Annotated in this window: 50 protein-coding genes and 1 tRNA gene (2 of these 51 running past the window's edge); 30 read left to right on the plus strand and 21 right to left on the minus strand. The window is 72.7% G+C overall.

Annotated features, from left to right (window positions below; translation table 11 throughout):
* A protein-coding gene (locus FHG10_RS02185; protein ID WP_152351685.1) for a biliverdin-producing heme oxygenase crosses the window boundary here: on the plus strand, positions 1-292 show its final stretch. Its footprint begins 362 nt before the window's first position; the window shows 292 of its 654 coding nt (coding positions 363-654); its start codon lies off the left edge, out of view; its stop codon occupies positions 290-292.
* Positions 293-350: 58 nt separating this feature from the next.
* Here the strand turns inward: FHG10_RS02185 and FHG10_RS02190 are convergent, their stop codons facing one another.
* Genes FHG10_RS02190 through pta form a run of 3 tightly spaced genes read right to left on the minus strand, consistent with a single transcriptional unit; the run spans position 351 to position 4,481 of the window.
* Positions 351-995 (minus strand): hypothetical protein, encoded by a 645-nt coding sequence (locus FHG10_RS02190; protein WP_152351686.1) that lies wholly within the window; start codon positions 993-995, stop codon positions 351-353.
* 52 nt (positions 996-1,047) lie between these two features.
* Positions 1,048-2,325: an acetate kinase gene (locus FHG10_RS02195; RefSeq protein WP_152351687.1), complete on the minus strand. Its 1,278-nt coding sequence runs from the start codon at positions 2,323-2,325 to the stop codon at positions 1,048-1,050.
* On the minus strand, positions 2,322-4,481 hold the full coding sequence (pta, locus tag FHG10_RS02200; protein WP_152351688.1) for a phosphate acetyltransferase: 2,160 nt from the start codon (positions 4,479-4,481) through the stop codon (positions 2,322-2,324). Before pta ends, FHG10_RS02195 begins: the two co-directional genes overlap by 4 nt.
* 118 nt (positions 4,482-4,599) lie before the next feature.
* On the opposite strand from pta, the gene FHG10_RS02205 reads away from it, so the two are divergent.
* Genes FHG10_RS02205 through guaA form a run of 3 tightly spaced genes read left to right on the plus strand, consistent with a single transcriptional unit; the run spans position 4,600 to position 7,585 of the window.
* Positions 4,600-5,526 carry an SURF1 family protein gene (locus tag FHG10_RS02205; protein WP_152351689.1) on the plus strand — a complete coding sequence of 309 codons (927 nt, stop codon included), beginning with the start codon at positions 4,600-4,602 and terminating at the stop codon, positions 5,524-5,526.
* On the plus strand, positions 5,501-5,983 hold the full coding sequence (locus tag FHG10_RS02210; RefSeq protein WP_152351690.1) for a DUF3817 domain-containing protein: 483 nt from the start codon (positions 5,501-5,503) through the stop codon (positions 5,981-5,983). The genes FHG10_RS02205 and FHG10_RS02210 overlap by 26 nt, the downstream gene beginning before the upstream one ends.
* A gap of 9 nt (positions 5,984-5,992) precedes the next feature.
* A complete protein-coding gene (guaA, locus tag FHG10_RS02215; RefSeq protein ID WP_152351691.1) occupies positions 5,993-7,585 on the plus strand; it encodes a glutamine-hydrolyzing GMP synthase in 1,593 nt (530 codons plus the stop codon).
* A gap of 194 nt (positions 7,586-7,779) precedes the next feature.
* Here the strand turns inward: guaA and FHG10_RS02220 are convergent, their stop codons facing one another.
* Together FHG10_RS02220 and FHG10_RS02225 are read right to left on the minus strand one after the other, a co-directional pair.
* Positions 7,780-8,907, minus strand: a complete 1,128-nt coding sequence (locus tag FHG10_RS02220; RefSeq protein ID WP_152351692.1) for a GNAT family N-acetyltransferase — start codon at positions 8,905-8,907, stop codon at positions 7,780-7,782.
* A 137-nt stretch (positions 8,908-9,044) separates the two neighbouring features.
* On the minus strand, positions 9,045-10,985 hold the full coding sequence (locus FHG10_RS02225) for an MDR family MFS transporter (RefSeq protein WP_264674018.1): 1,941 nt from the start codon (positions 10,983-10,985) through the stop codon (positions 9,045-9,047).
* A 173-nt stretch (positions 10,986-11,158) separates the two neighbouring features.
* Here FHG10_RS02225 and FHG10_RS02230 point away from each other — a divergent pair, with 173 nt between their 5' ends.
* Entirely contained in the window at positions 11,159-11,893 is a 735-nt protein-coding gene (locus tag FHG10_RS02230) for a TetR/AcrR family transcriptional regulator (RefSeq protein ID WP_227487982.1), read from the plus strand.
* Positions 11,894-11,905: 12 nt separating this feature from the next.
* Here the strand turns inward: FHG10_RS02230 and FHG10_RS02235 are convergent, their stop codons facing one another.
* Positions 11,906-12,943 carry an acyltransferase domain-containing protein gene (locus FHG10_RS02235; RefSeq protein ID WP_152351693.1) on the minus strand — a complete coding sequence of 346 codons (1,038 nt, stop codon included), beginning with the start codon at positions 12,941-12,943 and terminating at the stop codon, positions 11,906-11,908.
* A 62-nt stretch (positions 12,944-13,005) separates the two neighbouring features.
* On the opposite strand from FHG10_RS02235, the gene FHG10_RS02240 reads away from it, so the two are divergent.
* Positions 13,006-14,664, plus strand: a complete 1,659-nt coding sequence (locus FHG10_RS02240; protein WP_193636165.1) for a helicase HerA-like domain-containing protein — start codon at positions 13,006-13,008, stop codon at positions 14,662-14,664.
* A 33-nt stretch (positions 14,665-14,697) separates the two neighbouring features.
* On the opposite strand, the gene FHG10_RS02245 is transcribed toward FHG10_RS02240, so the two are convergent.
* Together FHG10_RS02245 and FHG10_RS02250 are read right to left on the minus strand one after the other, a co-directional pair.
* Positions 14,698-15,312, minus strand: coding sequence for a C39 family peptidase (locus FHG10_RS02245; RefSeq protein ID WP_152351695.1), 615 nt, complete (start codon positions 15,310-15,312; stop codon positions 14,698-14,700).
* Between the two features lie 165 nt (positions 15,313-15,477).
* Complete coding sequence (locus FHG10_RS02250; protein WP_152351696.1) at positions 15,478-16,224, minus strand: phosphoglyceromutase; 747 nt, start codon at positions 16,222-16,224, stop codon at positions 15,478-15,480.
* A 380-nt stretch (positions 16,225-16,604) separates the two neighbouring features.
* Between FHG10_RS02250 and betT the strand changes: the two genes are divergently transcribed.
* Positions 16,605-18,842: a choline BCCT transporter BetT gene (gene betT, locus FHG10_RS02255; RefSeq protein WP_227487983.1), complete on the plus strand. Its 2,238-nt coding sequence runs from the start codon at positions 16,605-16,607 to the stop codon at positions 18,840-18,842.
* Between the two features lie 90 nt (positions 18,843-18,932).
* On the opposite strand, the gene dtd is transcribed toward betT, so the two are convergent.
* Both dtd and FHG10_RS02265 read right to left on the minus strand, forming a co-directional pair.
* On the minus strand, positions 18,933-19,370 hold the full coding sequence (gene dtd / locus FHG10_RS02260) for a D-aminoacyl-tRNA deacylase (protein ID WP_152351697.1): 438 nt from the start codon (positions 19,368-19,370) through the stop codon (positions 18,933-18,935).
* Between the two features lie 72 nt (positions 19,371-19,442).
* Positions 19,443-20,951: a phosphotransferase gene (locus tag FHG10_RS02265; RefSeq protein WP_152351698.1), complete on the minus strand. Its 1,509-nt coding sequence runs from the start codon at positions 20,949-20,951 to the stop codon at positions 19,443-19,445.
* Between the two features lie 126 nt (positions 20,952-21,077).
* Here FHG10_RS02265 and FHG10_RS02270 point away from each other — a divergent pair, with 126 nt between their 5' ends.
* From FHG10_RS02270 to purM, 7 genes are all read left to right on the plus strand, one after another.
* Positions 21,078-21,506 (plus strand): DUF3151 domain-containing protein, encoded by a 429-nt coding sequence (locus FHG10_RS02270; protein ID WP_152351699.1) that lies wholly within the window; start codon positions 21,078-21,080, stop codon positions 21,504-21,506.
* A 164-nt stretch (positions 21,507-21,670) separates the two neighbouring features.
* A complete protein-coding gene (locus tag FHG10_RS02275; protein WP_152351700.1) occupies positions 21,671-22,963 on the plus strand; it encodes an adenylosuccinate synthase in 1,293 nt (430 codons plus the stop codon).
* 25 nt (positions 22,964-22,988) lie between these two features.
* Entirely contained in the window at positions 22,989-23,501 is a 513-nt protein-coding gene (locus FHG10_RS02280; RefSeq protein ID WP_193636166.1) for a sterol carrier family protein, read from the plus strand.
* Positions 23,498-24,277 carry a copper homeostasis protein CutC gene (locus FHG10_RS02285; RefSeq protein ID WP_152351701.1) on the plus strand — a complete coding sequence of 260 codons (780 nt, stop codon included), beginning with the start codon at positions 23,498-23,500 and terminating at the stop codon, positions 24,275-24,277. Before FHG10_RS02280 ends, FHG10_RS02285 begins: the two co-directional genes overlap by 4 nt.
* Positions 24,274-24,663: an MSCRAMM family adhesin gene (locus FHG10_RS02290; protein ID WP_152351702.1), complete on the plus strand. Its 390-nt coding sequence runs from the start codon at positions 24,274-24,276 to the stop codon at positions 24,661-24,663. Before FHG10_RS02285 ends, FHG10_RS02290 begins: the two co-directional genes overlap by 4 nt.
* Positions 24,664-24,740: 77 nt before the next feature.
* The gene (purF, locus tag FHG10_RS02295) at positions 24,741-26,354 is read left to right on the plus strand and encodes an amidophosphoribosyltransferase (protein WP_152351703.1); all 1,614 of its coding nucleotides are present in this window, start codon (positions 24,741-24,743) and stop codon (positions 26,352-26,354) included.
* Entirely contained in the window at positions 26,351-27,490 is a 1,140-nt protein-coding gene (gene purM, locus FHG10_RS02300) for a phosphoribosylformylglycinamidine cyclo-ligase (RefSeq protein ID WP_152351704.1), read from the plus strand. The genes purF and purM overlap by 4 nt, the downstream gene beginning before the upstream one ends.
* A 114-nt stretch (positions 27,491-27,604) precedes the next feature.
* Here the strand turns inward: purM and FHG10_RS02305 are convergent, their stop codons facing one another.
* Entirely contained in the window at positions 27,605-27,811 is a 207-nt protein-coding gene (locus FHG10_RS02305) for a DUF3073 domain-containing protein (RefSeq protein WP_152351705.1), read from the minus strand.
* Positions 27,812-28,340: 529 nt separating this feature from the next.
* Here FHG10_RS02305 and FHG10_RS02310 point away from each other — a divergent pair.
* The gene (locus FHG10_RS02310) at positions 28,341-28,541 is read left to right on the plus strand and encodes a BldC family transcriptional regulator (protein WP_152352009.1); all 201 of its coding nucleotides are present in this window, start codon (positions 28,341-28,343) and stop codon (positions 28,539-28,541) included.
* Between the two features lie 84 nt (positions 28,542-28,625).
* Here FHG10_RS02310 and FHG10_RS02315 read toward each other — a convergent pair whose 3' ends face one another.
* Positions 28,626-29,801 carry a lysylphosphatidylglycerol synthase transmembrane domain-containing protein gene (locus tag FHG10_RS02315; RefSeq protein WP_152351706.1) on the minus strand — a complete coding sequence of 392 codons (1,176 nt, stop codon included), beginning with the start codon at positions 29,799-29,801 and terminating at the stop codon, positions 28,626-28,628.
* 97 nt (positions 29,802-29,898) lie between these two features.
* On the opposite strand from FHG10_RS02315, the gene FHG10_RS02325 reads away from it, so the two are divergent.
* Positions 29,899-32,553, plus strand: a complete 2,655-nt coding sequence (locus FHG10_RS02325; protein WP_152351707.1) for a UvrD-helicase domain-containing protein — start codon at positions 29,899-29,901, stop codon at positions 32,551-32,553.
* Here FHG10_RS02325 and FHG10_RS02330 read toward each other — a convergent pair.
* Complete coding sequence (locus FHG10_RS02330; protein WP_152351708.1) at positions 32,540-33,106, minus strand: hypothetical protein; 567 nt, start codon at positions 33,104-33,106, stop codon at positions 32,540-32,542. The genes FHG10_RS02325 and FHG10_RS02330 overlap by 14 nt on opposite strands.
* Positions 33,107-33,134: 28 nt before the next feature.
* Between FHG10_RS02330 and FHG10_RS02335 the strand changes: the two genes are divergently transcribed.
* The gene (locus FHG10_RS02335) at positions 33,135-33,731 is read left to right on the plus strand and encodes a TetR/AcrR family transcriptional regulator (RefSeq protein ID WP_152351709.1); all 597 of its coding nucleotides are present in this window, start codon (positions 33,135-33,137) and stop codon (positions 33,729-33,731) included.
* Between the two features lie 69 nt (positions 33,732-33,800).
* Here FHG10_RS02335 and FHG10_RS02340 read toward each other — a convergent pair whose 3' ends face one another.
* From FHG10_RS02340 to FHG10_RS17875, 3 genes are read right to left on the minus strand one after another with little or no spacing between them, the layout of a single operon-like run.
* Positions 33,801-35,066: a YncE family protein gene (locus FHG10_RS02340; RefSeq protein WP_152351710.1), complete on the minus strand. Its 1,266-nt coding sequence runs from the start codon at positions 35,064-35,066 to the stop codon at positions 33,801-33,803.
* Positions 35,063-35,707, minus strand: coding sequence for a hypothetical protein (locus FHG10_RS02345; RefSeq protein WP_193636167.1), 645 nt, complete (start codon positions 35,705-35,707; stop codon positions 35,063-35,065). Before FHG10_RS02345 ends, FHG10_RS02340 begins: the two co-directional genes overlap by 4 nt.
* A gap of 10 nt (positions 35,708-35,717) precedes the next feature.
* Entirely contained in the window at positions 35,718-36,065 is a 348-nt protein-coding gene (locus tag FHG10_RS17875) for a hypothetical protein (RefSeq protein WP_193636168.1), read from the minus strand.
* Between the two features lie 126 nt (positions 36,066-36,191).
* On the opposite strand from FHG10_RS17875, the gene sucC reads away from it, so the two are divergent.
* The 5 genes from sucC to FHG10_RS02375 all read left to right on the plus strand — a co-directional run bounded on the left by sucC (position 36,192) and on the right by FHG10_RS02375 (position 41,437).
* Positions 36,192-37,358, plus strand: a complete 1,167-nt coding sequence (gene sucC, locus FHG10_RS02355; RefSeq protein WP_152351711.1) for an ADP-forming succinate--CoA ligase subunit beta — start codon at positions 36,192-36,194, stop codon at positions 37,356-37,358.
* A 9-nt stretch (positions 37,359-37,367) separates the two neighbouring features.
* Positions 37,368-38,258, plus strand: coding sequence for a succinate--CoA ligase subunit alpha (gene sucD / locus FHG10_RS02360; protein WP_152351712.1), 891 nt, complete (start codon positions 37,368-37,370; stop codon positions 38,256-38,258).
* 264 nt (positions 38,259-38,522) lie between these two features.
* The gene (locus FHG10_RS02365; RefSeq protein ID WP_152351713.1) at positions 38,523-39,251 is read left to right on the plus strand and encodes a metal-dependent transcriptional regulator; all 729 of its coding nucleotides are present in this window, start codon (positions 38,523-38,525) and stop codon (positions 39,249-39,251) included.
* Between the two features lie 193 nt (positions 39,252-39,444).
* Positions 39,445-40,431: a C40 family peptidase gene (locus FHG10_RS02370; RefSeq protein ID WP_227487984.1), complete on the plus strand. Its 987-nt coding sequence runs from the start codon at positions 39,445-39,447 to the stop codon at positions 40,429-40,431.
* 166 nt (positions 40,432-40,597) lie between these two features.
* Entirely contained in the window at positions 40,598-41,437 is an 840-nt protein-coding gene (locus FHG10_RS02375; RefSeq protein ID WP_152351714.1) for a hypothetical protein, read from the plus strand.
* Positions 41,438-41,473: 36 nt separating this feature from the next.
* Here the strand turns inward: FHG10_RS02375 and FHG10_RS02380 are convergent.
* Positions 41,474-41,549: transfer RNA gene (locus FHG10_RS02380), tRNA-Arg, on the minus strand.
* A gap of 69 nt (positions 41,550-41,618) precedes the next feature.
* Here FHG10_RS02380 and FHG10_RS02385 point away from each other — a divergent pair.
* A complete protein-coding gene (locus FHG10_RS02385) occupies positions 41,619-42,425 on the plus strand; it encodes a nitrilase-related carbon-nitrogen hydrolase (RefSeq protein WP_193636169.1) in 807 nt (268 codons plus the stop codon).
* Between the two features lie 125 nt (positions 42,426-42,550).
* Here FHG10_RS02385 and FHG10_RS02390 read toward each other — a convergent pair whose 3' ends face one another.
* Positions 42,551-42,727, minus strand: a complete 177-nt coding sequence (locus FHG10_RS02390) for an Rv0909 family putative TA system antitoxin (RefSeq protein WP_152351716.1) — start codon at positions 42,725-42,727, stop codon at positions 42,551-42,553.
* 161 nt (positions 42,728-42,888) lie between these two features.
* Between FHG10_RS02390 and FHG10_RS02395 the strand changes: the two genes are divergently transcribed.
* The 3 genes from FHG10_RS02395 (at position 42,889) to FHG10_RS02405 (ending at position 49,024) form a co-directional block, all read left to right on the plus strand.
* Positions 42,889-43,725 carry a DeoR/GlpR family DNA-binding transcription regulator gene (locus FHG10_RS02395; protein WP_152351717.1) on the plus strand — a complete coding sequence of 279 codons (837 nt, stop codon included), beginning with the start codon at positions 42,889-42,891 and terminating at the stop codon, positions 43,723-43,725.
* 191 nt (positions 43,726-43,916) lie between these two features.
* The gene (locus FHG10_RS02400) at positions 43,917-48,767 is read left to right on the plus strand and encodes a hypothetical protein (protein ID WP_152351718.1); all 4,851 of its coding nucleotides are present in this window, start codon (positions 43,917-43,919) and stop codon (positions 48,765-48,767) included.
* Positions 48,764-49,024: a hypothetical protein gene (locus tag FHG10_RS02405; RefSeq protein WP_152351719.1), complete on the plus strand. Its 261-nt coding sequence runs from the start codon at positions 48,764-48,766 to the stop codon at positions 49,022-49,024. Before FHG10_RS02400 ends, FHG10_RS02405 begins: the two co-directional genes overlap by 4 nt.
* 22 nt (positions 49,025-49,046) lie before the next feature.
* On the opposite strand, the gene FHG10_RS02410 is transcribed toward FHG10_RS02405, so the two are convergent.
* A complete protein-coding gene (locus FHG10_RS02410) occupies positions 49,047-49,616 on the minus strand; it encodes an NUDIX hydrolase (RefSeq protein WP_152351720.1) in 570 nt (189 codons plus the stop codon).
* 92 nt (positions 49,617-49,708) lie between these two features.
* Between FHG10_RS02410 and proC the strand changes: the two genes are divergently transcribed.
* Positions 49,709-50,581: a pyrroline-5-carboxylate reductase gene (proC, locus tag FHG10_RS02415; RefSeq protein ID WP_152351721.1), complete on the plus strand. Its 873-nt coding sequence runs from the start codon at positions 49,709-49,711 to the stop codon at positions 50,579-50,581.
* Positions 50,582-50,650: 69 nt separating this feature from the next.
* Here the strand turns inward: proC and FHG10_RS02420 are convergent, their stop codons facing one another.
* Positions 50,651-51,316, minus strand: coding sequence for a potassium channel family protein (locus FHG10_RS02420; protein WP_152351722.1), 666 nt, complete (start codon positions 51,314-51,316; stop codon positions 50,651-50,653).
* Between the two features lie 139 nt (positions 51,317-51,455).
* A complete protein-coding gene (locus FHG10_RS02425; RefSeq protein WP_152351723.1) occupies positions 51,456-52,874 on the minus strand; it encodes a TrkH family potassium uptake protein in 1,419 nt (472 codons plus the stop codon).
* A 181-nt stretch (positions 52,875-53,055) separates the two neighbouring features.
* On the opposite strand from FHG10_RS02425, the gene FHG10_RS02430 reads away from it, so the two are divergent.
* The 3 genes in view from FHG10_RS02430 to FHG10_RS02440 are tightly spaced (at most 36 nt apart) and all read left to right on the plus strand, a layout consistent with a single transcriptional unit that may run on beyond the window.
* A complete protein-coding gene (locus FHG10_RS02430) occupies positions 53,056-54,318 on the plus strand; it encodes an acetoin utilization protein AcuC (protein WP_152351724.1) in 1,263 nt (420 codons plus the stop codon).
* Positions 54,319-54,354: 36 nt separating this feature from the next.
* Positions 54,355-56,187: a dynamin family protein gene (locus tag FHG10_RS02435; RefSeq protein WP_152351725.1), complete on the plus strand. Its 1,833-nt coding sequence runs from the start codon at positions 54,355-54,357 to the stop codon at positions 56,185-56,187.
* A protein-coding gene (locus tag FHG10_RS02440; protein ID WP_152351726.1) for a GTPase crosses the window boundary here: on the plus strand, positions 56,184-57,183 show its 5' portion. It continues 785 nt past the right edge of the window; the window shows 1,000 of its 1,785 coding nt (coding positions 1-1,000); the start codon lies at positions 56,184-56,186; its stop codon lies beyond the right edge, outside the window. Before FHG10_RS02435 ends, FHG10_RS02440 begins: the two co-directional genes overlap by 4 nt.

Consider the following 57,183-nt stretch of genomic DNA (forward strand, 5'->3'; position numbering starts at 1 on the left):
CCGCAGCGCCTCGGTCCCCGCGCTGCTCGCGCACCACTACCTGCGCTACCTCGGCGACCTCTCGGGCGGGCAGGCCATCGGGGCGCTCGTCGCGCGGCACTACGCCGTGCCGCGCGAGCAGCTGACCATGTGGGACTTCTCGGAGATCGATGCGCCCAAGCGCGTGAAGGACGCCTATCGCGCGCGCCTGGATGCGATCACCGATCCCGCCGTGCAGGAGGAGTTCCTCGCCGAGGCGCGCGAGGGCTACCGGCTCGCGGGCGCCCTGTTCGCGGGGCTCGACCCGCGCTGATCCCCGTCGGCCGACGGGCTGATGCCGTCGGCCGACGCGGCGGGTGCGTCGATGGGGATCAGTACTGCTGGTACCCCTGGACCTGCTGGTGGCTCTGCATGTACGCGGTGACCTGGCGGGAGGAGCGCACGCGCGCGACGATGCCCCAGATGAGCAGGATCAGGGCGATGATCCCGAGCAGGATCGGCAGGCCGAAGCCGACGCCCATCCCCACGAGGATGCCCGTCAGGCCGACGTCTGCCACGGCCACGTCGCTCGCGCCCTCGCACGTGATCTCGACGGTCTCGTCGCTCTGGGACGTGAACGTCCCGACCGTGGTGTACGAGGCGCCGTCCACGGTGGTGTCCATGCCCTCGGAGCTCGACGTCTCCTCGAGCGAGGTGCCGTTCGGGCTGGAGACGCTGCAGCTCGCGCCCGCGGCATCCTCCGACGGCACGAACACGTAGTACATCGACAGCCCGCCCGAGCTCTCCATGCTCGCGCTCGAGGAGCCCAGGGACGTCGCCTCGATGTTCGAGACCATCAGGATCGCGACGATCGCGAGGGCGATGACGGGCATCACCACGAGGCCGATCAGGTTCGCGACGATGCCGAGCGCGCCGAAGATGATGCGCTTCAGCCCGCGCTTCCTCGGGGGCGCCTGGTAGGCGGGCTCGGAGGAGAACGGGCTCGCGGGGCCGTAGGCGGGAGGCGGGACGGACATGGAGGGACCTTCCGGGTGGTGGGGAGAGGGGAGAGGGGAGGGGAGGGACGGGTCAGCCCCGCGCGACGGCGAGGGTCTGCTGGGCGATCTCGAGCTCCTCGTCGGTGGGGACGATGAGGACGCGCACGGGGGAGTCGTCCGTCGAGATCGTGCGGATGCCGGGTGCTCGCGCGGCGTTGCGCTCGCGGTCCAGGACGATGCCGAAGCCCTCGAGGCCGGCGAGGGCGCGCTCGCGGACCTCGGGCACGTTCTCGCCGATGCCGGCGGTGAACGCGATGACGTCCAGCCCGCCGAGCGCGAAGGCGTAGGAGCCCAGGTACTTGCGCAGACGGTGCACGTAGACCTGCATGGCGAGCTCCGCGGTCTCGTCGCCGTTGCGGATCGCCTGGGTGATGTCGCGGAAGTCGCTCATGCCGCACAGGCCCTGCATGCCCGAGCGCTTGTTGAGCAGGGTGTCGATGTCCTCGACGCTCATGCCCGCGCTGCGGTGCAGATGCACGAAGACGGCCGGGTCGATGTCGCCCGTGCGGGTGCCCATGACCAGGCCCTCGAGCGGGGTCAGTCCCATCGAGGTGTCGACGGGCGCGCCGTCGGCGACCGCGGAGGCGGAGGCGCCGTTGCCCAGGTGCAGCACGATCTGGCGCAGTCCCGATGCGTCCTTCCCCTCGGAGGTCAGCAGCTCGGAGACCTTCTTCGAGACGTACTGGTGGCTCGTGCCGTGGGCGCCGTAGCGGCGGATCCGGTACTCGTCAGCGACGCTCTTGTTCAGCGCGTAGGTGCGGGAGGCCGCGGGCAGGTCCGCGAAGAAGGCGGTGTCGAACACGGCCACGTGCGGGATGTCCGGGAGCATGCGCCGCGCCGCGTCGATGCCGTCGACGGCCGGCGGGTTGTGCAGCGGCGCGAGCGAGCTGAGGTCGGCGATCTGGTCGCGCACCCAGGAGTCGATGGGAGTGGGCGCGGAGAAGCGCGCCCCGCCCTGGACGACGCGGTGCCCGACGGCGACCACGTGCGCATCCTCGAGCGCCAGTCCCACCTGGTCGAACAGGTCCATGACGATCTGCATGGCCACCACGTGGTCCGGGACCTCGCCCTGATGCGCGCCGTACGCCTCGCCCGCGGTGATGCGGCCCATGCCCTGGTCCAGGCCGATGCGCTCGATGATGCCCGAGGCGAAGACCTCGCCCGCGAGCGGGTCGAGCAGCTGGAACTTCAGGGACGAGGAGCCCGAGTTCACCACGAGCACGGTCGAGGCGCCCGCGGGCGGGGCGTCCGGGCCGAGCTCGGCGGCATCGGAGGAACCGGGAGCGTCGGGGGTGCTGGGGGTGCTCATTCGTCCTCCTGAGTGGGGGTCGTGCCGGCCTGGTCCGCGGCCTGCGCCTGGATCGCGGTGATCACGACCGTGTTGATGATGTCGTCCACGAGCGCTCCGCGGGAGAGGTCGTTGACCGGCTTGTTCAGGCCCTGCAGGACGGGGCCGATGGCGATCGCGCCCGCCGAGCGCTGCACCGCCTTGTAGGTGTTGTTGCCCGTGTTCAGGTCGGGGAAGACGAACACGGTCGCCCGGCCGGCGACGGCCGAGTCCGGCAGCTTCGTCTTCGCGACGGAGGCGTCCACGGCCGCGTCGTACTGGATGGGCCCCTCCACGTCCAGGTCCGGGTGCTGGGAGCGGACCGCGGCGGTCGCCTCGCGGACCTTGTCGACGTCGGCGCCGGTGCCCGAGCTGCCCGTGGAGTAGGAGAGCATCGCGACGCGGGGGTCGACGCCGAACTGGCGGGCGGTCTCCGCGGACTGCACGGCGATGTCCGCGAGCTGCTCGGCGCTCGGATCGGGGTTCACCGCGCAGTCGCCGTAGACGAGCACCCGATCCTGCAGCGCCATGAGGAACACCGAGGAGACGATCTTCGCGCCCGGCTTCGTCTTGATGATCTCGAAGCTCGGGCGGATCGTGTGGGCCGTGGAGTGGACGGCGCCGGAGACCATGCCGTCCGCCTCGCCGAGCTGCACCATCATGGTGCCGAAGTAGGAGACGTCCTGGACCTTCTCCCGTGCCTGCTCGAGCGTCACGCCCTTCTTCGCGCGCAGTCGCGCGTACTCGGCGGCGAACCGCTCCACGAGCTCCGGATCGTGCGGGGAGATCACGGTGGCCTCGGAGATGTCATGGCCCAGCTGCGCGGCGCGCGAGCGGATCGTGGTCTCCTCGCCCAGCAGGACCAGGTCCGCCACGCCGCGGGCCAGGATGGCCGCGGCCGCCGCGAGGATCCGCGGCTCGTCGCCCTCGGGCAGCACGATCGTCTTCTTCTCGCCGCGTGCGCGCGCGATCAGCTCGAACTCGAACATCATCGGGGTGACCACGTCGCTGCGGGTGACGTCCAGGGTCTCCAGCAGCTCCTCCATGGGCAGGTGCTCGGCGACCGCGCGGCGCGCCGCGTCGAGCTTCTGCGGGCTGTCGGCGGTCAGCCGGCCGTGGGTGCCGGCGATCGCGACCGCGGCCTCGTAGGTCGAGTCCTCCGTGGCGATGATCGGCAGGTCCTGCTGCACGCCCTCGATGAGGCGGGTGACCTCGCTCGGGATCTCGTAGCCGCCGGTCAGCACGATCGAGCTGAGGGCCGGGAAGGTGCCCGACTGCTGGGCGAGGAACAGCCCCGGCAGCAGGTCGTAGCGGTCGCCGGGGGCGATCACGGTGCAGTTCTCCGTGAGGCGCCGCAGCACGTTGGGCAGGCTCATCGCGGCGACCAGGTTGCCCAGGGCCACGCGGCCCAGCCACTCCGGATTGCCCTGCACGAGGGTGCCGCCGACGGCATCCTTCAGCGCCTGCACGGTGGGCGCCATGATCACCGGGTTCTCCGGGATGGCGGCGACGACCACGCCCGCGGGCAGTCGCGCGGAGACGGCCTCACGGGTCGCCTCGAGCTGCTCGGGGTCGCTGCGGTTCGCGACCAGCGCGATCGGCATCGCGTGGTGGGAGGCGAACTCCTGCACGCTGACCTGCGCGAGCGCCGCGACCTGATCGGGCGTGCGGTCCAGTCCCGAGACCACGATGACCACGGGCGCCGAGAGGTTCGCGGCGACCTCGGCGTTGAAGGCGAGCTCGGTGGGGTTCGCCATGTCGTCGTAGTCGGAGCCGAGCACGACGAGCGCCGAATAGCGCTGCGCGAGCTCGTGGTACTTCGCGAGGATCTCCTCCTGCGCGGCGTCCGGATCCGCGAGAGCCCGGCGCGAGTCGACGCCGAGCGCCTCCTCGTAGCCCTGGTCGACGGCCGGATGGGAGGTCAGCAGATCGACCGAGTAGTCCCTGTGCTCGCGGGAGCCCGCCGGCCTCGAGCCGTGGGCCCGGGCCCCCTCGGGCCCCGCGCTCTCGGCCTTGAAGACGGGTCGGAACACCCCGACGCGATCGGAGCGGGCGGCGAGGGCCTCGAGCAGGCCGAGTGCGACGCTCGACTTCCCGGTCATGCCCTCCGGACTGGCGACATACACGCTGTGCGACACCTCCTCAGGATAGGTGCACCTTCCCCCGGATCCCAGGGGCGGTCGATCCTGGGGACGCGCGTCACGTCCGGGCCCGTGCTCCCGGCTCGCGCACGGGGGCGACGCCTACCATGGTCGCGTGCTCCGCGTCGCCCTCCGTCCCCGCTTCCTGGGGCTGCTCGCCCTCATGGTGGTGGCGACGCTCGTCTGCGGCCTGCTGGCCACCTGGCAGTGGGACCGGGCGCACCGCGCGCTCACCCAGCAGACCGGCGAGGACCGCACGCTGGGCCAGATCGCCGACGTGCTCGGGCCCGGCGAGGCCGTCACCAACGAGATCGCCGGCGGCATCGTCGACGCGAGCGGCACCTACGATCCCGATCAGCAGGTGCTCGTCCCCGGCCGCCGCATCGACGGCGAGGACGCCGTGATCGTGGTGACCGCCCTGCACGTGAAGACCGGCTCGGGGGCCGACGGCAGGGCCGGCTCGGACGAGGCTCTGCTGCCCGTCGCGCGCGGCTGGATCCCCGAGAAGCAGGTGACCGGCGACGACGGCGAGGTCGACCCCTCGCTCGCTCCTGCGCCGCCCACGGGCGAGGTGAGCGTGAACGGCCGGCTCGAGGCGAGCGAGGCCGCGACCAACGGCCTCGAGGACGGCGTCGCCCAGGAGATCGCGACCCCGCTGCTCATCAACGAGTGGGGCTCGCCGATGTACGCCGGGTACGTCGCCGTCGGCTCCTCGCAGGACGGACTGAACGGCCTGCCCAAGGCCGAGTCCCAGTTCTCCTCCGGACTGAACTGGCAGAACCTCGGCTACGCCCTCCAATGGGTGCTGTTCGGCGGGTTCTTCCTCTACCTGTGGTGGCGCTCCGTGCGCACCGCTCATCTGGACGAGCTCGCCGAGAAGCGCGAGCAGATGCAGTCCCGGCTCGCGGGGGAGCAGCAGAGCCCTCCCGGAGCGGCCGCCAGCCCCGTCGGCCGCACCCCGGCCGACCACACCGTCGGCCCCTCGCAGGCCGACCCGACAACCGAGGGAGAGACAGGTGCCGACTCCGCGCCCGCTCGATGAGGTGACCGCCCGCGCATCCTTCGCCCGCTTCCGCTGGGCCGCGATCGCGGAGGGCATCGCCCTGCTGATCCTCGTGGGGATCATGATCATGCGCTACGGCGTCTACGGCGGGGACCCCTGGTGGGACTCCACCTCGGATCTCTGGTCCACGATCAGCAGCCGCTGGTCGCCGATCCACGGCGTGATCTACATGATCTACGTGATCCTCGGCTTCGACATGTGGAACAAGATGCGCTGGAAGCTGCCGCGCATGGTGCTCATCATGTTCTTCGGCGTCATCCCCGTGCTCTCCTTCTTCGGGGAGCGCTTCCTGCACTCCTCGATGGAGGAGGACCTGCGTCGCCGGCCCACGCTCCAGGACACCGACGGCCAGGACGGTACCGCCGCGGCCGGTCCGGCCGGCGCCGCACCCGATGGCCAGGACACCCCGGGGCAGAGCCCCGCCGACGGAAAGTAGACTGATCCGGTGACAGATACCGACGCCCGACCCGTCCTCGTCGTCGACTTCGGCGCCCAGTACGCGCAGCTGATCGCGCGCCGCGTCCGCGAGGCCCAGGTCTACTCCGAGATCGTCCCGCACACCGCCTCGACCGCGGACATCCTCGCCAAGGACCCGCGCGCGATCATCCTCTCCGGCGGCCCCTCCTCGGTCTACGCCGAGGGAGCCCCGGGCCTGGATCCCGCACTGCTCGAGGCGGGCGTGCCCGTGCTCGGCCTGTGCTACGGGTTCCAGTCGATGGCCGCCGCCCTCGACGGGACCGTCGCCCCGACGGGCGTGCGCGAGTACGGCGCGACCCGTCTGGAGGCCGTGGACTCCGCGAGCGAGCTCCTGCGCGAGCAGGACACCGAGCAGAACGTGTGGATGAGCCACGGCGACTCCGTGACCGCCGCGCCCACCGGCTTCCGCGTCGTGGCGACGTCCTCGGCCTCGCCGGTCGCCGCCTTCGAGCACCCCGAGAAGCATCTCTACGGTGTGCAGTGGCACCCCGAGGTCGGCCATTCCGACCGCGGCCAGGAGGTCCTCGAGAACTTCCTCTATCGCGGCGCCGGGATCACCCCCGAGTGGACCACCGGCAGCGTCATCGAGGAGCAGGTCGAGCGGATCCGCACCCAGATCGGCGAGGGCACCGCGATCTGCGCGCTCTCGGGCGGCGTGGACTCCGCGGTCGCCGCGGCCCTCGTCCAGAAGGCCATCGGGGATCGCCTCACCTGCGTGTACGTCGACCACGGACTCATGCGCCTGAACGAGTCCGAGCAGATCGAGAAGGCCTTCGGTGAGTCCACGGGCGGCGCGAAGCTCATCGTGGTCGACGCCGAGGAGCAGTTCCTCTCCGCACTCGCCGGGGTCACCGATCCCGAGCAGAAGCGCAAGATCATCGGCCGCGAGTTCATCCGCACCTTCGAGCGCGCCCAGGCGGACATCCTGCGCGAGCGCGGCGTCATCGACGCGGCGGGCCACGCCGAGGCGAAGGCGTTCCTGGTCCAGGGCACGCTCTACCCCGACGTCGTCGAATCCGGCGGCGGTGAGGGCGCGGCCAACATCAAGAGCCACCACAACGTGGGCGGCCTGCCCGAGGATCTCTCCTTCGAGCTCGTCGAGCCCCTGCGCGCCCTGTTCAAGGACGAGGTGCGGGCCGTCGGCTCCGAGCTGGGTCTGCCCGACGGGATCGTCTGGCGCCAGCCCTTCCCCGGCCCCGGCCTGGGCATCCGCATCATCGGCGAGGTGACGAAGGACCGCCTGGACGTGCTGCGCCGGGCCGACGCCATCGCCCGCGAGGAGATGACCGCGGCGGGCCTCGACCGCGAGATCTGGCAGTGCCCCGTGGTGCTCCTGGCCGACGTCCGCTCCGTGGGTGTCCAGGGCGACGGCCGCACCTACGGCCACCCGATCGTGCTGCGCCCCGTGACCAGCGACGACGCCATGACCGCGGACTGGGCCAAGCTGCCCTACGAGGTGCTGGGCCGGATCTCCACCCGCATCACCAACGAGGTCGCGGAGATCAACCGCGTCACCCTCGACGTGACCAGCAAGCCGCCGGGGACGATCGAGTGGGAGTGACGGACCTGCCGGGCTGACCTGCGGGACCTTCCGCCGGGTCGCCATGGCTCCTGGGCGCTGCACGACGCTCGGGAGGTGGCGCCGCCCGTTGCCGTCATCCGGCCGAGGCCAGGGGCCCTCGCCCTCGCGGCGCGTACCCCGGTGCACCCGTGGCGCGCGCCGCCGGGTCCCGGGTGCGCGTCGTCGGGCAGATGTCAGGCGTTCTCGTCCTCGGTCTCGGGCTCCAGGAGCCGCGAGGGGTGGGGCGGCACGTCCAGGTGCCAGGACTGCGTGCGCTCGCAGGTCTCCCAGCCCATGGACCTGTAGAGGCCGTCGGCGCTGGTGGGGGAGTCCGCGTCCACCTCGAGGTCCACGTGGTCGCGGCCGCGGCGCGCCGCATCGGCGATCGCGGCCCGCAGCAGGGCCTTGGCGACGCCGTGCCCACGGGCGGAGCGGTGCACCCCCAGGTAGTCGAGGTAGGTGCCCTCGCCGACGCGGCCGTGACCGGTCTCGTGCGCGGGGCGCGTCGAGGCGACGAGCCCGCCGGCGGGCAGCCAGGCGCCGTCCCCGTCGTGGTCGATCTCCGCGATCCACCACAGCTCCCAGTCGGCCTCCTCGGGGGACTCCACGAGCCGCTGCGAGAACTCGGCGAAGGACTCGCGGTACGAGCTGAAGTGGTCGGCGAAGGACTCCTCGAGCATGCGGTGCACGCTGCGCACGTCCTGGGCGACGGGCAGCCCCGAGGGGTGCAGGTGCACGGGGCGCACGCGGACCCCGGGGCGGGGACCCGGCAGGGAGTCGGCCTCCTGGGCGAGCACGCCGCGGCGCATGTGCAGCCAGGTGCGGACCTTCTCGAGGCCCCCGGCGGCGAGCTGGGCGGCGCGATCGGCGTCGCGCACGTCGATGTCGATGCTCAGCTGCGTGGAGTCGACCCCGCGGTGGCGGGCGAAGGAGCCGCCGACCTCGACGGCCCACGCGATCAGCGCGGCGCTGAGCGCCTCTCGGGCGGGAGCGTCCGGAGCGATCACGCTCTGCAGGTCGGTGCGACCCCGTGCCCGGTCCTCGAGGGCGATCCAGGCGATCGGCGCAGCATCGGCGCGCGCCGTGCCGTCGGCCTCCGTCGGCACGATCACCACCTGCCGCCGGGACCAGGAGCGCAGGCCCACCATCCGCGAGCGCAGGTCGTCGAGGTCGATGGGCGCGGCGTCGGGGTCCACGGCGTCCTGGGCCGCGCCGAGCAGGGCCGCGACGGGCTCAACGTCGGGCTCCATGGGCACGCGCGAGGCGAGGGGGTGGCCGGGGATCTCCGGGAGACGGGGCGGGACGTGGTCGCTCAGCTGCACCCGCCCATGGTCCCACGTGCTGTTCCGGATCGATCCCCCGGGGGAAGAGCACAGGCATCGGACAGCGATGAGGCCCCGCACCATCTCGTGGTGCGGGGCCTCATCGCATGCGCGGCCCGCTGGTGCCGGCGGCGGGATCAGCGCTCGGCGTGACGACCGTGCTGCGGAGGACCGTCGGCGCGGTGCGTCTGGTGATGCGCGGGCGTGGACCCGGCGGCCGGGGACGCGCCCTCGGCGGTGTGCTCGGCGGCCTGCGTGGCCTCGGCCTGCGCAGGCTCGGCCTGCGCGGGCTCGCCTGCCGCCGCGGCGACCTGCGCGGACCCGGTGGACGCCGCGGGCTCGGCGCCGTGCGCTGAGGGGGCGTCGGACGCGAGCGCCGGCTCCTCCTCGTCGTGGACCGAGGACTCCGCGAGCGGACCCGAGCCGCCCACCGCGGCGAACTGGCCGGTCGTGGTGCCCGGCTCGTCGGCCACGTGGAGGGTGTCGCGCAGCGGCATCTGCTTGATGAACAGGGAGAGCAGCAGCGCAGCGATCACGAAGGGCACGGCGGTGAGGAACACGTCGTGCATCGCATCGCCCATGCCGCTGCGGATCGCGTCGGCGAGGAAGCCGGGGAGCTTCTCGAGCTTCGAGGGGTCCAGCACGGAGCTCTCGAGGTCCGAGGAGTCGATGCCGCCGCCGCTGGCCTGCATCTTCGCGAGCTGAGCGAGATCCTGCTTCGGCAGCGCGGAGATCTTGTCCTGGATGGCGGTGGCCATCTGCGCGCTCATCACGGTGCCCAGCACCGCCGTGCCGATCGTGGAGCCCATGTTGCGGAAGAACTGCACGGCCGAGGTGGCGACGCCCAGCTCGTGCTGCGCGACGGCGTTCTGGACCACGAGGGTGTACACCTGCATGCACAGTCCCAGGCCCAGGCCGATCACGACCATCGCGAGCGTGAGGTGCCACTGCGAGTCGCCGTACTGCATGTTCTGGAGCAGGTAGTAGCCCACCACCAGCACGAGCCCGCCGGCGACCAGGAAGATCTTGTAGTTGCCGAGCTTCGAGATCAGGATGCCGACCACGATCGAGGTGAGGATCATCGCGACGGAGAGCGGGATGAGGATCGCGCCGGAGTTCGTGGCGGAGACCCCCAGGACGCCCTGCGCGTAGACGGGGATGTAGATGATCGCGCCGAACATCGCCACGGCGATCGCGAACGACGCGGCGACCGAGAGCGCGATGATCGGGCGGGCCAGCATGTGCATCGGCAGCAGCGGCTCGGCGACCTTGTTCTCGATGATCACGAACACCACGAGCAGCACGGCCGTGACCGCGTACATCCCGATGATCACGGGGGAGGACCACTCGTAGCTGGTGCCGCCCCAGGTGGTCGCCAGCAGGCCCACCACGAGCGCCGGGGTCAGCGTGATCATGCCCAGCATGTCGACCTTGCCGCTCTTGGCGGTGTGCTCGAGGTGCAGGAACTTGAAGATGAAGATGAAGGCCAGGATGCCGATGGGCAGGGTCAGGTAGAACAGCCAGCGCCAGCCGAAGCTGTCGGTGATCGAGCCGCCGATCAGCGGGCCCACCACCGAGGAGACGCCGAACACGGCGCCCATCAGGCCCTGGTACTTGCCGCGCTGACGGGGCGGGATGATGTCGCCGATGATGGTCTGCGACAGCGGCATCAGGGTGCCCATGCCCAGGCCCTGCACGGCGCGGGCGAAGACCAGGAACCAGAAGTTCGTGGACATGCCCGCGAGGATCGAGCCGATCATGAAGATCGCGAGGCCCGCGAGGTAGAACCAGCGCCGACCGTAGAGGTCGGAGAGCTTGCCGACGATCGGCACGGCGACGGCGGAGACGAGCATCGCGGCGGTCGCGATCCAGTTGTAGTGCGAGAGGCCGCCGAGCTCGGCGACGATGCGCGGCATCGCGGGGCCGACGATGGTCTGCGAGAGCGAGGCGACGAACATGCCGAGCATGAGACCGGCGAAGACGAGCTTGCCGGCCCGGTCGAGCCCGGTGAAGGCCTGCTCGTTCCCGCCGCGGGGCCCGCTGCGGGTGCTGGGCGCGGATGAGGTGGTGGAGGTCAAGAATTCTCCTGAGTCCAGAAGGGGCGATCGGTGACGGCGGGTGCGCGGGGAGCGCGCACGCGGAGTGGCCGGAGCGCTCCATCGAGCTTCGACCGGTCAACACTACTGCGATTGCAGTCACTGCACAATTGCAGTCACTGCACTTTTCTCGTGAGGTGGGCTACGGTCGCTCCGTGAGCAGCGCGCCAGACACCGAGCCGGGCACCAGCACCGGCTCCATCCCCTCCGGAGGCCCGGAGCTCGCCCCCGAATGCGGATTGCGGGAGCGCAAGAAGCGCCAGGCGCGCGCCGACATGCACCGCTCCGCGCTCGAGCTCGTCGCCGAGCACGGACTGGACAGCGTCACCGTCGAGATGATCGCCGAGCGCGCGGGGATCTCGCCCCGCACCTTCTTCAACCACTGGGCATCGAAGGAGTCCGCGGTGCTGGGCCTGCCGGTGCTCGGCCCCGATGAGTCGTGGCGCGCCCTGCTGACGGTGAGTCCCGAGGCGACGCCGGAGCAGGCGCTGCGCGAGGTGCTGCGCCAGATCATCCGCACGGCCGACGCGGACCTCGGACTGCGCGAGCTGAAGAAGCGCGTGCTGCACCGCGAACCGAGCCTCCACGCGGTGAGCGCGGGGCGCACGGCGCACATGCAGTCCGCGCTGATCGCCGCCTTCGAGCGCCGCGTGCGCGTCGGCCCGCTCACGCAGGAGCAGGCGGAGGAGCTCATCGGCGAGGACGTGGAGACCCTCGCGGACGTCGCAGCCGACGACCCGCAGCTCTACGAGCGCGCGGTCATCGCGGTGCAGCTCGGATTCGCCGTCTCCCGCAGCGCGTTCTCCCTGTCGATGGCCCGCGGCACGACGGTCCTCGAGGAGTTCGACCACGTCTCGCACGTGGTGGGGACGCGCCGCATCGCGAGCTGAGCGGGCGGCCGCTCAGCGCACCAGGTGCCCGCGCCCCGACTCCCAGCCCCGTCCGTCGGCCAGCCGCCTGCCGACCTCTCGCTCGAGCCGGCTGCGCCGCGGCAGCGCCGCGGGATCGTACGGAGGACGCGCGCTGAACACGAAGAACGCGGCGCCGTCGTCGTCGCGGCTGTTCTCGAGGATCTCGAAGCGGTCCACGAAGGCGCCGATGTTCGAGTCCGTGCCCAGGGAGTCCACGAGCACCCGGTTCATGAGCCACGAATGGCATTCGAACTCGCGGCCGAAGGCGGCGGCGCCGGCGGGCGCGGCGGCGACGAGATCGGGATAGGCCTCCGGGAAGTACGCGCTCGCGGCCTCGAAGCTCGCCTCGACGTCGGCGGGGTCCAGGGGACCGGTCGCCGGGATGTGCACGCCGATCATCCACCGGCCGTCGGCTGCCGAGCGATGCAGATCGAACTGCAGGCGCCCGAGGTGGACGAGCCGGCCGCACCAGTTCATCGCGGTCCAGGAGACCTGATGCAGGCCCAGCCGGCCGTGGCTGCTGGCGCGGTGCACGCGCATCTGCTGGCCGAGATCGGAGAGCACGTGCCAGGACTGCGCCTCCGAGAGCCGGCGCCGGGAGTGCCAGGTGCGCACCGTGTCGGTGGAGACCACGTGGGCGAGGATCGCGATGAGTCCCTCGCCGGGGGCGATCTGCTGCTGGAGGGCATTGTGCTCCTCGGCGAGGTCCGCGAGCGGTGCGGCGGGCGCGTCGAGACCGGCCGACGCGCGCACCAGGTGCGCGGCGCGGGTGATCGCGGCGAGGACCTCGGGCACCGCGAGGGCGCGGGGGATCAGCGCCGCGAGCTCCTCGTGGTCCTGGTCGGTGATGCCCAGGCGCTCGAGCAGGGCGTCACGGCCGTCGTCGGTGAGTGCGCGGGCGACGTCGTCCTCGGTGAGCGCGCCGGTCGCGGCGACGCCCGTCGGCAGGTATCCATCGGGCAGGGCCCCGCGCTCGGCGTGGGACTCGGAGCGGCCGGGGACGGAGGGGTGCGCAGCGGTGCGGGTCACGCAGGAAGCCTACGTGCCCTCCGGCTACGATCGTGGCGATCATGACGCTTCGAGGAGGATCCATGACCGACGAGTCCCAGGCCGCCCCCGCCCCCGATCCCGCAGCCGCGTCGGACGCGACGCCCGCCGCGCTCGATGAGAAGGCGACCGCTGTGCGCGACGCCTACGATTTCGACGGCACGCAGATCCACCTGGGTGTTCTCGTGAGGGACGGCGAGCCCGATCCGCAGGTGCCCGTGAACCTCGCGCTGGGCATGCTCAACCGCCACGGCCTCATCGCCGGCGCGACCGGCACCGGCAAGACCAAGACCCTGCAGGTCATCGCCGAGCAGATCGCCGCCGCGGGCACCCCGGTGTTCGTCGCGGACATGAAGGGCGACCTCTCGGGCATCGCGGTCCCGGGCGCGGCGAGCGAGAAGCTCAGCGCGCGCGCCGCCGCCCGCGGCCAGGAGTGGGCCTCCCGCGCAGGGACCTCCGAGATCCTCACCCTCGGCGGGCAGGGGACGGGCATCCCCATCCGCACCACCGTGAGCGACTTCGGGCCCGTGCTGATGTCCAAGACCCTGGGCCTGAACGACACCCAGGAGTCCTCGCTCGGGCTCATCTTCCACTACGCGGACACCAAGGGCCTGGGCCTGCTCGACCTCAAGGACCTGCGCGCGCTGATCCAGTTCCTCACGGCCGATGACGAGGGCAAGCAGGAGCTCAAGGGCATCGGCGGCGTCTCCGCCGCGACCGCCGGGGTGATCCTGCGCGAGCTCACCGAGTTCGAGAACTCCGGGGCCGACGTCTTCTTCGGCGAGCCCGCCTTCGACACCCAGGACCTGCTGCGCACCGCCTCCGACGGCACCGGCATCATCTCCTGCCTCGAGCTGCCCGACGTGGCCACCCGCCCCACCCTGTTCTCGACGTTCATGATGTGGCTTCTCGCGGACCTCTACCAGGACCTCCCCGAGGTCGGGGACGCGGACAAGCCCGAGCTCGTGTTCTTCTTCGACGAGGCGCACCTGCTGTTCAAGGACGCCTCGAAGGCCTTCCTCGAGCAGGTGGTCCAGACCGTCCGCCTCATCCGCTCCAAGGGCGTGGGCATCTTCTTCATCACCCAGACCCCGAAGGACGTGCCCGGGGACGTCCTCGCGCAGCTCGGCAACCGCGTCCAGCACGCCCTGCGCGCCTATACGCCGGAGGATGCGAAGGCCCTCAAGGCGACGGCGTCCACCTTCCCGACCAGCGACTACGAGCTCGTCGACGTCATCCCCTCGCTGAAGACCGGTGAGGCCGTGGTGACCGTGATGAGCGAGGACGGTGCACCGACGCCGGTGGCCGTCACGGCGGTGCGCGCGCCCGAGTCCTCGATGGATCCGGCGCCGAAGGAGGAGCTCGAGAAGATCGTCGCCGCCTCCCCGCTCGCGCCCTACACCGAGGTCGTCGACCGCGAGTCGGCCTACGAGATCCTCGGCAAGCGCGACGAGCAGGCGGCCCGGGCCGGGGCGCAGGGCACTGCGGCCGACGGCCAGGGCGCGGGTTCCGCGCCCTCACCGTCGGCCCCCACGGGACAGGCGAAGACGGCGGAGAAGTCCCCGAAGGAGCGCGCACAGGGCGGGAAGAAGGACGAGGGGTTCATGGGCAACCCCGCGGTGAAGTCCTTCATCCGCTCGGCAGGGACGGTGCTCGGCCGCGAGATCACGCGGTCGCTGTTCGGGACCCGCCGCCGGCGCTGACCGACGGCGCAGGAGCCGGCCGGCGGGCGCCGATCACCAGAAATAGCCCCTGCCCGCGCAGTAGGTCGCGACCTGCTGCACGGGCAGCTGGTGGTGCTGCGGGAGGTCGGCGGAGAGGGTCGCGCCCGCGGGGTCGGCGATCCTCAGGGTGCGCTGGTCAGGGTCGTAGCCGTCGACGGCGACGAAGTGGAAGATCTCGCCCGTGTTCCCGCCCCACTCGGGGTACTCGCCGGGCATCACCCACCAGTTGAGCACGGTCGCGTAGCCGTCGTCGACGTTCGCGGTCGCGCGCTCCCACAGCAGATCGGCATCGGCCTCGCTGGCCGTGGTGGACTCCATCCACTGGTCGCGGTAGGAGGCGCCGGGGGAGTGCGCGGTCAGGACCGGGGAGACCGCACCGAAGTTCGTGCCCGCCTGCGTGGTGCCGAGCTCGTCGGCGAGGTCGGCGGGGGAGGGCGCGTCCCCGAGGGCGCTCAGGGCGATGGCCACGGCCGTCGGCCCGCACCAGTAGACCGTCTCCTGCTGCTGCCAGGCCGTGGGCAGGTTCTTCGAGGTCGCGGCGGAGGCGGCGGGAGCTGCGGCGGCGATGCCGGAGAGGGTGAGGGCGCTGAGCCCGGCGCGGCGCCGAAGGGTTCGTCGATCGAGCATCGGAGTCTCCTTCGAGGGGTGGGATGCGCGCCTCGGTATGACGTGGCGCACACCCACGCTAGGCCGGATGCGCCGCGGCGCCCATGGGGAGAACTCCCCATGGGCGCCGCGTGCGACTCGGGCCGCGCTCCGCGCGTGCTCAGCGCGAGATGTCGGGCAGACCGCTCACTTTCTGCCCTGGTTGGCGACGGCCTCGGCGGCGGCCTTCGCGGCGACCGGGTCGAGGTAGCGCCCGCCCTTCTCGACGGGCTGGAAGTTCTCGTCGAGCTCGTAGACCAGCGGCTGGCCGGTGGGGATGTTCAGCCCCGCGATCTCCTCGTCGCTGATGCCGTCGAGGTGCTTGACCAGGGCGCGCAGCGAGTTGCCGTGGGCGGCCACCAGGACCGTCCTCCCGTCGCGCAGATCGGGCTTGATGCCCTCCTCCCAGTACGGCAGGAAGCGCTCGACGACGTCCTTGAGGCACTCGGTGTGGGGGAGCTGGTCTCCCAGGTCCGCGTAACGGGGGTCCTGGTCCTGGCTGAACTCGGTGCCGAACTCGATCTCGGGCGGCGGCACGTCGTAGGAGCGGCGCCATGCCATGAACTGCTCCTCGCCGTACTTCTCGCGGATCTCCGCCTTGTCCAGACCCTGCAGCGCGCCGTAGTGGCGCTCGTTCAGGCGCCAGTCGCGGCGCACCGGGATCCAGTGGCGGTCGGCCGCGTCCAGCGACAGGTTCGCGGTCATGATCGCGCGGCGCAGCAGGGAGGTGTGGACGACGTCGGGCAGCACGCCCTCGCGGGCCAGCAGCTCGCCGCCGGCGGTCGCCTCGGCCCTCCCTGACTCCGACAGCGGCACGTCGACCCAGCCGGTGAACAGGTTCTTCGCGTTCCATTCGCTCTCGCCATGGCGGAGCAGCACGAGTGTGTAGGTCATGCGACCAGACTAATCCACGGCCACGATGAGGGTCGGGCGCGCCCCGGGCGCGGCCCGGGCGCCGCCCGAGCGTGGACCCCGCGCGCGGTGACGGGCGCCGTGTCTGCTTGCTCTCCGGAATTTTGCAGGAGCATCCCAGGTCCCTAGCATGGAAGGACCGGGCGCCCGGACGATGCCGACCGCAGCGCCGCACGGGCCGCGAGCACCATCCGCCGCCCTGCCTGCCCCGCGCGCGATGCCACGGCGAGACCGCCGTGCCGCGCTCCGACGGTGCCGACCGCGTCGGCCGCGTCGCGCACGTCCGCCGTGCCCGACCGGCCCCACCGCGCCGACCGCACACCGGGTGCCCGCCCAGGACGCCCGACGAAGCGGAGGACCGCGTGCACGAAGCCGACGACCAGCATCCCGAACCCAGCGCCCCGACCCGGGCCGCCGCCGAGCGCCGGGCATCCGAGCGGCGGGCCGCCGAGGCCGCGCGCCAGGAGAAGCGCCCGCCCTCGACGAGCGAGGAGATGCACCGCGGTCAGTCGGACCTCGAGCCCTCCGGCGGCATCCGCGTGAACCGGATCGTCCTGGGCGTCTCCTCCGCCGTGATCCTCGCCTTCTCCCTGTGGGCGATTCTCCGGCCGGGCGGCGCCCAGAGCACGCTCGAGGGGGCCGTAGGCTGGATCTCGACGAACCTGGGCTGGTTCTACGTGCTCACCGTGACGGTCGTGATCGGCTTCGTGATCTGGGTGGCGCTGTCGAAGCAGGGCACCGTGCGGCTCGGCCCCGACCACTCGCGCCCGCAGTACAGCCTGTTCACGTGGGTCGCCATGCTGTTCGCCGCGGGCGTCGGCATCGACATGCTGTTCTTCTCGGTGACCGGTCCGGTCACCCAGTACTACGCGCCGCCGACCCTCGAGGCCGAGAGCGCCGAGGCCGCCCGCGACGCGGTGGTCTGGACGATCTTCCACTACGGCGTCGCCGGCTGGTCGATGTACTCCCTCCTGGGCATGGCCATGGGCTACTTCGCCTACCGGTGGGGGATGCCGCTGAGCATCCGCGCGGTCCTCTACCCGCTCTTCGGCAGGCGCGTGCGCGGCGCCACGGGCCACGTGATCGACATCGTCACCCTCGTGGGCACCGTCTTCGGGGTCGCCACCTCGATGGGCATCGGCGTGGTCCTGCTGAACATCGGCCTCGAGCACCTGCTGGGCCTGCCCTCCGGGCTCGCCGTCCAGATCGCCCTGGTCGCGATCGCCGTGGTGATGACGATCGCCGCCTGCACCTCGGGCGTGGACAAGGGCATCCGCCTGATCTCGGAGCTGAACATCTGGATCGCCGGCGCGATGCTGCTCTACATCATCGTCACCGGCCGCACCGCGTTCCTGCTCTCCGCGATCGTCGAGAACATCGGCCGCTTCGTCACCAGCCTGCCGGGCCGCACCATGGAGACCATGGCCTACGAGCCCGGCGGTTCGGACTGGATGGCCGGATGGACCCTGTTCTTCTGGGCGTTCTGGCTCGCGTGGGGGCCGTTCGTGGGCCTGTTCCTCGCCCGCATCTCGCGCGGGCGCACCCTGCGCGAGTTCGTGATCGCCGCGATCACCGCACCGGTGCTGTGCGACCTCCTGATCGTCTCGGTGTTCGGCAACTCCGCGATGGCAGAGGTGCTGGGCGGGAACGACGCGTTCGGGAAGCTCGCGATGTCGAGCCCCGAGGAGGGCTGGTACGCCCTGCTGGAGATGTTCCCCGGCGCCGCCTTCCTCATCGGGCTCGCGACCCTCTCCGGCCTGCTGTTCTATCTGACCAGCGCGAACTCGGGGGCGATGGTCATGTCGAACTTCTCCTCGAGCATCCGTGACCCCGGCGAGGACGGGCCGAAGTGGCTGCGCATCTACTGGGCGGTGCTCACGGCCGTGCTCACGGTCGCGATGCTCATCGCCGGCGGCGTCACCACGATGGAGTACGCGACGCTCATCTTCGCGCTGCCGGTCACGATCATCGCCTACCTGGTGATGTTCTCCTTCACCAAGGTGCTGCGCATGGAGGCCGCCGAGCGCGCGGGCTGGGCACGGCTGCGCTCGGCCGGCCAGCGCCGTGCGGGCTCCGGCCGTTCGTGGCGGCAGCGGATGGCGTCGATCCGCACCTATCCCGGCAGGGACCAGGTCGCGGCCTTCGCGGACACGGTCGTCGGCCCCGCCCTCGAGGAGGTCGCCGCCGAGTTCCGCTCCTCCGGGACCGAGGCGGAGGTCTCGCGCACCGAGGAGCCCCTCACCGGGGTCGACGAGTTCGTGCTCACGGTCCCGATGGGCCAGGAGCGCGACTTCCTCTACCGCGCCGCCTCCGTGCAGGCCCCGGTCCCGCAGATCGGGTCGAAGGCCTCCCGCGGCGAGCAGCGCTACTGGCGCCTCGAGGTGTTCTCGCAGACGGGATCCGCGGGCTACGACCTCATGGGCATGAACGAGCAGCAGGTGATCGGTGACGTTCTCGACTGCTACGAGGCGCACTTGGCGTTCCTGCAGCTCAGCCACGAGAACGATGGCCTCTCCGCGATTGCACCGCTGGGTGCGGGCGAGGGCGGCGAGACGCAGGAGTCCGTGGCCGGGGAGCCGGCGCCGCCGATGGTGCGCTGAACCCGGGCCGGCGACGCGGGCCCTGCCGGGCCGAAGACCCCGACTACGTCCGCCGGACGACGCGGCCCCGGCCCGATCGACGGGCCGGGGTCAGGCCTCGAGGAGGATCGTGAAGGGCCCCTCGTTCGTGAGCGAGACCCGCATGTGCGCGCCGAAGCGGCCGGTCGAGACCTCGACTCCGCGGGCGCGGATCTCCGCCACGAGGTCGTCGACGAGAGGCTCGGCGACCTCGCCGGGAGCGGCCTTCGACCAGGACGGCCGGCGTCCCTTGCGGGCGTCGCCGTAGAGCGTGAACTGGGAGACCACGAGCACCTGTGCGCCCGCATCGAGCGCCGAGCGCTCTCCCTCGAGGATCCGCAGCTCGCAGATCTTCCGGGCGAGCACGGCGACCTGCTCGGGCCCGTCCCCGTGGGTGACGCCGACCAGGGCGAGCAGCCCCTCGCCCGCGACTTCGCCCGTCATCTCGCGGCCGTCGGGGCCGTCCACCTCGACGCTCGCGCCGTCGACCCTCTGCAGCACTGCTCGCATGGTTGCGAGGGTATCGGGCCCGTCGTCTTTGGCGTGGTCCGGTGCACCGCACCTCCGTGCGGCCCTGCGGCCTCAGCCGTCCAGACCCGGGGGGATGCGCCTCTCCAGGGTGGGGGAGTCGTCGCCGGGGAACGACGAAGGCGGCGCCTGCGTCGGAGGCGTCTGCGGGGGCCCCTGCAGGGGTGCGCTCTGCCGCGGAGGAGTGTGTGAAGAGGGCTGCCCGCCCTGCGGCTGCGCCGGAGCCGGCGCTCCAGGTGCGCCCGTCCCCGTCGGCCCCGTCTGCTGCACGGCGTTGCGCTCCGTCTCGGCGGTGCGGGCGGCCTCGACCCAGCGCTCCGCGATCCGCACGATCGCCTCGGTCGCGGCCTGCCAGGCGGCCTCCTGCTGCCGGTGCGGGCCGGTGGCGAGGGAGAGCACGACACCCGCGCTGCGCAGAGCGAGCTCGGTGGGATCCACGCGGCGCCTGAACACCTCCTGCCAGGCGTCGATCGCCGTGAGCACGCGCTGCTGCACGGCGGGGTCGATGCGGCGGGTGCTGCCTTCGTCGGCGAGGACGCTGAGGTGGGCGAGCAGGCACGCGAGGTCGTCGGCGCGGCGTCCCGGGCCCACCGTGTCGATGTCCAGGACGCCCACCACCTCGCCGCCGTCGACGAACACCTGCGCCTCGTAGAAATCGCCGTGGACGACGTCGTGGGCGGAGAGGTCCTGACGCCGGCCCACGGCCGCGAGCCCCTCGCGGATCTCGCGCACGAGGGCATCGACGCGAGGACCCAGCGACGGCAGCGAGGAGCTCACGATCCCGGCGTAGAACTCGATCGAATCCGTCCAGGGCGGCCGCATGGGCAGGGGGAACAGGGAGGCGGGGAGGCGGTCGAGCATCGCCACCAGGTCCTCGGCGCGGCAGGCGTCGACGCCCTGGTCGAGGATCGCCCGCGAGAGCGGCATGCCCGGCAGCTCCTCGAGCACGACAAGACCCTCGCGATGCGCGATCACGCGCGGCACGGGCACGCCCGCGGCGAGCAGATGGCGGTGGCGCTCGACGATCTCGCCGGAGCGGCGCGGCTGCATGACCTTGAGGTACAGGCCGCGATCGGGCAGCTGCGCGCGCAGCACGGCGCGTCGGCCCGGGCGGTACGAGATGACCTCGATCGGGACGTGCTCGGCGGTGCCCGGCATCAGCGGCACACCCATGTCCACGAGGGTGCGGCCCACGACGTCCGGGTAGCAGACCTTCGGGAGCATCGGCAGCCACGGGTCGTGCGGATAGCGCCAGACGCGCACGTTGATGTCGCCGTCGGTCATCACCATGGAGTTCTCGGCGTCCAGGAGGTCCTTCTCCTGCTCGCCCACGTGGGCGCTCGCGCCGAACAGCTCCTCGCGCGCGGGCGCCTGCGCGCCGTCGATCTCCGGCCAGGAGACCGTGGTGCGGTAGAGGGCCTTCGTCGAGCGGCCGGGCCGGTGGTCGACGTGATCGAGCTCCCACGTGCGCAGCACGCCGCCGGCATTGTTCACTGCCGAGCGCAGCAGGCCTCCGGCGCCGGGTCCCGTGAGCAGCTCGGACCCGTCGGATGTTCGATCCATGACCCTGTTTCTACCAGGTGCCGTGCGCGAGCACACACTCCTGTGAGTGGTTCGAGACCGTCCGGGGCCCGTTCGCGGCCTCCCGGCAGCGCCCGTCGGCCGCTCCCTCCCGCATACGATGGATCCATGAACGAGACCTCCCGCCCGATCGGGGCCGAGAACCTGCTGGGCATCCCCCCGACCTACCTGCCCGAGGACCACCCGGACACCGCCGTCGCGTCCGCGCTCGCGGACGGGGCCGACGCCCGCGAGCTCGCCGCCCGCTATCCCGCCTCGTCGCTCGCCTGGGCCGAGCTCGCCCAGGAGGCGCTCGAGTCCGAGGACCCGGTCGCCGCCTACGCCTACGCCCGCACCGGGTACCACCGCGGACTGGACGCCCTGCGCCGCGCCGGCTGGAAGGGCCAGGGACCGATCCCCGCCTCCCACGCCCCGAACCGCGGCTTCCTCAAGGCCCTCGCGCTGCTCGGCGAGTCCGCCGGGCGCATCGGCGAGCGCGAGGAGGCCGAGCGCATCCGCGACTTCGTCCAGGACGCCGACCCGAGCCTGCTGGGCTGAGTCCACGTCGCCACGTCGCCACGACGCCACGTCGCCACGTCGCCGCTGCGTCCGGGATGGATCACCGCCGGATCGCGCCCGCGTCGGGGCGGCCCGGGGATCCAGGCGCCGATTGCTAGACTCTCCGAGGTCCATCCACCGTCCCACCCGCTGCAGGAGCTGCCATGCCGGCCGTCGTGATCGTCGGAGCCCAATGGGGGGACGAGGGGAAGGGGAAGGCCACCGACCTGCTCGGTGAGCGAGTCGATTACGTGGTCAAGCCCAACGGCGGCAACAACGCCGGGCACACCGTGGTCGTCCACGGCGAGAAGTTCGAGCTCAAGCTCCTTCCCGCCGGCATCCTCTCGCCGCAGGTGACGCCCGTGATCGGCAACGGCGTGGTGGTGAACCTCGAGGCGCTCTTCGAGGAGATCGCGACGCTCGACAGCCGCGGCGTGGACACGGCCCGTCTGCGCATCAGCGCGAACGCGCACGTCGTCGCCCCGTACCACCAGACGCTCGACAAGGTCACCGAGCGCTTCCTGGGCAAGCGCGCGATCGGCACCACGGGCCGCGGGATCGGCCCGGCCTACATGGACAAGGTGGGGCGCCTGGGCATCCGCGTCCAGGACCTCTTCGACGAGTCCATCCTGCGCCAGAAGGTCGAGGGCGCCCTGCGGCAGAAGAACGAGCTGCTCGTGAAGCTCTACAACCGCCGCGCCGTCGAGGTCGACGAGATCGTCGAGGGGCTGCTCTCCTACGCGGAGCGCCTGCGTCCGATGGTCGTGGACACCGTCGAGCTGCTGAACATCGCCCTGGATCGCGACGAGGTCGTGCTCATGGAGGGCGGCCAGGCCACGTACCTGGATGTGGACCACGGCACCTACCCGTTCGTCACCAGCTCGAACCCGACCGCGGGCGGCGCCTGCATCGGCGCCGGCATCGGCCCCACCCGCATCGACCGCGTGATCGGGATCGTGAAGGCCTACACGACGCGCGTGGGCGCCGGCCCCTTCCCGACCGAGCTCGAGGACACGTGGGGCGAGTACCTCCAGACCACCGGCGGCGAGGTCGGCGTGAACACCGGTCGCCCCCGGCGCTGCGGCTGGTACGACGCGCTCATGATCCGTCACGCCCAGCGCATCAACGGCTTCACCGACATCGTGCTCACCAAGCTCGACGTGCTCACCGGCATCGAGGAGGTGCCGATCTGCACCGCCTACGACGTCGACGGCGTGATCCACCGCGAGATGCCCATGACCCAGACCGACTTCCATCACGCGGTGCCCGTCTACGAGACGCTGCCCGGGTGGACCGAGGACATCTCGGGATGCCGCACCCTCGAGGAGCTCCCGGAGAACGCGCGCGCCTACGTCGCCCGCCTCGAGGAGCTCGCCGGCTGCCGGATCAGCGCCATCGGCGTGGGCCCGGACCGTGAGGACACCATCACCGTGCACGACCTGCTGCCGAGCAGCTGAGGCGCCCGAGCATGACCGCACGCCCATGACGATCCGCCGACGCACCGACCCCGCAGCCGGCGACCGCGCCCTGGCCGCGTGGGCCCTCGACCCCGGCGCCGCGACCCGTACGACCCTCGCGCCCGCCGTGCGCCACACCCTCGAGCTGGTCGCCGAGGAGCAGCCCGGCAACTCCGTGGAGCTGCGCGTCCCGCCCTTCGGCGCCGTCCAGGCGATCGCCGGGGTGCGCCATACGCGCGGCACGCCCCCCGCGATCGTCGAGACCGACGCCGCGACCTGGCTGTCCCTCGCCGTCGGCGACCTCGCCTGGGAGGAAGCACTGTCGAGCGGGAGAGTGAGCGCGAGCGGGGAGCGCTCGGACCTCACCGATCTGCTGCCGCTGCCCGGGCCGCGCCGTGTCGCGCGCCGCGCACGGGAGGCGCACGCGGCGGCCGAGCCCGCAGGGACGCCGGACAGCGGATCGGCCGGGGAGCCGTCGGACCGCGGCCCGACGGCCGAGGGGCGGACGGACGACGCGCGGACGGAGGAGGAACGATGAGCCTCGCCGTCGAGATCGCCGTCCAGGACCTCGAGGGCCTGCGGACCGCCGCGCTCGCCGGCGCGGACCGCGTGGAGCTCTGCGAGGAGCTCTCGCGCGGAGGCCTCACCCCGGACCTCTCCCTCGTGGACGCCTGCGTCGCCGAGGCCACGCGGCTGCGCGGGGCGCGCGACGCCAAGCCCCACTTCGGCGTGCACGTGCTGGTGCGCTGCCGGGCCGGCGAGGGCGACCTGCGCACGGCTCCCGACGAGTTCGTCTTCGACGAGGACGAGATCGCGCGGATGGCCCGGCAGGCCGCGGACGCGGTCGCCGCCGGCGCGGACGGCGTCGTCCTCGGCGCCCTCACACCGCAGCGCACGCTCGACATCCCCGCCCTCGAGGCCCTGCGGGACGCGGCCCTGCGCGCGGGGTCCGAGGCCCTGCGCGGCGTGGTCCTCACCTGCCATCGCGCCGTCGACGCCCTCGTGGACGACGACGCGCGCGAAGAGGCGGTGCGCACGCTCCTGGGGCTCGGCTTCCACCGCGTGCTGAGCTCCGGAGGGGCCGCGAGCGCCCCGCAGGGCACGGCATGCCTGGCCCGGATGGTCCGGGCGGCCGACGGGCTCCTGGACGTGTGCGCCGGCGCGGGCATCCGCCCGATCGACATCCCCGAGCTCGTCTCCCGGGCCGCAGTGCCCGACATCCACCTCTCCGCCCGCCGCCCCGCGGACGACGGACGCACCATCACCGATCCCGCGGTCGTCCAGGCCGCGGTCGACGCCGCAGGAGAACTGTGACCTCCCAGCCCACTCCCGATCCCGCCCCCGAGCCCGAGTCCGCCTCCGACTCCGCCCCCGAGTCCTCGCGCGAGCCCGAGCCGACCGCGCCCCGGCATCCGTCGCCCGAGGAGACTCCGGCGACGGAGCCGGCGCCCGCGCCCGAGACCACGGCCGTCTACGTGCGGCGGCGCCGTGTGCCCACGCTGGCCTTCTGGGTGACCCTCGCGATCCTCGTGGGGCTCGTGGCCGGCGCGATCACCGCGTTCGTCACCGGCGTGAGCGATGTCGGCGGCATCCTCTACTTCGCCGTCACCGGTGGTGTGTTCGTGGGCCTCCCGCTCGCACTCATCGCCGCGATCGTCGACGCCGTGGCCCACCGCTCGGAGCGTCGTCGACCCCGCTGAGCATGCGGGGGGAGCGACCTGCTGGACGCTCCCGGACGGCCGACGGTCGGGTGCGTTCCATATGCGATGATGGGCCCGTGGCACGCGGCGACGGAATGCTCTCGCACGATCTGCTCCCCGGTGAGAAGGGGCCCCAGGACTCCTGCGGCGTCTTCGGCGTCTTCGCCCCCGGCGAGGAGGTCGCCAAACTGACCTACTACGGTCTCTACGCCCTGCAGCACCGAGGGCAGGAGGCCGCGGGCATCGCTGCGAGCGACGGGGAGCAGATCCTCGTCTACAAGGACATGGGCCTGGTCTCCCAGGTCTTCGACGAGTCCGCGCTGAGCTCGCTGACCGGGCACATCGCCATCGGCCACGCCCGCTATTCGACGACCGGCGGCTCGATCTGGTCCAACGCCCAGCCCACCCTCGGCCCTCGGCCCGACGGCACCGTCGCCCTCGCCCACAACGGCAACCTCGTGAACACCGGTGAGCTCGTGGAGCTGCTGCGCGAGCGCCACGGGGACGCCGGTCCGGGCAAGGGCGAGATCTCGCGCGGCAACACGACGGACACGGCGCTGGTCACGGCCCTCCTGGACACCGACGCCGCGCTCGGCGAGGCGCTGAAGGACCTGATGCCGCACCTGCGCGGCGCCTACTGCTTCACCCTCATGGACGAGACCACGCTGTACGCGGCGCGCGATCCGCAGGGCATCCGGCCGCTGGTGCTGGGCCGCCTCGAGCGCGGCTGGGTGGTGGCCTCCGAGACCGCCGCGCTGGACATCTGCGGGGCGAGCTTCGTGCGCGAGGTCGCCCCCGGCGAGATGATCACCATCGACGCGCAGGGCCTGCGCAGCGAGCAGGTGCTCGAGCCCCACCCCAAGGGCTGCGTCTTCGAGTACGTCTACCTCGCGCGCCCCGACACCGAGATCGCGGGCCGCAGCGTCAACGCCTCGCGCGTGGAGATGGGGCGCCGGCTCGCCCGCGAGCATCCCGTCGAGGCGGACCTCGTGATCCCCACCCCCGAGTCGGGCACGCCCGCCGCGATCGGCTACGCCCAGGAGTCCGGCATCCCCTACGGGCAGGGGATGGTGAAGAACTCGTACGTCGGCCGCACCTTCATCCAGCCCAGCCAGACGATCCGCCAGCTCGGCATCCGCCTCAAGCTCAACCCGCTGAAGGAGGTCATCGCCGGCAAGCGCCTGGTGGTGATCGACGACTCGATCGTGCGCGGGAACACCCAGCGCCAGGTCGTGCGGATGCTGCGGGAGGCCGGTGCGTCCGAGGTGCACGTGCGCATCTCCTCGCCGCCCGTGCAGTGGCCCTGCTACTACGGCATCGACTTCGCGACCCGCGCCGAGCTCATCGCCAACGGTCTCGACGTCCCCGAGATCGCCCGCTCCCTGGGCGCCGACTCCCTCGGGTTCATCTCCGAGGACGGCATGATCGCCGCGACCGAGCAGCCCCGATCGGCCCTGTGCACCGCGTGCTTCAGCGGCCAGTACCCGGTGCCGCTCCCCGACCCCTCGGCGCTCGGCAAGAGCGTGCTCGAGGCGCGCCGCAGCGAGCAGCGCGGCGGGCGAGCAGGCTCGTCGGCCGCTCCCGCCCCGACGCCCGTCCCCGCATCCGCAGCCCCTGCGCCCCATGCAGCCACCACCCCGGCCGATCGTCCCGTCCCGGCCGCCACCTCCCAGGAGACCGCATCCGCATGACGACCACTCCCGAAACCCCCGCGCTCACCTACGCCGAGGCGGGCGTCGACACCGCCGCGGGGGACAAGGCCGTCGAGCTCATGAAGGCCGCCGTCTCCGCGACCCACGGCTCCGAGGTGCTCGGAGGCGTAGGTGCCTTCGCCGGCCTCGTCGACGTCAGCGCGCTCAAGGCCTACGAGCGTCCGCTGCTCGCGTCGTCCACCGACGGCGTGGGCACGAAGATCGCGATCGCCAGGGCCCTCGACGTGCACGACACCATCGGCCAGGACCTCGTGGGCATGGTCGTCGACGACATCGTGGTGGTCGGAGCGAGGCCCCTGGCCATGACCGACTACATCGCCTGCGGGAAGGTCGTGCCCGAGCGGATCGCCGACATCGTCCGCGGCATCGCCGAGGGCTGCCGCCTGGCCGGGTGCGCGCTCGTGGGCGGGGAGACGGCCGAGCACCCGGGCCTGATGGCCCCCGAGGACTACGACGTCGCGGGTGCCGCCGTGGGCGTCGTCGAGGCGTCGGCGATGCTCGGCGCGCACCGCGTGCGCACCGGCGACCGGATCATCGGCATGGACTCCTCGGGCCTGCACTCCAACGGCTACTCGCTCGTGCGCGCGGTCATCGAGGCCGCAGGGCTGGGACTGGATGCCGAGATCCCCGAGCTGGGCCGCACGCTCGGCGCGGAGCTGCTCGAGCCCACCCGCATCTTCACCGGGGACCTGCTGGCACTTCTGGGCGACGCGGCCGGCGCGGGGGTGCACGCGCTCAGCCACGTCACCGGCGGCGGGCTCGCCGCGAACCTCGCGCGCGTGCTCCCCGAGGGCACGACCGCCGTCGTGGACCGCGGAGCCTGGCGGCCGGCGGCGATCTTCGAGCGCGTGAGCACCTGGGGCGGAGTCCCGCTGCACGATCTCGAGGCCACGCTGAACATGGGCATCGGCATGGTCGCGGCCGTCGCGCCCGAGAATGCCGACGCCGCCATCGGCCTCCTCGAGTCCCGGGGACTGCCCTCCCGCGTGATCGGAGAGGTCGTCGCGGGCGACGAGGCCCCGCGGCCCACGGGCCAGGACGTCCTCGTCTCCGGTGCGAAGGGCGTCGACGGGGGAGGCGTGCTGCTGACCGGCATGCACGAGGACTGGTCCTGAGCGGTCGGATCCGCCTGAGCGACCGATCCCGAGCGGACGAGCTCCCCTGCACGTGAAGAGGGCGACCCCATCGGGGTCGCCCTCTTCACAGGGTTCGCATCTGCCGAGCGGGGCTCAGCGGCGGCGGGAGGCCGTGGAAGCCGGTCCGTCCTCCGCCCAATCGGCGTCGTCGGTGTCGCTCTCGGGCGCCTCGTACTCGGTGTCGGCCGAACGATGGGACTGGAGCTCGCGCTGGAGGGCGGAGAGGTCCGTCGGCGGGCTGTAGTACTTGAGGTCCCGTGCCACCTTGGTCTGCTTGGCTTTCTGTCGGCCACGACCCATGGATCTGACCCCCTGTGCGTCGGCTGGCGGGCGCGCGAGCCCGGACGATGGCAATGTTTCGGAACCCGATCCTACATCGGAACCATGTGCACCAGCCAACCGGCGGGGCAGGTGTGAGCAACGCCGAACCCGGCGCGCGAGCGCGCGGCGGACCCTGTTCCGGGCGCTGATGGGGCGGGGGACGGGGCCGACCGGACGGGGTCGGGTCCGCCCTCTGGGGCGCGGACGTGTCCGGATCCTCACGGCGGGCGCCGATCGGCGTGCGGCCTGCCCGCGCTCGCGCTGTCGCGGGCACGGGGAGCGCATAGCGGATGGCACGTGAGAAAGCGGGATGAATGTCCGATTTTCGTCCTTTGGTGCCGGTCGTGGCCCTGCCGTGCGCTGGAGCGCGAAAGTTTCCAGTCGGTATTGGAACTTTCGTCCGTGTCGTCGGCTCTGTCCGAGTCGCTAAGATGGAAGCGCAACCTTGGCCCCACACACCCAGAGAAAGGGGACCCCCCCAATGGCTGCAACGATTGAACAGCACTCGATGGAGAGCTCGTCGTCCTACACGGCACTTCTCACCCCCGCTGAGGTCGCCCGGCTCTTCCGGGTCGATCCGAAGACGGTGACGCGTTGGGCGCAGTCGGGCAAGCTCTCACCTCTGCGCACGCTCGGCGGCCACCGCCGCTACCGGCGCGAAGAGGTCGAGAGGCTCCTGACCGAGAGCACGGGTGAAGAGGCCCGCTGACCTCTGAGCCGACGCCCTCACCAGTGGCGTGCCGGTCACGACGGCCCGCGATCCGCATGGATCGTGGGCCGTCGTGCTGTGCGCTCATCCGCGTCGGCGCACGAGCTCCCGCGCCCCGAGCACGCCGCCGAGGACGAGGGGGACGGCCCAGGTCGCGCCCCCGAGCACGAGGGCGGTCGCGCCGGACGCCGCCGGTGCGCCGCCGAGCGCCGTGAGCAGCAGGGCGACGGCCGTCTCCGTGATGCCGCCCCCGCCGGGGGTGACGGGCACGAGCGAGAGGGCCCGGCCGATGAGGAAGACCCCGAGCAGCGGGAGGGGCTCCACACCGCTCGTGAGGGCGTCGGCCGCGATCCACAGCACGGCGCACTGCGCTGCGCGCGCCGCGAGCATCGGGACGAGGATCCCCGCCCAGCGCCGCCGCAGGATCCGCGCGACGCGGTCCCGTGCCTCCAGCGCGAGCGCGGCGGGGTTCTCGTCGGCCCTCGACTGCGCCTCCTCCCGCGCGTCCCCGCCGCGCCCCGCGAGCGCGAGCACGGTGCGGAGCGTCGGGCCGAGGGCGTCGAGGATGCGCACGGTCGTCGGCCGATGTGCGAGGACCGCGAGCACGGCCGCGGTGAGCACGACGCCCAGAGCCGCGACGATCGTCGCCCCGAGCGTTCCCGGGAGGTCGTGGCGCACGCCCAGCGCGGCGTAGGACGCGAGCGCCGCGAGGGGGATGACGATGCCGCCCAGCAGCAGGTCCGCGGAGGAGAACGCGGCGATCCCGGTGACGATCGTGCGCGTCGGCGTGCCGCGCCGGCGAAGCACCGCGCCCGTGAGCGCGATCCCCAGCAGGGATCCGCCCGGCACTGCGAGCGCGGTGGCCCCGGCGGCCGCCTGCGCGCTCACGACCGCGCCGACCGGCGCACCGGGGAGCGCCGCGCGTGCCGCGAGAGCCTCGAGGAGCACCGCGAGCACGCCGAGCACGAGCGCGGCGAGGAGCACGGGCGTCGGCACTGCGGCGAGCGCATCGAGGATCTGCGCCGGGTCGAGGTGCAGGGCGCGCGGCAGCAGCCAGACGAGCAGCACCACCAGCAGCACGAGCGAGCAGGCGGCGAGCAGCAGACGACCCGGGGAGGGGCGATCGGAGCGGGTGAGGCCCAGCAGGCTCGCGAGCAGGCCGTCGGCCCCGGCGGACGTCGGCGCCGCGGACGCGCCGGAGGACGGGGGCGGCGACATCGACGGGTCCCCGGGGTGGTGAGCGGGGTCATCGGGCGCCATGCCCGGGATTCTCCCATGCGGGGAGAGCGCGAGGTCGTCCACAGCAGCGACCCAGGGTGCGCGGGATGTCGGCGGGCCCGCCTATCCTGGTCGGGCCATGAGCTCTCTGTTCGACGACATGTCCCTGCCCGAGTCCTTCCGCCGGCTGAGCGGGGTCCGGGTGGACCCCGACGCGCCCGACGCGCCCGACGCCCCGCCGTCGGACGAGGAGCTGCCCCCGCCCCCGGAGGACGACGCCCCGCCGCCTGAGGACGAGGGCGAGGGCGACGGGGCCTGGGTCCCCGCCGTCGCCGAGGCCGCGGCGCCGTCGACCGCTCTGCGCGGCCCTCTCCCCGATGTCTCCGATCTCGTCGAGGGCCTCAACCCTCCCCAGCGCGAGGCCGTCGAGCACCGCGGCAGCCCGCTGCTGATCGTCGCGGGCGCCGGCTCGGGCAAGACCCGCGTGCTCACGCGACGGATCGCCCATCTGCTGCGCACGGGAGAGGCGCTTCCCGGCGAGATCCTCGCGATCACCTTCACGAACAAGGCCGCCGCCGAGATGCGGGAGAGGGTCGAGGAGCTCGTGGGCCCCGCTGGCCGCGGCATGTGGGTCTCGACCTTCCACTCCGCCTGCGTGCGGATCCTGCGCCGCGAGCATGCGGCCGCCGGGCTCAAGAGCTCCTTCACGATCTACGACTCGGCGGATTCGCTGCGCCTGATCACGAACATCGCGAAGGACTTCGGGCTGGACACGAAGAAGAACCCGCCCCGCGGGATCGCCTCGAAGATCAGCTCGCTCAAGAACGAGCTCGTCGACCCGATCGACTATGCCGATCAGGCGGAGAGCGCGAAGAACCCGTTCGAGAAATCCATCGCCCAGGTGTTCACCGCCTACACCGAGCGCCTGCGCCAGGCCAACGCGGTGGACTTCGACGACCTCATCGGCCTCACCGTCGAGGTGCTGCGGGAGAATCCGGCGGTGCGCGAGACCTACCGTCGGCGCTTCCGCCACGTGCTCGTGGACGAGTACCAGGACACCAACCATGCGCAGTACTCCCTGGTGCGCGAGCTCGTGGGCGACGACCCGCGCGCGGACCTCACGGTGGTGGGCGACTCCGACCAGTCGATCTACGCCTTCCGCGGGGCGACCATCCGCAACATCGTGGAGTTCGAGCAGGACTTCCCCTCGGCCCGCACCATCGTGCTCGAGCAGAACTACCGCTCCACCCAGAACGTCCTGAGCGCGGCGAACGCGGTCATCGAGGAGAACCAGGGGCGGCGCAAGAAGAACCTGTGGACCGACCAGGGCGAGGGCGAGAAGATCACCCTGTACGTGGCCGACGACGAGCAGGCCGAGGCCCGCTTCATCGGCCGCCAGATCGACGCCCTCGTGGACGGTGGTCGCCGCGCGAGCGACATCGCGATCTTCTACCGCGCCAATGCCCAGTCCCGAGCGCTCGAGGACCAGCTGGTCCGCGTGGGGCTGCCCTACAAGGTGGTGGGCGGCACCCGCTTCTACGAGCGCCGCGAGATCAAGGACGCGATCGCCTATCTGCAGGTGCTCGCCAACCCCGACGACGAGATCAACCTGCGCCGCATCCTCAACGTCCCCAAGCGCGGCATCGGCGACCGGGCCGAGGCCGCGATCGCCCTGCTCGCCGAGCAGGACCGCATCAGCTTCGGCGACGCCCTGCGCAGGGCGGAGGAGGCACCCGGCATCGCCACCCGGTCCCTGAACTCGGTGCGCACCTTCGTCTCGATGCTCGACGACCTGCGGGAGCTGTATGCGAGCGGGACCGGTCCGGCGGAGCTCGTCGAGCAGGTGCTCCAGCGCTCGGGCTACTACGCCGAGCTGCAGAACAGCGACGATCCCCAGGACGAGTCGCGCCTGGAGAACCTCGCCGAGCTCGTGGGCGTGGCCAGCGAGTTCGAAGCCCAGACGGAGGCCGCCGCGGCCGCCGCGAGCGAGTTCGAGGACGAGGACGCGGAGGGCACGGAGTCCGGCGAGGTCGCGGACGGGTCCGCCCTGCCCGCGACCGACGACCCCGAGGCGCCGCTGCTGGACCAGTTCCTCGAGAAGGTCTCCCTGGTGGCCGACGCCGACCAGATCCCCGGGCAGGAGGACCAGTTCGTCACCCTGATGACGCTGCACACCGCCAAGGGCCTCGAGTTCCCGGTCGTGTTCCTCACCGGACTCGAGGACGGCACGTTCCCGCACCAGCGCACGCTCGCCGACCCGGACCAGCTCGAGGAGGAGCGGCGCCTGGCGTACGTGGGCATCACCCGCGCCCGCGAGAAGCTCTACCTCACGCGCGCGCAGATGCGCGCGACCTGGGGCGCCCCGCAGTTCTTCCCCGGCAGCCGCTTCCTCGACGAGATCCCCGAGGCAGTGCTCGACGTCGCGCGCGCCGGCTCCTCGCTCTCGGGCATGGGGTACGCGGGATCCGGCGGCTACGGGAGCGGAGGCTTCGGGGGAGGCGGCTACGGAGGCGGTCGCGGGGTCTCCTCGCGCGGGCCGTCCTTCAGCGGCGGCGCGGGCGGCGGCCGACGGGACGTCACGCGCCCGTCGTTCGGCTCGGGCCGCAGCGCGAGGTCCGCGGCGGACATGCCCTCCCTCGCCGTCGGCGATCGCGTCACCCACGACACCTTCGGCATGGGCACTGTCAGCGAGGTCACGGGCCAGGACGAGAAGACCCAGGTCGAGGTCCAGTTCAAGGCGCCCCACGGCACCAAGCGCCTGCTGCTGCGCTACGCCCCGCTCACGAAGCTGTGAGCGCGGGGCGGCGCCGGCGCCAGTAGCCGACGAGCGCCGTGATGATCGCGAGCGGCCACACGAAGAACGGCACGTAGCAGGCGAGCAGGAATGCCCGCTCGCTGCCGTCCATCCCGTGGTCGGGGACCCATCCCTCGCCGAGGCCGAGCCACACCCTGCCCAGCGAGTAGAGCAGCATGCCCCAGATCGCGAGCATCGCCAGCAGGCCGAGCGAGCAGATCGCGGCGGGCAGCCAGCGCGGGATCACCCAGCCCCCGAGCACGGGCACGTGGCGCGGTACGCGCTCGCCCCAGCGCATCGCCAGCCCCAGGCAGGCGAGGCCGACGAGCACCTCCACGGCATCGAGGCCGAGCACGTAGCCGACGGTTCCGGCCGAGGCCGTGTACACATCGGCATCTGCGAAGCCCACGTCGACCCCGCTGAGCATCAGCAGGCGCCACAGCACCGAGGGCAGCGGCAGCAGCAGGCACAGCGCGGTGGCCGCGAGCGCCCAGCGGGGAACGGGACGGCCCACGGAGCCGCGAGCAAAAAGAGACGACGTTCCAGAACTCATGATCTGATACTGGACTACGATCGCTGGTATGGCAAGACCCGCGCGCTTCACGACCGACGACGTCCTCGACGGGGCGGCACGGGCGCTCACGGCCGTCGGCCCCTCGGTGACCATCGCCGACATCGCCCGGGAGATCAGCGGGCCCAGCGGTTCGATCTACCATCGCTTCGCCTCGCGGGAGGAGCTGCTGGGCCGGCTCTGGATCCGCTCGATCCGCCGCTTCCACGAGGACCTCCTCGAGGCCATGGCGCTGCCCGACCCCTGGGAGGCCATCGCCGCGAGCGCTCGCTGCGTGCCCGCCTTCTGCCGCCGGCGCCCTCAGGAGGCGCGATCGATGCTCCTGTTCAGCCGTGCGCGGCTGCTCGAGAACGGCCCGGAATCCCTCCACGAGGATGCGGAGGGCATCAACGACGCGATCGACGCCTCCCTCGACGACCTCGCCGAGCGTGCCTTCGGGGACCCGGGCCCCCGGCGCCGGGAGCTGCTCGCCGTCGCCACCCGTCAGACCCCTTACGGCATCACGCGCCCCTTCATCGGACGGGAGATGCCGCCCTGGCTCGATGATGCGGTCGCCGCTGCAGCGCTCGCGATCGCGCGACTCGACCCCGCCGACCACGGGAGCTGAGCGCGGCCTGCGACGCGACGCACCCCGCGAGCGCCGGGCCTTGTCGGCTGAGCGTCCCGTGCCTCCCGCTCACGCCTGCTCGGTGTCGTCGAAGACGTCGATGCTGCCCGCGTAGTTCGCGACCCACACGCTCGCCGTCGTCGGCTCGAAGGCGACGCCCACCGGGTTGCGGCCCACGCTCTCGCGCTGCACCTCGGCGAAGGTGGCGACGTCGAACTTGGAGACCGAGTCCTCGTAGTAGTTCACGACGTACAGGGCGGTGCCGTCCGGGGAGATGTCCATCGAGCGGGGCTCGCGTCCCGTCGGCGTCTCGCGCAGCACCTCGCCGCTCGCGGCGTCGAGCTCGAGCAGGCGGTCCGACCCCGCCTCCGTGAGGTACATGCGCGCGCCGTCCGGGGAGAGGACAAGGTGGCGGGGCTTGCGCCCCGTCTCGCGCACGAGTTCGCTGGTGCCGGCGGGGATGTCCAGGCGGAACAGCTCGTCGGCGTACATCGCGGTGACGTAGGCGGTCTCGTTGTCCGGGAGCACGACGATGCCGCGGGGCGCGGAGTCCACGGGGATCTCGGCGGTGACGCTCGCGCTCTCGAGATCGACCACGGAGACCGTGCGGTCGCACCAGTTGGTGACCAGGGCGAGGGAGCCGTCGGGGGAGAGGGCGACGAACTTCGGCACCCGACCCACCTCGATCGCCTGGTCCCAGCTCATGGTCGCCACGTCCAGGCGCAGCAGGGTGCTGCGGCCGGTCTCCTCGCCGTGGCGGCAGTCGTCGTTGCCCGAGGCGCCGTGCCCCTCGCCGCTCATCTGGTACTGCGAGACGTAGGCGTAGCGGCCGTCGTCCGTCCAGGCGGCCTCCACCGGCGCGCCGGTGCTCGTCCCCGGGTACTGCGGGAAGCCGAGCGCGGACATGTCCACGGTGTCCGGGACGGTCGCGGCCAGGCTGCGGTCGGCGGCGTCGTAGAGGGTGACGGAGTGGCTGTAGAGCATGTTGTTGGCGATCACGTGCCCGTGGCCGCTGGCGACCACGGACTTCGGCGTGATGTCACCGGTGATCCGCTGCCGCTGGCCCATGCGGGTCTCGGACGACGGCGCGTCGAGGCTCGTGGCGCTCGCCGTCGGCACTCCCTCCGCGGGAGCGGGGTCGGTGCTCTGCGCCGCGCCCGGCAGGCCGCCCTCGCCCGGTCCCTCACCCCGCCCGTGTTGGACGAGTCCCACGACCGCGACCACCAGAGCGAGGCACAGCAGGGCCGCGAGGAGCGGCAGGATCGCGGGCCGACGGGGGGCGACCTCCGCGTGCAGGCCGGCGAGCGTCGTCGATCGCCGGTTCCGCGGGCTCATCGCCGCCGGGTGCGCTCGCGCACGGGCTCGGTCTCTCTGTGCTCCGCCCGCCTGTGCTCCGTCTCCCGGTATTCCCGGGGTTCCGCGTCGCGACTGCGCCCGCCGCTGCGGTCCCGGTCCCGCGCGTCCGGCCGACGGTCGCGGTCGTCCGCGCCCGGCTCGTCCGCGCCCGGTGCGTCCTCGTCCAGCTCGTCCTCATCGCCCTCGAGTCCGAATCCGACCCACAGCGCCCAGCCGAAGCGGACCACCATGAGCACCAGCACGACCGCGAGGACGACGGTGAAGGGGATCTGCACGCCGGTGCGGGTGACCACGAACCAGATCACGCCCAGCGAGGCCCCCATGATCACCGCGTCGCGCAGCGCCGAGAGCAGGCGCTGGCCGATGCGTGCGCGCTTGAGGTGGCGCCGCGTGGCCTCGGTGTAGACGGCGGCGTCACGGCGGTAGCGGCGGCCGCGCTCGCGCATGTGCTCGCGGGACTCGCGCGTGCCCTCGTCGGCCGCCTTCGACGCCGCGCGCGCGTAGGCGCCCGCCCGCTCCGTGCTGCGGCGGGTGGAGTCGCGCGCCTGGCGGGCGAGGTCGGGCGCCTGCCGACGGGCGGTGTTGCGCGCCGCCTTTGCGTAGGTCTTCCAGCTGCTCATGGGTCCTCCCTCAGCGGCCGTCGTCGCGCCAACGGATGTCGCCCCCGCCGTTCGGACGATGCCGACGCCGGCGGGCCCCGTCGCGCCCGCCGGCGTCGGCATCGTCGCGGGGGTCGTAGCGGCGGGGATCGCGGGAACCATCCCCCGCGCGCCGACGGGCGCTGCGCGCTCGCTGCTCCCCGATGTAGGAGAGGCCCACGTTCAGCGCGAGGGTCAGCACGATCGAGAGCACGAGGCCCGCGACGCTCGAGCGGACGCCGAACACGCGCAGCAGCATGAACAGCACCAGGACCGCGACGAGGCTGAAGCCGATCTGGTCGCGGATCCGGCGGGTGAGACTGCGGGATCGTGGGGCCACGGTCACAGCCTAGTCGCGCGGTGCTGGGACGGGCGTCGGCGGCGATATGGTGGAGACGTTCGAGGGGCGGTTCGAGGGCCGACGAGGGCCCGCCGCCCGCCTACGACAACGGAAGGACGAACATCCGTGGACCTGTTCGAGTACCAGGCCCGCGATCTCTTCGAGAAGCACGGCGTCCCCGTGCTGCCCGGAATCGTCGCGGAGGACCCACAGGCCGCCAAGGCCGCCGCTGAGACCATCGGCACCCCGGTGGTGGTCGTCAAGGCCCAGGTGAAGGTCGGAGGCCGCGGCAAGGCCGGCGGCGTGAAGATCGCGAAGTCCCCCGAGGAGGCGGAGCAGAAGGCCTCCGAGATCCTCGGCATGGACATCAAGGGCCACACCGTGCACCGCGTGATGATCGCGGGCGGCGCGGACATCGCCTCCGAGTACTACTTCTCCCTGCTGCTGGACCGCGCCAACCGCAACTACCTGGCCATGTGCTCGGTCGAGGGCGGCATGGAGATCGAGCAGCTGGCCGTCGAGCGCCCGGACGCGCTCGCGCGGGTGGCCGTCGACCCCAACACCGGGATCGACGAGGCGAAGGCGAAGGAGATCGTCGAGACCGCAGGCTTCGACGCGGAGACCGGGGCCAAGGTCGTCCCGGTGCTGCAGAAGCTCTGGGACGTCTACAGCGCCGAGGACGCGACCCTCGTCGAGGTGAACCCGCTCGTGCAGACGGGTTCCGGCGAGATCGTCGCCCTGGACGGCAAGGTCACCCTCGACGACAACGCGCAGTTCCGCCACGAGGAGCACGCAGGCCTCGTGGACACGGCCTCCGAGGACCCGCTCGAGGCGAAGGCCAAGGCCCTCGACCTCAACTACGTGAAGCTCGACGGCGAGGTCGGCATCATCGGCAACGGCGCGGGCCTGGTCATGTCGACGCTGGACGTCGTCGCCTACGCGGGCGAATCGCACGGCGTGAAGCCCGCGAACTTCCTGGACATCGGCGGCGGCGCGAGCGCCGAGGTCATGGCCAACGGTCTGGACGTCATTCTCGGGGACCAGCAGGTCTCCGCGGTCTTCGTCAACGTGTTCGGCGGCATCACCGCGTGCGACGCGGTGGCCAACGGCATCGTCGGCGCCCTGCAGAAGCTCGGCGACGCCGCGACGAAGCCGCTCGTGGTCCGCCTCGACGGCAACAACGTCGAGGAGGGGCGGGAGATCCTCGCGGACTTCGCGCACCCGCTCGTCACGCAGGCCGACACCATGGACGGCGGAGCGGCCAAGGTCGCCGAGCTCGCCGCAGGAAAGTGAGGGACCGTCATGTCGATCTTCCTCGATGAGAACAGCAAGGTCATCGTCCAGGGCATGACGGGCTCGGAGGGCATGAAGCACTCCCAGCGCATGCTCGACTCCGGCACGAACGTCGTCGGCGGCGTGAACCCCCGCAAGGCCGGCCAGACCGTGTCCTTCGAGGGCGGTCACGAGGTCCCCGTCTTCGGATCCGTCGCGGAGGCCATGGAGGCCACCGGCGCGAACGTCTCGGTGGTCTTCGTGCCGCCGAAGTTCGCCAAGTCCGCCGCGATCGAGGCCATCGACGCCGCGATGCCGCTGCTCGTGGTCATCACCGAAGGCATCCCGGTGAAGGACTCCGCCGAGTTCTTCAACTACGCGAAGGGCAAGGGCACCACCCGGATCATCGGCCCGAACTGCCCGGGCCTGATCAGCCCCGGGAAGTCGAACGCGGGCATCACCCCGGCGAACATCACCGGTCCCGGCAAGCTGGGCCTGGTCTCGAAGTCGGGCACGCTGACCTACCAGATGATGTACGAGCTGGCCGACCTCGGCTTCACCACGTGCATCGGCATCGGCGGCGATCCGGTCATCGGCACCACCCACATCGACGCGCTCGAGGCGTTCGAGAACGACCCGGACACGGTGGGCGTCGTGATGATCGGCGAGATCGGCGGCGACGCCGAGGAGCGTGCGGCCGCGTACATCAAGGACAACATGTCCAAGCCGGTGGTCGGCTACGTCGCGGGCTTCACCGCCCCCGAGGGCAAGACCATGGGCCACGCGGGCGCGATCGTCTCCGGCTCCGCCGGCACCGCGCAGGCGAAGAAGGAGGCCCTCGAGGCTGCGGGCGTGAAGGTCGGCAAGACCCCCACCGAGACGGCCGACCTCATGCGCGAGATCATCTCGGCCCAGGCCTGAGAGCGCGTCCGGGCGCTCGGGTCCGAGGCGGAGCCGCATCGCGGGCCGCGGCGGGCCGGATCGAGCCCGACGGCCGATGGACGGGCGGGCACCCAGCGGGGTGCCCGCCCGTTCGTGCGTCCGGGGGCGGGACAGGGTGACGGGGCTCGGGTCCGCGGACGCGTGCCGGCGTGCGCGTCGGCCGTCAGCGCAACCGCTGGGGGAGTGTCGGTCTGAACAGGTACGGTAGAGCCCGTCGGAGGAACCAGGAACGGAGCAGTATCCATGAGCAGCGATCTTGTCGACACCACGGAGATGTATCTCAAGACGGTGTTCGAGCTTCATGAGGCGGGCATCCCCCCGATGCGCGCCCGGATCGCGGATCGGCTCGGGCACTCAGGGCCGACTGTCTCGCAGACCGTCGCCCGCATGGAGCGCGACGGCCTCCTGCACCTGGACGACGAGCGCCGCATCATGCTCACCGACAAGGGGCAGGCCATCGCGACCGACGTGATGCGCAAGCACCGTCTGGCGGAGCGCCACCTCATCGAGCAGGTCGGGCTGCCCTTCGAGCTGGTCCACGAGGAGGCCTGCCGCTGGGAGCACGTCATGAGCCGCGAGGTCGAGACGCGCATCGCCCAGCAGATCGTCGCGCCCTTCATCGATCCCTATGGCAACCCCATCCCGGGTCTGGCCGAGCTCGGGATCGATACGTCCGACGAGACGGGTGTCACCCCCGAAGGTCAAGACTCGGCAAGCTGGCACGGCACCCTCGACCGCGCGCTGGGCGGCTCCGGGTCGCTCGAGCTGCGCCTGCGCAGGATCGGTGAGACGGCTCAGACCGACGTCGAGCTGCTGCGTGATCTCGCTGGTCACGGAATTCTCCCCGGTGAGACGTTCCGGGCGGAGCGGACGCAGTCCGGCTTCCGGCTGCAGGGAGACGGCGCGGAGCCGATCATCATCGACGAGGACACCGCCGGTCAGCTCGTGGTGACTCCCGCGGCGGCCGAGTAAAGAGACGGCAAGGTCTTCCCCAGGCCTTCCCAGGACGCTGGGTGCGGGCGTTCAGGAGTCCTTAGGGTCGAGGGCGTGCCGATCGCAGAACGATCGGTCGACGCCCACCGAGTTCGGCGCGCAGCGCTTCGGTCCGGGCAACTGAAGACGAAGCCGAATCTCCGCTCCGGCGGAGGCCCAGGGGAGCCCTCACGTGTCGAAGACTGCGATGAACACGCACCGCCGAGCCATGCGCCCGGTGACGCCGGCCGTCCGCGCCGGCCGCACCGCCGCCGGCGCTGCGATCGCCGCCACCATGCTGTTCGGCGGGTCCGCCGCCGCGACCGCCGACGGGTCGAACCAGGCCGATGGCGCCGCGCCGGCCCAGGGGAACGCCGCCCCGGCCGTGCTTCCCGCGGTTGACGCGAAGCCTTCGCAGATCCAGAAGCTCGCGACGAGCACCGCTTCGGCGGACCAGGGCTCGGTCCTCGAGACCTCCAGGGTCGAGAACGCCATGAGCGTCAAGTCCGCCGATCAGATCGCGGAGGACAAGGCCGAGCAGGAGGCCGCCGAGCAGGAGGCTGCTGAGCAGGAGGCTGCTGAGCAGGCCGCCGCCGAGCAGGAGGCTGCTGAGCAGGCCGCCGCGGACGATGCCCAGGACGACCAGTCCCAGGGTGCGGAGGACGACCAGGCGCAGGAGAGCACCACCTCGGGCTCGACCTCGTCGCACGAGAGCTCCTCGAACTCGGGGTCCTCGAGCTCGCGCTCTTCGCACTCCCCCTCCAGCAGCTCCTCCTCGAAGTCCAAGAAGTCCACCTCGGACTCCTCGGAGGAGAAGTCGCCGAGCAGCTCCTCCTCGAGCGCTTCGGGCAACTCGATCGTCGCCACCGCCCGCAGCGGGAAGGGCACCCCGTACGTCTACGGCGGCACCAGCACCAGCGGCTGGGACTGCTCGGGCTTCACCCGGTGGGTCTACGCGCAGAACGGCATCAGCCTCGGCCGCACCGACTCGGCCCAGGCCGCTCGCGGCCGCGTGGTCTCCCAGTCCGAGGCCCGTCCCGGCGATCTCATCCGCAAGCCCGGCCACATCGGCATCTACATCGGCAACGGCAAGATGATCGACGCCGGCAACCCCCGCGTGGGCACCGTCGAGCGCGACATCTACTCGGGCTCCTGGACGTACATCACGTACACCCACTGATCATCCCTGACATCCCCCGCGTCGCACGTCGGCCCCGCACCCCTCGGTGCGGGGCCGACGTGCGTCCGGTGTTGGCCCGTGCGGATCAGGCGCGGACCCAGGTGGACGTGGCACCCTTGCGCGGTGCCTGACCGCACGCCCGAACATCCCCGGAGGAGGCCATGAGATGAGCGCACTGCGACAGACGGCGAGCGTCCTGCTGCTCGTCCTCGCCGCCGTGGTCGGCGCGAGCTGGCTGCCGGGCAGCTGGCTGCAGCAGCACGTGGTCGACCGCGACGGCTTCCTCGAGATCGCCGAGCCGCTCGGCGAGGACGCCTCGACCCAGCACGCGCTCACCGATGCCGCGGTCGACGAGCTGCTCTCGAGCGACGTGATCCCGTCCTCGGTGCGCGGCACGGTCGCGCCCTACGCCAAGGAGCAGGCGGCGTCCTTCACGACCACGTCGGCCTACCAGGAGATGTGGGACGACTCGATGGACTCGGTGCACGAGGGGCTCTTCGCCTCCGGCGACAGCCCGATCGAGGTCGACCTCTCGCCCGCCGTCGACTCGCTCATGGATCCGATCGAGGAGAAGCTGCCCTTCGGCATCACCCTGCCCCGGCCAGACCATCCCACGGTCACCCTCACCACGATCCCCGACCTGCCTGCCCTGCGCGCGGCCGCGCAGGTGCTCCCGTACGCGTCCTGGGCGCTGCCGGTGATGATCGTGCTGATGGTGCTCGCGCTGCTCGTCGCCGACCGCAGGCGGGCCGCCCTGCTGGGCGCCGGGATCGCGACCCTCGTGGCGGGCGCGATCGGTCTGCTGCTCGCCGCGGGCATCGGAGCTCTCGTGCCTGCGTCGGTCGACGGCGCGGGTTTCCTGGGCCCGATCGTGCAGGGCTTCGAGGCCCGCTTCAGCGCCGACATCGCGCCGCGCGCGACCGTGATGACCGGCGTCGGCGCGGGGATCATCGTGGTGGGTGCGGTGCTCCTCGCCGTGGTGCGCAGGCCAGCGCGGCGCCGGTGATCCGCGGCCGACGACAGGACTGACCTGGTGTTTCTCTGGTGCCCCCGGCGCGATTCGAACGCGCGACACCCGCTTTAGGAGAGCGGTGCTCTATCCCCTGAGCTACGGGGGCGGAACCGCCGACCATCCTACGGTACGGAGGGCCCGGGACCTCCGCCCGGGCGCATGGCAGGATCGAAGCGTGAGCACCTCCACGCTGACCGCCGCCCTCGCCCAGTACGCCGTCGATGAGGAACCCCCGCGCGCGACCGAGCGCGCCGTGCGCGCCCTCGACGAGGCGGCAGCGGCCGGGGCACGGCTCGTGGTGCTCCCCGAGGCTGCGCTCGCCCCCTTCGGCACAGACCTGCCCGCCGCCGCGCGCGAGCACGCCCGCGCCTTCGACGAGGCGATCACCGCGAGCGCGGAGCGGCATGACCTGGTGGCCGTCGCCGGGTCCTTCACCCTCGCCGCCGACGGCCGCGTGCACAACACGGTGATCGTCCGGGGACGCGACCTGCGCGCGGACTACCGCAAGATCCACCTCTACGACGCCTTCGGCGCTCGCGAGTCCGAGACCATCGCTCCGGGGGCCGGACTCGTCTCCATCGACGTCGACGGGATCCATGTGGGCCTCGCGACCTGCTACGACATCCGCTTCCCCGAGCAGTTCGTGGCGCTCGCCCGAGCAGGCGCGCAGGTGGTCGTCGTGCCCATGGCATGGGGAGCGGGGGAGGGGAAGGCCGAGCAGCTGAGGGTGCTGCAGCGCGCACGGGCGCTGGACTCGACGAGCGTGTTGCTGGCCGCGGACCAGGTGCCCGCTCCCGGCTGGAGCGGGAGGGCGGCGCGCGGCGTGGGCGGCAGCGTCGCCGTCTCACCGCTCGGCGCGGTGATCGCGGCGGCGGGCGCGGACGAGGAGCTGCTCGTCGTCGAGGTCGATGCCGAGGCCGTGACCGAGGCGCGGTCCGCACTGCCCGTGCTCGCCGACCGGCCGGAGCTCCAGACGCCCTGAGATCGGGGCCTTCCCCGCATCGGCACGCCCTCGCGCCGGTGCTCCGCCCCCGCACATGCGAACGGCGCCGGACCCGAAGGTCCGGCGCCGCTTCGACGGCTCATCGGCCGTGGGAGGTACTCGGATCAGAGGTTGCCGAGCCCGTCCTTCGCCTTGTCGCCGGCATCGCCGATGGCGCCGTCGAACTGATCGGGAGCGGCATCCTGCGCCTTCTCCGAGGCGCCGTCGATGCCCTCGCCGATCTTGTCCTTGTTGTCGGATGCGACATCCTTGGCCTTGTCGAAAGCGTCGTTGAGACCCATGGGGAACTCCTCTCGTTCGGCGTCGCGCTCCGGTCGGAGCGACAGCAACAGGCTAGGAGCCGCACCGGCCGACGTGCCAGAAATCGCCCGAACACACCGCTCATCTGACGGTCCGTGAGCATTTGGCGCGCATTCCTGCCATTCGCAGGCATGATTGGTGCATGGAATCGATCGAACCGCGCGCGGCAGCAGTCGCTTCGTCACCGCCCAAGGACAAGAGCGGGCGCTGGGATCGTGTGCTCGCGATGCTGGCGACCCATCGCAGCCTGAGCGTCACCGAAGTGGCCCGCGAGCTGGGGATCAGCGAGTCCACCGTGCGCCGCGACTTCGTCGAGATGGAGCGCGCCCAGCTCGCGCGCCGCACGCACGGGGGCATCGTCGCGATCGACGTCGCCTACTCGCTCGCGACCACACCGCGCGAGAAGGACGTCGCGTCCGCCGACCGCGAGCGGGTGGCCGCTCTCGCCGCGGAGATGATCCGTCCCGGTCAGATCGTCGGCTTCAACGGCGGGCGCTCCACCACGAGCACGGCTCGGCGGGCCGTCTCCCGCCCGGATCTCGACGCGAAGGACGGCACGCCCGGGCTCACCGTGGTCTGCGCGGCCCTGAACATCGCGACCGAGGCCGTGCTGCGCCCCGCAGTGCGCACCGTCGTGCTCGGCGGCGTCGCCGAGCCGTACTCCTTCGAGCTCACCGGGCCGCTCGCGACCGCGACGATGCGCGACCTGTGGCTGGACACCATGTTCGTGGGCATGATCGGTCTCGACATCGACGCCGGGCTCACCTGCAACTCCGACGCCGAAGCGGGCGTGACCCGCACGATGATCGGGCATTCGCGGCGCGTCGTCGGCCTCGCCACGGCCGACAAGTTCGGTCTGCGCGCGCTCGCGGGCATCTGCCCGGTCGCTGCGCTCACCGACCTCGTGATCGCCGGCGAGGTCCCGGGTGAGCTCCGCGAGCACCTCGCCGAGCACGAGGTGCGCCTGCACGAGGCCTGAGGGGGCGCTCGAGGTCCGCCGGAGGACGCCAGAGGTCCGCCGGAGGTCGCCGGAGGACGTCCGTGTGCGACCGGGCCGTCAGGGCCGAGGGGCCCGCGCGAGCGGGGTGTGACGCGCCCGGCGCGACCTGCGTCGCCGCGCACGGCACGCCTCCGCGTCACCATGGTGTCCGGCCGGTAGCGTGGGGTTCCATGTGGAGACTGCTGCGTGGGAAGAAGCGCACCGAGGAGCAGGAGAGCGCACCGGGCGCGCCGGGCGAGACGACCTCGTCCCGCGAGGACGCCGGTCCCGCCGCCTCGGCCGCCCGCACCGGGGCCGCGAGCAGGCGCGGTCGCTCCGCCGCGAGTGCTGCGAGCGCCGGCAGTGCGGTGAGCGCGAACGCCTCCGACGGCGCCGAGGGCTTCGCCTTCTCCGTCGACCACCGGCTGGATCCGGCCGGCGCCGACATCGCGCCCCTCCAGGACGAGGATGCCCTGCCGCGCCGCCGGGTGGACGACCGCCCGCTGAGCCGCGCCGACCGTGTCGGCAGCGCCCTGGACCGTTGGACCCTGCAGATCGCCGGCACCCGCGCCGAGCCCTCCTTCCTCACCCGCATGCGCGCGGGCGAGCACGTGCTGGACCTGACGCACTCCCATCCCTCCGGCCTCGCCCAGCTCCTTGCCGGCCGCGGCCCCACCCGCCTGTCCTCCCTGGTCCGCGAGGTCGGAGCGCTCGCAGACGCTCGCGCCGAGGCGCGGGCGATCCGCGAGATCGCCGAGCGCCAGGCCGAGGAGATCGGTCTGTCCACCTGCCATCTCGGCATCGGCGAGGCGACCTGGGTCCCCGAGGACGGCGGCGAGCCCTTCCACGCGCCCGTGCTGGTGCGGCCCATCACCCTTCGCCTGCGCGGCAGCGCCCGCGAGGACGTCGATCTGGACCTCGATGCGACCGTGGACGTGAACCCGATCCTGCTGCGCGCCCTGCGCGAGGCCGGCATCGCCGTGGACGCCCGCGCCCTCCTCGCGACCACCGAGGGCCCCTACGGCTTCGACCCGACACCCGTGATCGATGCCTTCAAGTCGCTCGGCCAGCCGCTGCCCGGCTTCCGCGTCGCCCAGGCGCTCGTGGTCGGCAACCTCATGGACGCCGCCGGTCAGCTCGTCGACGACCTGCGCACCGACCCCGCCGACTGGGCGGACAGCGACCTCGTCGCCGCCCTCGCCGGCGATCCCGAGGCCCGCACGGCACTCGCCCCGTCGGCCGATGCCGCGTCGTCTGCCGGGCCGGGCGCCGCGCCGGCGGACGCTCACGCAGCCCCCGGAGGTCCGCGAGGCACCGCAGGGGAGAGCGCACACGAGCCCTCCGCCCCCGACGAGTCCGAGATGGTCACCTCGCTGCCCCCGGATCGGATGCGCGTGCTCGCGCACGTCCTGGACGGCGGCCACCTCGCGGTGAGCACGCCGCCCGGCACCGACCCCATCGACCTCGTCGTCGACCTCGCCGCCGAGGCGAATGCGCGCGGCCGCAGCGTGCTCGTGGTCTCCCAGCGACGCGCGAACCTCGCGCACATCGCCGCCCTCGCCCGCGAGCGCGGCCTCGAGGACCTCGTGTTCGACCTCTCGCCGGACCCGTCCCTGCAGCGCAACGCCTCGGCCTCGCTGCTGCACAGCCTGCGTCGCGCCGGCTCGTTCTCCTCACCGGTCTCCACCGCCGAGCCCGAGGAGCTCGCCGAGGCGCGCAGCATCCTCACCGGGCACGTCGAGGCCATGCACCGCGTCCAGCAGCCCTGGAACGCCTCCGCGCACGACGCCCTCTCTGCGCTCGCCGCCCTCACCCGCATGCGCCCCGCGCCCCGCACGGAGGTGCGGCTGGGCGCGGATGTCGCCGCGACGATGGTCGGCGAGGACCGGGAGCGCGGAGCGGAGTCGCTGCGCGAGGCGGCACGTCTGGGCGTGCTGTCCATCGGACCCGAGGACACCGCCTGGTACGGCGCGCCCATCACCACCGACACGCAGGCGGAGCGCGCACTCGCCCTCGTCGAGCGTCTGCGCGAGAAGCAGCTCCCGCAGCTCCGGCGCGCGATCGAGCGCACCGGCGGCGAGGTCGGCCTCGCCCCTGCGCGCACCCTCGAGGCGCTGATCGCCCGCCTGCAGCTGCTCTCGAAGGTCCGCGGGGCGCTCTCCGTGTTCCAGGGCGCCGTGTTCGCAGCCCCGCTGGACGACCTCATCGCCGCGACCGCCACCAAGGACTGGCGGCGCGAGCACGGCGTGGTCATGTCGTTCACGACCCGTCGGCGCCTGCGCAAGGAGGCCGCCGCGCTGCAGCGCCCCGCCTCGCTCGCTCCCGACCTGCACGAGGCGCTGCGGACCGTGCGCGCCGTGCGCGAGGAGTGGAGGGCGGCCGACGGCGGCAGCGGCTCCGCCCCGTCCGTCCCCGAGAAGCTGGAGAACTGCGCGCAGACCGCGGAGTCCATGCAGGCCCTGTGCGACGAGCTCGCCGTGCTGCTGGAGGGCACGCCCGCCGGCGGGGCTCTCGCCCGCACGGATGTTGACGAGCTCGCCGAACGGGCCGACGCCCTGTTCGCCGACCGCGACGACCTCGCCGAGCTGCCGCGCCGCACCACCCTGCTGCGCTCGCTCGCGGCCGACGGCCTGGGCGACCTCGTCGAGGACCTGCGTGCGCGCGGCGTCCGCGAGAGGCACGTCGCCGCGGAGCTCGACCTCGCCTGGTGGCAGAGCGTCCTCGAGCTCATCGCCCGCGCCGAGCCCACCATCTCCCAGTACGACGGGACGGGACTCTCACAGGTCGCCGAGCGGTTCCGGCGCCTGGACGCCCAGCACATGGAGCGCGCCTCCTACCGGGTGCGCGGCGCCTCCGACGATCGCCTCGTCTCCACGATGATGTCCTTCCCCGACACCTCGCGCGCGGCGATCGCCGAGCTCGCCCGCTCCTCGACGGTCTCGGTGCGCGACCTCGCCGCGAAGTACGAGGACATCCTGTTCGCCGCGCGCCCCACCTGGCTCGCCTCCCCGTACCTGGTCCCGCAGGTGGTTCCGCGCGGACGCCACTTCGACACGGTCATCGTCGCCGACGGCGGACGCCTCCCGACCGCGGCCGCGATGCCCGCGATCGCCCGGGCCGACCAGGTCATCGTCCTGGGGGACGTGCTCGACCACGCCGAGGTCGAGGGGCCCGTCCTCCTCGACGACATGCTGCAGGTCGCCCCGCACATCGCCCTCCACCGCGATCCGCGGCCCGCCGGGTCCGTGCTGCGCGCCTTCGCCCAGCGCCGGTCGCTCGTGGGCGAGGTCGTCTCCACGCCCAGCCCGTCGGCCCCCGACCCGGACCGCCTGGTCGTCGTCGAGAACGGCCGCGGCGCCGTGCCCACCGGCACCGAGGTCGTCGAGAGCACGGAGGCCGAGCTGCGCCGCGTCACCGACCTCGTCATCGAGCACGCCCGGCACCGCCCCGAGCTCTCGCTCGCGGTCTTCACGCTGACGGCGGAGCACGCCCGCAAGGTCATGGAACGCATCATGCACACCGTCTCCGTGGTGCCCGGCCTGCGCGAGTTCTTCGATGCGGCCAGCCGCGAGTACTTCACGGTGCTGCCCGCCTCCCGCGCCTCCGGCGTGGTGCGCGACGAGGTGATCGTCTCCCTCGGCTTCGGCAAGACCCCCCACGGTCGGCTGCTGCACAGATTCGGTCCGCTCTCCGCGCCCGACGGACGCAAGGCGCTCGCCACCGTGCTCACGCGCTCCCGCGGACGCACCACGGTGGTCTCCGCCTTCGACGTCGAGGACCTCGACCCCTCCCGTCTGAAGTCCGAGGGCGCCCGTGACCTGCGCGCCATGCTCACCGTGCTCCGCGGCGGGGCCGACGCGGCGCTCGAGGCCACGGAGGCCAGCGGGACTCCGGCAGCCCCGACCGGCACCTCGCCGGCCGCACCGGCCTCCGCGTCCTCGGCCGCTTCGGCGAACCCGCCCGCGTCGGCCGCGGAGGAGGCCACGAGCTCCGTCGACGCCCAGATCGAGGCTGCGCTCGCCGCCGCCGACGCCCAGGACGAGTCGGCCACCCCGGACGACGGCGGGACCGACGTCGACCCCGTCGACTCCGAGTCCGCGGCCGCGGTCTCGGCCTCAGAGACCGACGGCGCGTCCGACGAGGAGCTCGCGCAGGGTTCGGTGGAGGCGGAGGCCGAGGCCCCCGCGGACGCGGACAGCGCCGACGCGGCCGCCTCGCACGACGACTCCGTCGACCGCTCCGACGTCGCCGGCGAGAAGGCCGACGGGCGCGGCGCGGATGCCCAGGAGGCCGAGGCACGGGACGCTGCTGACCACAGCCCTGCGGCATCGGACGACGGTGCGCAGCATGACGCCGAGACGGACGAGTCCGAGCAGGACGGCCCCGAGCAGGACGGCCCCGCGCGGGACGAGCCCGACCAGGACGAGCCCGTCGCCCACGTCCTCGAGACCAACGCCCTGGTCAACGACCTGGCGGACCGCCTCTGGCGACTCGGCCTCGTGGTCGACACGGACTTCGGGGTGACCTCGGACCGGATCGACCTCGCGCTGGGGCACCCGGACCTTCCCGGTCGCTACCTGCTCGCTGTCGACACGGACGGCGAGAGGTACGTCGCGACCGCGAGCCAGCGCGAGCGCGACCGGCTGCGGGCCGAGCGCCTCGAGGCCTCGGGCTGGGCGACCGAGCGCGTGTGGTCGTGGGCGCTGTTCATCGACCCCGACGGCGAGGCGGAGCGCATCCGCCGCGGCGTCGAGAGGGCTCTCATGCTCTACCGGGAGGAGGCCGAGCAGGCCGCGCTCGAGGGAGCCGGCGGCGCCCGCCACCGTCTGCCCCGGCCGCAGATCCCCGCAGGCCATCCGCTCGAGTTCTACGCGAGCGAGGACTTCGACTCGGTCGTCGAGTACATCGCCTCCGACGGCCGCGCCCGCCTCGAGGACCACCTGGCCGCGGAGGTCCGCAGCTTCCTCGGCTTCACCCAGCGCTCCGTGCTCCTCGACGTCTCCGTCAGCAGCGCGATCCGCCGCTTCCAGGAGAGGCAGTGACCGAGGGGGCGCACGGCGCGGGCCGCAGGTCGGGCCGCGTCGTGATCTCCTCCCTCACCGGGAAGCCCATCCCCTGGGACGATGGGGACCGGACGGGCGGTGCGCGCGGCGCCGGCGCTCGCGCACCGCACCGTGGTGACGAGCCCCGGGTGATCCCCGATCGCGCCTCCGAGGACGCGCCGGAGGCGGGTGAGCGCTCCGGCCACGATGCCGAGATCCTCCGCGACGTGCCGCCGCACTGGGGCACCGGGGCCTGAGCCGCGGTTCCCGAGCCGAGGCTCAGCTCAGGGTGCCCGGGCGTGCGCTGCCGCCGGCCCCGCTCCCGTCGTTCCAACTTTTCCCGCCCGACTCCCCGCCGTCGTCCCCGCGCGCGAGGATCGTGCGCAGCACGCGCGCCTGACCGGGCCGGGCAGTGCGCACGGCCTGCTCGGGAGCGAGCAGCGCGGCGCGGCAGATCTCCCGCGCCTGCAGGACGTCCTGGCCCGGGGCCTCGTCGACGTCGATCGACCCGCGCAGCCAGATCTCCACGCGATGGCGCTGCCCGCCGACCACGTCGACCACGCGCAGATCCGTGGCCCGCAGCCCCGACTCCTCACGCAGCTCCCGTGCCGCGGCGGCCTGCGGGGTCTCTCCGGGCTGCATGTGCCCCGAGGGCACGCCCCAGCGGCCGTCCTCCCAGAAGCGGTGCTCGAACAGCAGCACACGTCCGTCGGCCGCGCGCAGCACCGCGCACACGCTGACCAGGAATCGTGGCTGGCTGAGACGCACGGCGCACCACACGACCTTGCGGCGCACGGGGCCCGGGAGGGCGTCGAGCACCGCAGAGAGCTGTCGCAGGGGCAGGGGCATGCTGCGCAGTGTACGGGCGCCGGTCGAGGAGGGGCGAGGCGCGGTATGGTCGCCGATCGGGCATGTCGGATCCGGCCCCTAGAGTGGGAGGCATGACGGATCAGACGAGCCCCGAGACCACCTCTGCCACCCGGAACGCCGCCTCCGACGGGACGCCCGATCTCGCCGCCGTGACGGTGAGCGTGCTGGGCGCCGGCAACATGGGCGGCGCGTTCGTGCGGGCGATGCTCGCCGCGGGCGTCGCGCCGCGGAACCTGCGCGTCGTGAACTCCTCGGACGCCTCCTCCCGCCGTGCGGCCGACGAGCTCGGCGCCACCGCCGGGTCCGTGTCGGACCTGACCGGGTCCGACGTCGTCGTGCTCGGCGTGAAGCCCTACCAGCTCGACGCCGTGATGCCCGAGGTGCGCTCCGCGCTCGCCGAGGACACCCTGGTCATCTGCCTCGCGGCCGGCACCAGCCTCGCCGCGCTCACCGAGGCGCTGGGCGGGCACACGCAGCTCGTGCGCGCGATGCCCAATACCCCGATGTCCGTGGGGGAGGGCGTCACCCACCTCATGGCGTCGGAGAGCACGACCGAGTCCTCGGTCGGGCTGGCCCGCGCGCTGCTCGCGGCCGCGGGGATCGTCGTGGACCTGCCCGAGGAGAAGGGACACGCGATGATCGGCGCCGCGGGCAGCGCGAGCGCCTTCGTGTTCACCGTCGTCGACGCGATGATCGACGAGGCCGTGCGCCAGGGGATCCCGCGCCCGGAGGCCACGCGCGTAGTGCTCCAGACCGTGCGCGGCGCCGCGACCCTGCTGCAGGAGACCGGGCAGCACCCGGCCGTCGCGCGCGGCGCGGTGATGAGCCCCGGCGGCACCACCGCGGAGGGCGTCGCGGCGCTCGAGCGCGGCGGCATCCGCCCGGCGCTCGCCGGGGCCATGGACGCGGCGGCGCGCAAGTCCCGCGCCATGTCGGGGGAGTGACCCGGGCGGGCGGCTCGTTCGTCTCGAATCGGGCCGCCCGCCCGTCTCGAATCGGGCGGCCCGCCCGTCTCAGGGCCGGTTGGAGAAGCGCTCGATGAGCTCGGTGTGCCCGGAGACGATCAGCAGATCGTGCTGGGAGACCTTGGTGTCCGGGCCGGCGTAGGTGAAGTCGCGGCCGGGCGACTTCACGCCGACCACGGTCACGCCGTACTTCGCGCGGATGTCGGACTCCTGCAGGGTGAAGCCCATGATCTCCTGCGGGGGACGCATCTTCACGATCGCGAAGCCGTCGTCGAACTCGATGAAGTCGATGAGGCGTCCGTTGACCAGGTGCGCGACCCTCTGCCCGGCGTCCTTCTCGGGGAAGACCACGTGGTGGGCGCCGATGCGCTCGAGGATCTTGCCGTGCGGCACGCTGATCGCCTTGGCCCAGATCACGGGCTTGCCCAGGTCCACGAGGTTCGCGGTGATCAGCACGCTCGCCTCGAGCGAAGTGCCCACGCCCACCACCGCGACGGAGAAGTCGGCCGCGCCCACCTGGGCGAGGGCCTCCATCTGCGTGCCGTCGGCCTCGACCACATGGGTGAGGCGACCCGAGTACTCCTGCACGAGATCCTCGCGCGTGTCCATCGCGAGCACGTTCGTGCCGAGCTCCTCGAGGGTCAGGGCCAGGGAGGCTCCGAAGCGGCCCAGGCCCACGACCAGGGCTCCGCTGCTGCCACGGGGACGGGCCACGATGTCTCCTCACATGCGGACGGCAGGACGGCGCCGGAGCGCCGCGAACAGTCTAGAGCGCTGCGCAGTGGTCGTTATGGACGTTCAGAACGACCAGTGCGCAGCACTCACGGCGCGGCCCACCGGCGCGCCGGCGGTATCAGCCGACGATGGGGCGCTCGCCGGGCAGGCGCACCACGCGCGAGCGCGAGCGCAGTGCGAGGGCGGCGCCGAGCGTCATCGGCCCGATCCTGCCCAGGTACATGCACACGATGAGGATGTAGGTCGCGGCGTCGCCCAGGTGCGGGGTGATGCCCGTGGACAGCCCCACGGTGCCGAAGGCGGAGAGCACCTCGAAGAGCACCTGGTCCAGGCTGAACGGGGTGAGCTGCAGGGTCAGGAACGTCGCGATGAACACCACCGAGGCGCTCATGACGAGCACGCCGATCGCCTGGCGGATGGTCTCCTGAGGGATCCGTCGGCCGAACACCTCGACGTCGCGGTCGCCCCGCGCCTCGGCGACGATCGAGAGCGCGAGCAGCGCGAACGTCGTCACCTTGATGCCGCCGCCCGTCGACCCGGAGCCGCCGCCGATGAACATGAGCAGGTCCGTGAACAGGCGCGTCTCGGGTTCGAGGGAGGCGATGTCGAGCGTGGAGAAGCCGCCCGAGCGCGGCATCACCGAGGCGAACAGGGAGGCCAGCACCTTCGAGCCGAAGCCCTCGCGACCCAGCGTGTGCGGGTTCGACCACTCCATCGCGAGGTAGCCGAGCATGCCGGCGACCAGCAGGATCCCCGAGGTCGCGAGGGTGAGCTTCGCGTGCAGGGTCCAGTGGTGGGGGGTGCGCCACCTCTTGACCAGCACGAGCACCACGGGGAAGCCGAGCGAGCCCATGAACACGGCCGTCGAGATCGGGATCGAGAAGAACGGGTCGCCCAAGTACTGGGAGATCCCGCCGGGATCGGGCACGAAGCCCGCGTTGTTGAAGGCGCTGATCGCGTAGAAGGCGCCGTAGAAGACCGAGGTGCCGGTGCCGTGCTCGGTCGCGATCATGTACGGCACGAGCGCGAGGAAGGTGAGGACCTCGAAGGCCGTCGAGGTGATGACGATCGTGCGCAGCACGCTGCCCACCTCCGCCAGCTGCTCGGCGCGGGTCTCGCGCGCCGTGATGATCCTCTGGGCCAGCCCCATCGAGCGCATCACCGACAGCCCCAGCAGCGAGGCGAGGGTGAGCACGCCCAACCCGCCGATCTTCATCGCGACCATGAGGACCACGAGCCCGAAGGTCGACCAGTGCGCGGCGGTGTCGACCGTCGTCAGCCCGGTCACGCAGATGGCGGAGACCGCCGTGAACACGGCGTCGCGGAAGCCGGTGGCCTGGCCGTCGGACGCGGCGAGCGGTGACATCAGCAGCAGCGTGACCAGGCCGATCATCGCGGTGAACACGGTCAGCGCGAGGCGGGCGGGGGAGGTCCTCGCGGCCGTGACGAGCGCGGTGCTCGAGAACTCGCGGATGCGCTGCCAGAGCGAGATCGCGGACAGGTCCGTGCGCCCGTCCTCGTCCCGGCCCTCGCTCATCCGGCTGCTCCTCGTCCTGGGTCTCGGTCCTGCGTCTCGTGCCCGTCGCGTGCGCGCCGTGCGACCAGCGGCGCCGGGGGTCCGCGGACCCCGGGACCGCCCGCCGCGCAGGCGCTGATCCGTCGCGCAGTCTACGTCGGCGATGCGTTCGTCCGGCCCCGCACTGGGTACGCTCGAACGCATGGTCTCCGCCCCCCATGGCTCGCCCGCCCCCCATGGCTCCTCCGGCGCCGGTGTCGTCTGGGATGACGCCCTCCTCGCCTACGACTTCGGCCCCTACCACCCGATGTCGCCCGTGCGCCTCGAGCTGACGAGGCTGCTCGCGGAGACCAGCGGACTGCTCGCGCGCTCCGGGGTGCGGACACTGCCCGCCCCCGTCGCCTCCGACGCGGAGCTGCTGCGCGTGCACACCCCGGAGTTCCTGGCCGCCGTGCGCCGCGCGTCGGCGCCCGGGGCGGGAAGGGACGGCGGGGACGATGCGCTCATCGGCTTCGGCATCGGGGGCGACGACGTCCCCGCCTTCGAGGGCATGCACACCGCGAGCGCCCGCATCGTCGGCGGCTCGATCGCGGCGGTCGACGCGATCCGCGCCGGCGAGGTCGACCGGGCCGTGAACTTCGCGGGCGGCATGCACCATGCGCGCGCCTCCCAGGCCGCCGGGTTCTGCGTGTACAACGACGCGGCGATCGCGATCGCCCACGCGCTGGACGCGGGGGAGGAGCGCATCCTCTATGTCGACCTCGACGTCCACCACGGCGACGGCGTCGAGCGCGCCCTGTGGGACGAGCCGCGCGCCGTCACCCTCTCGATCCACGAGAGCGGCGAGCACCTCTATCCGGGCACCGGCTTCGTCCAGGACACGGGCGGTGCGGGCGCCCTGGGCAGTGCGATCAACGTCCCGCTGCCGCCGCGCACCGACGCGGACGGGTGGGTGCGCGCGATCGGCGCGACCGTGCCCGCCCTCGCCCGCGCCGTCCGCCCGACGCTCCTGGTCACCCAGCACGGCGCCGACAGCCACCGCAAGGATCCGCTCGCCGACGTCCGCGCGACCCTCGAGGCCCAGCGCGCCGCGATGATCCTCATGCGCGAGGTGGCGGAGGAGTCCGCGGGCGGGCGCTGGCTCGCCCTCGGCGGCGGCGGGTACGCCGTCACCGACGTGGTCCCGCGCTCCTGGACGCACCTGGTCGCCGTGGTCACCGGGGAGCCGCTCCCGGAGGAGGGCGAGGTCCCCGAGGCGTACCGCCGCGCCGTCCCCGAGGTGCTGCGCGCCCACGGCCTCCTCGACCCCGACGCCCCGCCCGAGATGGGATTCGGGGAACTCCGCCCCCTGGACGTGCGCGACTGGTCGCTGGGCTTCGATCCGGCCGACGACCTCGACCGCGCCGTCCAGGCCGCGCGCCGCACCGCCTTCCCCGAATGGGGACTGGACCCGTTCCTCGACTGAGGGCCGTCGCGGCGCGGCGACTGCCAGAATGGCCGCATGACCACTCGACCTCCGGCGGACGACCAGGTGGGGCCCGGGTCGGACGCCACGCGGGTGCTCGATGACCTCGCCGCGGATCTCGACGGCGTCCGGCTCGGCTTCGAGGCGCCCGGCGCCGTGCAGACCCGCAGCGCCGTGACGGCCGCCTCCCGCCAGCTCGCCGACCACCTCCTGCCGCGCCTGCAGTCCGTCGACGCGCCGCTGCTCGTGGTCGTCGGCGGCTCGACGGGCGCCGGCAAGTCGACGCTCCTGAACGCCCTCGCCGGCCGACCCGTCACCCGCGCCGGCGCCATCCGCCCCACGACCAGGCGGCCCGTGCTGCTGCACCACTCGGAGGACGCGCCCTGGTTCGAGGGCACGCGGATCCTGCCCGGCCTCGCCCGCGTCCGCGGAGGAGCGGGCACCGGGGCTCTGACGGCCGGATCCGAGGACGAGCCCTCGCGCGAGCTCGAGCTGCGCCCCCTCGCCGAGATCCCGCGCGGCCTCGCCCTGCTCGACGCGCCCGACATCGACTCGATCGCCGCGGGCAACCGCGAGCTGGCCCGGCAGCTGCTGCGGGCCGCCGACCTCTGGCTGTTCGTCACCACCGCCAACCGCTACGCCGACGCGGTCCCGTGGGAGGTGCTGCGCACGGCCGTCGAGGCCGACGCCACGGTCGCCGTGGTCATGAACCGCATCCCCGAGCGTCCCGGCATCGCCGAGGAGCTCGAGACCGATCTGCGGGCGATGCTGGAGGATCGCGGGCTCGAGCCCGCCCGGCTCTTCCTCGTCCCGGAGTCGTCGCTCTCGGCCGACGGGATGCTCGACCACGCCCGCGTCGGCGAGATCGACGCCTGGCTGCACGCGCTCGCCGCCGACCAGGGCGCACGCGGCGCGATCGCCCGGCGCACCCTCGCCGGCGCCCTCGACTCCCTGGACGGGACACTGCAGGACGTCGCCGCCGGCGTCGAGGAGCAGCAGGCGATCCGCGAGGAGCTCGCGGGGGCGGTCGACGACGCGTTCGCGGACGTCGCCCGGCGCATCGGGGAGGCCGTGGGCGACGGGTCCCTGCTGCGCGGCGAGGTCCTCGCGCGCTGGCAGGAGGTCGTGGGCACCGGTGAGATCATCCGCTCGCTGGAGAGCCTCGTCGGGCGCGTGCGCGACCGCCTGGGACGGGCGCTGCGCGGCGTGGGGAGGCCCGCGGTCGCGGCCCAGGACGCCCTCGAGACCGGCCTCGTCCACGTGGTGGTCGACGAGACCGCGCACGGCGCCGAGCAGGTGGAACAGGCCTGGCGCTCGCTCCCCGCGGGACGTCCGCTCGTCGAGGGCGCGGACCTCGCCCGCATGGAGCCCGGCTACGAGCAGCAGGTCGCCCGGGCCGTCCGCGAGTGGCAGGGGGACGTGCTCGAGCTCGTGCGCAGCGAGGGCGGCGACCGTCGCACGAAGGCTCGCATCCTGTCCCTCGGCGTGAACGCCGTGGGCGTGGCGCTCATGGTCGTCGTCTTCGCCTCCACGGCCTTCATCCCCACCGGGCTGGAGGTCGGAACGGGCGCTGCGACCGCGATCGTCGGCCAGAAGCTGCTCGAGACGATCTTCGGCGAGGACGCCGTGCGGAGACTGGCCCGCGTGGCCCGCGAGAGCCTCGTCGCACGGCTCGAGGGCCTCGTCGCCGAACGCGCCGAGCCCTTCCGCGCGCGCCTGGAGGCCGTGCCCGAGGGCACGGACCCGGATGCCCTGCGTGATGACGCGCGCGGGGCGGCGGCGCTCGCCGCCGACATCAGGGCCCAGGCCGAGCAGGCGACGGGGGAGCGGACGGCGCACGAGCCCTCGACGGGGGAGGATCCCGCATGAGCCCGCTCACCTCCCGCGCCTCGCGCGGCGCCCGCACCGGCTCCGCGGAGTCCCTCGCGACCCTGGCGGAGCGCCGGGACGCGCTCGTGCGGGCCCGCGATGACCTCGAGGGCATCGCCCCGTCGGACGCCCTCGCCGCGACGGGGGACATGCTCGAGAGGCTCGACGCGCGCACCGCGCTCTCGGCCGAGCACACCGTCATCGGCTTCTTCGGCGCGACCGGATCCGGCAAGTCGTCACTGATGAACACCCTGGTGGGTCGGGAGATCTCGCCGGCGGCGGTGCGTCGCCCGACGACGCGCGACCCCCACGCGGCGGTGCTCGACCCCGCCGGAGCCGACGCTCTCCTGGACTGGCTGGAGGTCGCCGACCGCCACGAGGTGCACGATGGTCCGCTGCACGACGCGCTCGTGCGGGCGGCTGCAGGCGGAGCCCGGCCCGCCGCCGGGACCGGGTCCGACGCCGGCATGGTGCTGCTGGATCTGCCCGACCTCGACTCCGTCCAGGATTCCCACCGCGCGATCGCCGAGCGCATGACCGGCATGGTCGACGTGCTCGTGTGGGTGACCGACCCGCAGAAGTACGCCGATCGCGTGCTGCACCGCGACTTCGTCGAGCCCTTCGCAGGACACGACGCCGTGACCCTCGTGCTGCTCAACCAGATCGACACCGTGCGCGAGGAGGAGCGCGAGAGCGTCCGTGCATCCCTCGAGCAGATCGTGCGCCGGGACGGACTCGAGCATGCGCCGGTCCTCGCGGTGTCCGCCGAGACCGGCGCGGGACTCGCGGACGTCCGCTCCCGCTTCGCCGCCGTCGCCCACGCCCGCGAGGCGATCGCCGTGCGGCGGCGCGCGGACCTGCGGGAGGCGGCCCTGGAGCTGCGCGGAGCCGCGGATCCCTCGGGCCTGCCCGCCCGGATCCCGTCGGCCGCCGAGCGCGAGCTCGAGGACGCGCTCGGCGCCGCGGCCCGCATCGATCCCGTGGCCGAGGCCGTGG

It is taken from the genome of Brachybacterium subflavum (assembly GCF_009299795.1).
GTDB lineage: Bacteria > Actinomycetota > Actinomycetes > Actinomycetales > Dermabacteraceae > Brachybacterium > Brachybacterium subflavum.

Bases quoted from the DNA above. Each gene is read 5' to 3' on its own strand.
- FHG10_RS02190 (WP_152351686.1), bottom strand. From the start codon at position 995: ATGTCCGTCCCGCCTCCCGCCTACGGCCCCGCGAGCCCGTTCTCCTCC.
- FHG10_RS02195 (WP_152351687.1), bottom strand. From the start codon at position 2,325: ATGAGCACCCCCAGCACCCCCGACGCTCCCGGTTCCTCCGATGCCGCC.
- FHG10_RS02240 (WP_193636165.1), top strand. From the start codon at position 13,006: ATGACCGACGAGTCCCAGGCCGCCCCCGCCCCCGATCCCGCAGCCGCG.
- FHG10_RS02245 (WP_152351695.1), bottom strand. From the start codon at position 15,312: ATGCTCGATCGACGAACCCTTCGGCGCCGCGCCGGGCTCAGCGCCCTC.
- FHG10_RS02250 (WP_152351696.1), bottom strand. From the start codon at position 16,224: ATGACCTACACACTCGTGCTGCTCCGCCATGGCGAGAGCGAATGGAAC.
- dtd (WP_152351697.1), bottom strand. From the start codon at position 19,370: ATGCGAGCAGTGCTGCAGAGGGTCGACGGCGCGAGCGTCGAGGTGGAC.
- FHG10_RS02265 (WP_152351698.1), bottom strand. From the start codon at position 20,951: ATGGATCGAACATCCGACGGGTCCGAGCTGCTCACGGGACCCGGCGCC.
- FHG10_RS02270 (WP_152351699.1), top strand. From the start codon at position 21,078: ATGAACGAGACCTCCCGCCCGATCGGGGCCGAGAACCTGCTGGGCATC.
- FHG10_RS02275 (WP_152351700.1), top strand. From the start codon at position 21,671: ATGCCGGCCGTCGTGATCGTCGGAGCCCAATGGGGGGACGAGGGGAAG.
- FHG10_RS02280 (WP_193636166.1), top strand. From the start codon at position 22,989: ATGACGATCCGCCGACGCACCGACCCCGCAGCCGGCGACCGCGCCCTG.
- FHG10_RS02285 (WP_152351701.1), top strand. From the start codon at position 23,498: ATGAGCCTCGCCGTCGAGATCGCCGTCCAGGACCTCGAGGGCCTGCGG.
- purM (WP_152351704.1), top strand. From the start codon at position 26,351: ATGACGACCACTCCCGAAACCCCCGCGCTCACCTACGCCGAGGCGGGC.
- FHG10_RS02305 (WP_152351705.1), bottom strand. From the start codon at position 27,811: ATGGGTCGTGGCCGACAGAAAGCCAAGCAGACCAAGGTGGCACGGGAC.
- FHG10_RS02310 (WP_152352009.1), top strand. From the start codon at position 28,341: ATGGAGAGCTCGTCGTCCTACACGGCACTTCTCACCCCCGCTGAGGTC.
- FHG10_RS02315 (WP_152351706.1), bottom strand. From the start codon at position 29,801: ATGGCGCCCGATGACCCCGCTCACCACCCCGGGGACCCGTCGATGTCG.
- FHG10_RS02325 (WP_152351707.1), top strand. From the start codon at position 29,899: ATGAGCTCTCTGTTCGACGACATGTCCCTGCCCGAGTCCTTCCGCCGG.
- FHG10_RS02330 (WP_152351708.1), bottom strand. From the start codon at position 33,106: ATGAGTTCTGGAACGTCGTCTCTTTTTGCTCGCGGCTCCGTGGGCCGT.
- FHG10_RS02335 (WP_152351709.1), top strand. From the start codon at position 33,135: ATGGCAAGACCCGCGCGCTTCACGACCGACGACGTCCTCGACGGGGCG.
- FHG10_RS02340 (WP_152351710.1), bottom strand. From the start codon at position 35,066: ATGAGCCCGCGGAACCGGCGATCGACGACGCTCGCCGGCCTGCACGCG.
- FHG10_RS02345 (WP_193636167.1), bottom strand. From the start codon at position 35,707: ATGAGCAGCTGGAAGACCTACGCAAAGGCGGCGCGCAACACCGCCCGT.
- sucD (WP_152351712.1), top strand. From the start codon at position 37,368: ATGTCGATCTTCCTCGATGAGAACAGCAAGGTCATCGTCCAGGGCATG.
- FHG10_RS02365 (WP_152351713.1), top strand. From the start codon at position 38,523: ATGAGCAGCGATCTTGTCGACACCACGGAGATGTATCTCAAGACGGTG.
- FHG10_RS02375 (WP_152351714.1), top strand. From the start codon at position 40,598: ATGAGCGCACTGCGACAGACGGCGAGCGTCCTGCTGCTCGTCCTCGCC.
- FHG10_RS02390 (WP_152351716.1), bottom strand. From the start codon at position 42,727: ATGGGTCTCAACGACGCTTTCGACAAGGCCAAGGATGTCGCATCCGAC.
- FHG10_RS02395 (WP_152351717.1), top strand. From the start codon at position 42,889: ATGGAATCGATCGAACCGCGCGCGGCAGCAGTCGCTTCGTCACCGCCC.
- FHG10_RS02400 (WP_152351718.1), top strand. From the start codon at position 43,917: ATGTGGAGACTGCTGCGTGGGAAGAAGCGCACCGAGGAGCAGGAGAGC.
- FHG10_RS02410 (WP_152351720.1), bottom strand. From the start codon at position 49,616: ATGCCCCTGCCCCTGCGACAGCTCTCTGCGGTGCTCGACGCCCTCCCG.
- proC (WP_152351721.1), top strand. From the start codon at position 49,709: ATGACGGATCAGACGAGCCCCGAGACCACCTCTGCCACCCGGAACGCC.
- FHG10_RS02425 (WP_152351723.1), bottom strand. From the start codon at position 52,874: ATGAGCGAGGGCCGGGACGAGGACGGGCGCACGGACCTGTCCGCGATC.
- FHG10_RS02430 (WP_152351724.1), top strand. From the start codon at position 53,056: ATGGTCTCCGCCCCCCATGGCTCGCCCGCCCCCCATGGCTCCTCCGGC.
- FHG10_RS02435 (WP_152351725.1), top strand. From the start codon at position 54,355: ATGACCACTCGACCTCCGGCGGACGACCAGGTGGGGCCCGGGTCGGAC.